At 68.0% G+C, this 56,229-nt stretch carries 56 protein-coding genes, 2 tRNA genes and 1 riboswitch (2 of these 59 only partly in view); of the genes, 18 read left to right on the top strand and 40 right to left on the bottom strand.

All coding sequences use genetic code 11. The features are described 5' to 3' along the window. A protein-coding gene (locus OG205_RS40185; RefSeq protein ID WP_442916654.1) for an RNA degradosome polyphosphate kinase crosses the window boundary here: on the top strand, positions 1-379 show its final stretch. The gene continues 1,895 nt to the left of window position 1, outside the view; only the last 379 of its 2,274 coding nucleotides appear in the window; its start codon lies off the left edge, out of view; it ends in the stop codon at positions 377-379. After that, on the top strand, positions 379-1,296 hold the full coding sequence (locus OG205_RS40180) for an NUDIX hydrolase (protein WP_330278329.1): 918 nt from the start codon (positions 379-381) through the stop codon (positions 1,294-1,296). The genes OG205_RS40185 and OG205_RS40180 overlap by 1 nt, the downstream gene beginning before the upstream one ends. A 514-nt stretch (positions 1,297-1,810) precedes the next feature. Here the strand turns inward: OG205_RS40180 and OG205_RS40175 are convergent. From OG205_RS40175 to leuC, 3 genes are all read right to left on the bottom strand, one after another. After that, positions 1,811-2,467, bottom strand: a complete 657-nt coding sequence (locus OG205_RS40175; protein WP_330273037.1) for an HU family DNA-binding protein — start codon at positions 2,465-2,467, stop codon at positions 1,811-1,813. 188 nt (positions 2,468-2,655) lie between these two features. Next, positions 2,656-3,258, bottom strand: coding sequence for a 3-isopropylmalate dehydratase small subunit (gene leuD, locus OG205_RS40170; protein ID WP_330273036.1), 603 nt, complete (start codon positions 3,256-3,258; stop codon positions 2,656-2,658). A 2-nt stretch (positions 3,259-3,260) separates the two neighbouring features. Further along, complete coding sequence (leuC, locus tag OG205_RS40165; RefSeq protein ID WP_330273035.1) at positions 3,261-4,667, bottom strand: 3-isopropylmalate dehydratase large subunit; 1,407 nt, start codon at positions 4,665-4,667, stop codon at positions 3,261-3,263. A 73-nt stretch (positions 4,668-4,740) separates the two neighbouring features. Here leuC and OG205_RS40160 point away from each other — a divergent pair, with 73 nt between their 5' ends. After that, complete coding sequence (locus OG205_RS40160) at positions 4,741-5,442, top strand: IclR family transcriptional regulator (RefSeq protein ID WP_053736944.1); 702 nt, start codon at positions 4,741-4,743, stop codon at positions 5,440-5,442. A 532-nt stretch (positions 5,443-5,974) separates the two neighbouring features. Here OG205_RS40160 and OG205_RS40155 read toward each other — a convergent pair. From OG205_RS40155 to OG205_RS40145, 3 genes are all read right to left on the bottom strand, one after another. Further along, positions 5,975-6,047, bottom strand: a tRNA-Glu gene (locus tag OG205_RS40155). A 118-nt stretch (positions 6,048-6,165) separates the two neighbouring features. Further along, positions 6,166-6,237 (bottom strand) — tRNA-Gln (locus tag OG205_RS40150). A 150-nt stretch (positions 6,238-6,387) separates the two neighbouring features. After that, the gene (locus OG205_RS40145) at positions 6,388-7,125 is read right to left on the bottom strand and encodes an HAD family hydrolase (protein WP_330273034.1); all 738 of its coding nucleotides are present in this window, start codon (positions 7,123-7,125) and stop codon (positions 6,388-6,390) included. A gap of 380 nt (positions 7,126-7,505) precedes the next feature. On the opposite strand from OG205_RS40145, the gene OG205_RS40140 reads away from it, so the two are divergent. Further along, entirely contained in the window at positions 7,506-8,762 is a 1,257-nt protein-coding gene (locus OG205_RS40140; protein ID WP_330273033.1) for an FAD-dependent oxidoreductase, read from the top strand. On the opposite strand, the gene OG205_RS40135 is transcribed toward OG205_RS40140, so the two are convergent. The 6 genes from OG205_RS40135 to OG205_RS40110 all read right to left on the bottom strand — a co-directional run bounded on the left by OG205_RS40135 (position 8,752) and on the right by OG205_RS40110 (position 15,156). Then, complete coding sequence (locus OG205_RS40135) at positions 8,752-9,411, bottom strand: response regulator transcription factor (protein WP_330273032.1); 660 nt, start codon at positions 9,409-9,411, stop codon at positions 8,752-8,754. The genes OG205_RS40140 and OG205_RS40135 overlap by 11 nt on opposite strands. Positions 9,412-9,478: 67 nt before the next feature. Then, entirely contained in the window at positions 9,479-10,237 is a 759-nt protein-coding gene (locus OG205_RS40130; protein WP_319977648.1) for a fumarylacetoacetate hydrolase family protein, read from the bottom strand. 17 nt (positions 10,238-10,254) lie between these two features. After that, complete coding sequence (gene cimA / locus OG205_RS40125) at positions 10,255-11,838, bottom strand: citramalate synthase (RefSeq protein ID WP_330273031.1); 1,584 nt, start codon at positions 11,836-11,838, stop codon at positions 10,255-10,257. Between the two features lie 581 nt (positions 11,839-12,419). Next, positions 12,420-13,397: an ABC transporter substrate-binding protein gene (locus tag OG205_RS40120; RefSeq protein WP_330273030.1), complete on the bottom strand. Its 978-nt coding sequence runs from the start codon at positions 13,395-13,397 to the stop codon at positions 12,420-12,422. Beyond that, entirely contained in the window at positions 13,394-14,134 is a 741-nt protein-coding gene (locus OG205_RS40115; RefSeq protein WP_330273029.1) for an ABC transporter ATP-binding protein, read from the bottom strand. The genes OG205_RS40120 and OG205_RS40115 overlap by 4 nt, the downstream gene beginning before the upstream one ends. After that, a complete protein-coding gene (locus OG205_RS40110) occupies positions 14,134-15,156 on the bottom strand; it encodes a FecCD family ABC transporter permease (RefSeq protein WP_330273028.1) in 1,023 nt (340 codons plus the stop codon). Before OG205_RS40110 ends, OG205_RS40115 begins: the two co-directional genes overlap by 1 nt. Positions 15,157-15,189: 33 nt before the next feature. After that, positions 15,190-15,309: riboswitch (cobalamin riboswitch) on the bottom strand. Between the two features lie 104 nt (positions 15,310-15,413). Between OG205_RS40110 and OG205_RS40105 the strand changes: the two genes are divergently transcribed. After that, positions 15,414-15,833: a YciI family protein gene (locus OG205_RS40105; RefSeq protein ID WP_330273027.1), complete on the top strand. Its 420-nt coding sequence runs from the start codon at positions 15,414-15,416 to the stop codon at positions 15,831-15,833. A 122-nt stretch (positions 15,834-15,955) separates the two neighbouring features. Here OG205_RS40105 and OG205_RS40100 read toward each other — a convergent pair whose 3' ends face one another. The 3 genes from OG205_RS40100 to serA all read right to left on the bottom strand — a co-directional run bounded on the left by OG205_RS40100 (position 15,956) and on the right by serA (position 22,383). Further along, positions 15,956-16,993 (bottom strand): 3-isopropylmalate dehydrogenase, encoded by a 1,038-nt coding sequence (locus OG205_RS40100; protein WP_330273026.1) that lies wholly within the window; start codon positions 16,991-16,993, stop codon positions 15,956-15,958. Positions 16,994-17,269: 276 nt separating this feature from the next. Next, a complete protein-coding gene (locus OG205_RS40095) occupies positions 17,270-20,545 on the bottom strand; it encodes a S8 family serine peptidase (RefSeq protein ID WP_442916859.1) in 3,276 nt (1,091 codons plus the stop codon). A gap of 242 nt (positions 20,546-20,787) precedes the next feature. Further along, a complete protein-coding gene (gene serA / locus OG205_RS40090; RefSeq protein WP_442916653.1) occupies positions 20,788-22,383 on the bottom strand; it encodes a phosphoglycerate dehydrogenase in 1,596 nt (531 codons plus the stop codon). A 626-nt stretch (positions 22,384-23,009) separates the two neighbouring features. Between serA and OG205_RS40085 the strand changes: the two genes are divergently transcribed. Further along, positions 23,010-23,585 carry an AAA family ATPase gene (locus OG205_RS40085; protein WP_330273023.1) on the top strand — a complete coding sequence of 192 codons (576 nt, stop codon included), beginning with the start codon at positions 23,010-23,012 and terminating at the stop codon, positions 23,583-23,585. Here the strand turns inward: OG205_RS40085 and OG205_RS40080 are convergent. From OG205_RS40080 to OG205_RS40065, 4 genes are all read right to left on the bottom strand, one after another. After that, positions 23,518-23,781 (bottom strand): DUF397 domain-containing protein, encoded by a 264-nt coding sequence (locus tag OG205_RS40080; protein WP_090051086.1) that lies wholly within the window; start codon positions 23,779-23,781, stop codon positions 23,518-23,520. The genes OG205_RS40085 and OG205_RS40080 overlap by 68 nt on opposite strands. A gap of 100 nt (positions 23,782-23,881) precedes the next feature. Beyond that, entirely contained in the window at positions 23,882-24,895 is a 1,014-nt protein-coding gene (ilvC, locus tag OG205_RS40075) for a ketol-acid reductoisomerase (RefSeq protein WP_030479766.1), read from the bottom strand. A gap of 26 nt (positions 24,896-24,921) precedes the next feature. Continuing rightward, the gene (gene ilvN / locus OG205_RS40070) at positions 24,922-25,428 is read right to left on the bottom strand and encodes an acetolactate synthase small subunit (RefSeq protein ID WP_030479767.1); all 507 of its coding nucleotides are present in this window, start codon (positions 25,426-25,428) and stop codon (positions 24,922-24,924) included. Then, entirely contained in the window at positions 25,428-27,260 is a 1,833-nt protein-coding gene (locus OG205_RS40065) for an acetolactate synthase large subunit (protein ID WP_330273022.1), read from the bottom strand. Before OG205_RS40065 ends, ilvN begins: the two co-directional genes overlap by 1 nt. A gap of 232 nt (positions 27,261-27,492) precedes the next feature. Between OG205_RS40065 and OG205_RS40060 the strand changes: the two genes are divergently transcribed. The 3 genes from OG205_RS40060 to ilvD all read left to right on the top strand — a co-directional run bounded on the left by OG205_RS40060 (position 27,493) and on the right by ilvD (position 30,262). Continuing rightward, entirely contained in the window at positions 27,493-27,918 is a 426-nt protein-coding gene (locus tag OG205_RS40060; RefSeq protein ID WP_330273021.1) for a PH domain-containing protein, read from the top strand. After that, a complete protein-coding gene (locus tag OG205_RS40055) occupies positions 27,915-28,340 on the top strand; it encodes a vitamin K epoxide reductase family protein (protein WP_330273020.1) in 426 nt (141 codons plus the stop codon). The genes OG205_RS40060 and OG205_RS40055 overlap by 4 nt, the downstream gene beginning before the upstream one ends. 77 nt (positions 28,341-28,417) lie before the next feature. After that, positions 28,418-30,262 carry a dihydroxy-acid dehydratase gene (gene ilvD / locus OG205_RS40050; RefSeq protein WP_330273019.1) on the top strand — a complete coding sequence of 615 codons (1,845 nt, stop codon included), beginning with the start codon at positions 28,418-28,420 and terminating at the stop codon, positions 30,260-30,262. Here the strand turns inward: ilvD and OG205_RS40045 are convergent. The 3 genes from OG205_RS40045 to OG205_RS40035 all read right to left on the bottom strand — a co-directional run bounded on the left by OG205_RS40045 (position 30,259) and on the right by OG205_RS40035 (position 32,264). After that, entirely contained in the window at positions 30,259-30,501 is a 243-nt protein-coding gene (locus OG205_RS40045) for a hypothetical protein (RefSeq protein ID WP_330273018.1), read from the bottom strand. The two genes, ilvD and OG205_RS40045, sit on opposite strands and share 4 nt — an antisense overlap. 9 nt (positions 30,502-30,510) lie before the next feature. Beyond that, positions 30,511-31,239, bottom strand: coding sequence for a DoxX family protein (locus tag OG205_RS40040; protein WP_330273017.1), 729 nt, complete (start codon positions 31,237-31,239; stop codon positions 30,511-30,513). 80 nt (positions 31,240-31,319) lie between these two features. Further along, positions 31,320-32,264, bottom strand: coding sequence for a 2-hydroxyacid dehydrogenase (locus tag OG205_RS40035; protein WP_330273016.1), 945 nt, complete (start codon positions 32,262-32,264; stop codon positions 31,320-31,322). Between OG205_RS40035 and OG205_RS40030 the strand changes: the two genes are divergently transcribed. Then, positions 32,263-33,165, top strand: a complete 903-nt coding sequence (locus OG205_RS40030) for an alpha/beta fold hydrolase (RefSeq protein WP_330273015.1) — start codon at positions 32,263-32,265, stop codon at positions 33,163-33,165. The genes OG205_RS40035 and OG205_RS40030 overlap by 2 nt on opposite strands. Before the next feature lie 9 nt (positions 33,166-33,174). Beyond that, complete coding sequence (locus OG205_RS40025) at positions 33,175-34,335, top strand: PQQ-dependent sugar dehydrogenase (RefSeq protein ID WP_330273014.1); 1,161 nt, start codon at positions 33,175-33,177, stop codon at positions 34,333-34,335. Here OG205_RS40025 and OG205_RS40020 read toward each other — a convergent pair. Then, a complete protein-coding gene (locus tag OG205_RS40020; RefSeq protein WP_330273013.1) occupies positions 34,325-35,272 on the bottom strand; it encodes a LysR family transcriptional regulator in 948 nt (315 codons plus the stop codon). The genes OG205_RS40025 and OG205_RS40020 overlap by 11 nt on opposite strands. A 146-nt stretch (positions 35,273-35,418) precedes the next feature. On the opposite strand from OG205_RS40020, the gene OG205_RS40015 reads away from it, so the two are divergent. The 3 genes from OG205_RS40015 to OG205_RS40005 are packed head-to-tail and all read left to right on the top strand — an operon-like array spanning position 35,419 to position 36,667. Beyond that, entirely contained in the window at positions 35,419-35,943 is a 525-nt protein-coding gene (locus OG205_RS40015; protein ID WP_330273012.1) for a hypothetical protein, read from the top strand. Beyond that, the gene (locus OG205_RS40010; RefSeq protein WP_330273011.1) at positions 35,940-36,308 is read left to right on the top strand and encodes an SgcJ/EcaC family oxidoreductase; all 369 of its coding nucleotides are present in this window, start codon (positions 35,940-35,942) and stop codon (positions 36,306-36,308) included. The genes OG205_RS40015 and OG205_RS40010 overlap by 4 nt, the downstream gene beginning before the upstream one ends. After that, the gene (locus tag OG205_RS40005) at positions 36,305-36,667 is read left to right on the top strand and encodes a VOC family protein (RefSeq protein WP_330273010.1); all 363 of its coding nucleotides are present in this window, start codon (positions 36,305-36,307) and stop codon (positions 36,665-36,667) included. The genes OG205_RS40010 and OG205_RS40005 overlap by 4 nt, the downstream gene beginning before the upstream one ends. Before the next feature lie 94 nt (positions 36,668-36,761). On the opposite strand, the gene OG205_RS40000 is transcribed toward OG205_RS40005, so the two are convergent. From OG205_RS40000 to gatC, 7 genes are all read right to left on the bottom strand, one after another. Further along, the gene (locus OG205_RS40000) at positions 36,762-39,263 is read right to left on the bottom strand and encodes a M14 family zinc carboxypeptidase (RefSeq protein ID WP_330273009.1); all 2,502 of its coding nucleotides are present in this window, start codon (positions 39,261-39,263) and stop codon (positions 36,762-36,764) included. A gap of 178 nt (positions 39,264-39,441) precedes the next feature. Continuing rightward, positions 39,442-42,015, bottom strand: a complete 2,574-nt coding sequence (locus tag OG205_RS39995; protein WP_330273008.1) for a CHAT domain-containing protein — start codon at positions 42,013-42,015, stop codon at positions 39,442-39,444. 81 nt (positions 42,016-42,096) lie between these two features. Next, positions 42,097-42,381 (bottom strand): hypothetical protein, encoded by a 285-nt coding sequence (locus OG205_RS39990; RefSeq protein WP_330273007.1) that lies wholly within the window; start codon positions 42,379-42,381, stop codon positions 42,097-42,099. 185 nt (positions 42,382-42,566) lie between these two features. Continuing rightward, positions 42,567-44,069 carry an Asp-tRNA(Asn)/Glu-tRNA(Gln) amidotransferase subunit GatB gene (gene gatB, locus OG205_RS39985; protein ID WP_330273006.1) on the bottom strand — a complete coding sequence of 501 codons (1,503 nt, stop codon included), beginning with the start codon at positions 44,067-44,069 and terminating at the stop codon, positions 42,567-42,569. Further along, positions 44,066-44,263 carry a hypothetical protein gene (locus OG205_RS39980; protein ID WP_319977675.1) on the bottom strand — a complete coding sequence of 66 codons (198 nt, stop codon included), beginning with the start codon at positions 44,261-44,263 and terminating at the stop codon, positions 44,066-44,068. Before OG205_RS39980 ends, gatB begins: the two co-directional genes overlap by 4 nt. Next, positions 44,260-45,744 carry an Asp-tRNA(Asn)/Glu-tRNA(Gln) amidotransferase subunit GatA gene (gene gatA / locus OG205_RS39975; protein WP_330273005.1) on the bottom strand — a complete coding sequence of 495 codons (1,485 nt, stop codon included), beginning with the start codon at positions 45,742-45,744 and terminating at the stop codon, positions 44,260-44,262. Before gatA ends, OG205_RS39980 begins: the two co-directional genes overlap by 4 nt. Further along, positions 45,741-46,040 (bottom strand): Asp-tRNA(Asn)/Glu-tRNA(Gln) amidotransferase subunit GatC, encoded by a 300-nt coding sequence (gene gatC, locus OG205_RS39970; RefSeq protein ID WP_189154510.1) that lies wholly within the window; start codon positions 46,038-46,040, stop codon positions 45,741-45,743. The genes gatA and gatC overlap by 4 nt, the downstream gene beginning before the upstream one ends. Positions 46,041-46,270: 230 nt before the next feature. On the opposite strand from gatC, the gene OG205_RS39965 reads away from it, so the two are divergent. Next, a complete protein-coding gene (locus OG205_RS39965; RefSeq protein ID WP_330278328.1) occupies positions 46,271-46,924 on the top strand; it encodes an ACT domain-containing protein in 654 nt (217 codons plus the stop codon). Here OG205_RS39965 and OG205_RS39960 read toward each other — a convergent pair. After that, complete coding sequence (locus tag OG205_RS39960) at positions 46,921-47,604, bottom strand: 3-keto-5-aminohexanoate cleavage protein (RefSeq protein WP_330273004.1); 684 nt, start codon at positions 47,602-47,604, stop codon at positions 46,921-46,923. The genes OG205_RS39965 and OG205_RS39960 overlap by 4 nt on opposite strands. Positions 47,605-47,664: 60 nt before the next feature. Here OG205_RS39960 and OG205_RS39955 point away from each other — a divergent pair, with 60 nt between their 5' ends. After that, entirely contained in the window at positions 47,665-47,787 is a 123-nt protein-coding gene (locus tag OG205_RS39955; RefSeq protein ID WP_330273003.1) for a hypothetical protein, read from the top strand. On the opposite strand, the gene OG205_RS39950 is transcribed toward OG205_RS39955, so the two are convergent. Beyond that, positions 47,788-49,443 (bottom strand): DUF262 domain-containing protein, encoded by a 1,656-nt coding sequence (locus OG205_RS39950; RefSeq protein WP_330273002.1) that lies wholly within the window; start codon positions 49,441-49,443, stop codon positions 47,788-47,790. Between the two features lie 104 nt (positions 49,444-49,547). Between OG205_RS39950 and OG205_RS39945 the strand changes: the two genes are divergently transcribed. Further along, a complete protein-coding gene (locus tag OG205_RS39945; RefSeq protein WP_330273001.1) occupies positions 49,548-49,772 on the top strand; it encodes a hypothetical protein in 225 nt (74 codons plus the stop codon). Here OG205_RS39945 and OG205_RS39940 read toward each other — a convergent pair. Then, on the bottom strand, positions 49,769-50,203 hold the full coding sequence (locus OG205_RS39940; RefSeq protein ID WP_330273000.1) for a GNAT family N-acetyltransferase: 435 nt from the start codon (positions 50,201-50,203) through the stop codon (positions 49,769-49,771). The two genes, OG205_RS39945 and OG205_RS39940, sit on opposite strands and share 4 nt — an antisense overlap. A 38-nt stretch (positions 50,204-50,241) precedes the next feature. Between OG205_RS39940 and OG205_RS39935 the strand changes: the two genes are divergently transcribed. Beyond that, positions 50,242-50,658 (top strand): SWIM zinc finger family protein, encoded by a 417-nt coding sequence (locus OG205_RS39935; protein ID WP_330272999.1) that lies wholly within the window; start codon positions 50,242-50,244, stop codon positions 50,656-50,658. Here the strand turns inward: OG205_RS39935 and OG205_RS39930 are convergent. From OG205_RS39930 to OG205_RS39900, 7 genes are all read right to left on the bottom strand, one after another. After that, positions 50,647-51,156, bottom strand: a complete 510-nt coding sequence (locus OG205_RS39930; RefSeq protein ID WP_330272998.1) for a hypothetical protein — start codon at positions 51,154-51,156, stop codon at positions 50,647-50,649. The genes OG205_RS39935 and OG205_RS39930 overlap by 12 nt on opposite strands. Positions 51,157-51,222: 66 nt before the next feature. Beyond that, positions 51,223-51,723 carry a GNAT family N-acetyltransferase gene (locus OG205_RS39925; protein WP_330272997.1) on the bottom strand — a complete coding sequence of 167 codons (501 nt, stop codon included), beginning with the start codon at positions 51,721-51,723 and terminating at the stop codon, positions 51,223-51,225. Beyond that, the gene (ligA, locus tag OG205_RS39920) at positions 51,716-53,842 is read right to left on the bottom strand and encodes an NAD-dependent DNA ligase LigA (RefSeq protein WP_442916652.1); all 2,127 of its coding nucleotides are present in this window, start codon (positions 53,840-53,842) and stop codon (positions 51,716-51,718) included. Before ligA ends, OG205_RS39925 begins: the two co-directional genes overlap by 8 nt. 71 nt (positions 53,843-53,913) lie before the next feature. Next, a complete protein-coding gene (locus OG205_RS39915; protein ID WP_330272996.1) occupies positions 53,914-54,189 on the bottom strand; it encodes a zinc ribbon domain-containing protein in 276 nt (91 codons plus the stop codon). Continuing rightward, complete coding sequence (locus tag OG205_RS39910) at positions 54,186-54,974, bottom strand: RNA-guided endonuclease InsQ/TnpB family protein (protein WP_330272995.1); 789 nt, start codon at positions 54,972-54,974, stop codon at positions 54,186-54,188. Before OG205_RS39910 ends, OG205_RS39915 begins: the two co-directional genes overlap by 4 nt. A gap of 229 nt (positions 54,975-55,203) precedes the next feature. Then, positions 55,204-55,857 (bottom strand): hypothetical protein, encoded by a 654-nt coding sequence (locus OG205_RS39905; protein ID WP_330272994.1) that lies wholly within the window; start codon positions 55,855-55,857, stop codon positions 55,204-55,206. 5 nt (positions 55,858-55,862) lie between these two features. Continuing rightward, positions 55,863-56,229, bottom strand: partial view of a YdeI/OmpD-associated family protein gene (locus OG205_RS39900; RefSeq protein WP_330272993.1) — the 3' portion only. Its footprint extends 191 nt past the window's final position; 367 of the gene's 558 nt are visible here — the last part of the coding sequence; its start codon lies beyond the right edge, outside the window; its stop codon occupies positions 55,863-55,865.

Genomic DNA, 56,229 nt, shown 5'->3' with positions numbered 1-56,229 from the left:
CGTCGACATCGTCGTGCGCGGCATCTGCGGCCTGAAGCCGGGTATCAAGGGACTGTCGGAGAACATCCAGGTGCGCTCGATCCTGGGCCGGTTCCTAGAACACTCGCGCGTCTTCCACTTCGTCTCCGCCGAGGAGTACTGGATCGGCAGCGCGGACATGATGCACCGCAACCTGGACCGCCGCGTCGAGGTCGCCCTGCGCGTGGCCGATCCACGCCTGACCAAGCAACTGGGCGACATGTTCGACTCCGCACTCGACCCGCACACGCGCTGCTGGGTTCTGCGCGCTGACGGAGAATGGGAAGCCTCGCCGTCGGACGGCTCGTCCGTGCGGGACCATCAGATGGAACTGCTGCACAAGCACGGAGCTCTTGGGTGATCAAAGCTGCTGGGGCGGTGCTCTGGCGCGATGCGGACGGAAACGTCGAAGTCGCGGTCGTGCACCGTCAGCGTTATGACGACTGGTCGTTGCCGAAGGGCAAACTCGACCCCGGAGAGACGATTCCCGCCTGCGCCGTGCGGGAGATCGAGGAGGAGACGGGCTTCTCCTGCGTGCTCGGCCGCCATCTCCGGCAGGTGTCGTATTCGGTGAAAGGCGTGCCGAAGACCGTCGACTACTACGCCGCTCAGGCCGTTTCCGGTTCGTTCGCACCGAACGAAGAGGTCGACGTTCTGCGGTGGCTGCCGGTCGCCGAGGCGTCGGAGTTGCTGACCTACGAACCTGACCGGGACGTGCTGGCGGAGTTCGCGCGCCTGCCGGCGGACCTGCTGCTGGTCGTGCTGGTGCGGCACGCGAAGGCGGGGAAGCGTTCCGAGTGGGACGGCGACGACGACCTCCGCCCGCTCTCGGACGCGGGCTGGCGCCAGGCCGCGGCGCTGCGCACGTTGTTGCCCCTGTGGGCACCGGTGCGCGTCCACACCGCGCCCAGGGTGCGTTGCGCGGACACCGTGCGGGCCGTGGCAACCGACCTGTCCGTGGAGATGGTCGAGGAGTATCGACTGTCGGAGGAGGGCTACTGGCCCGACCCGGACGCCGGTCTGGTGCGCCTGCTTGAAGTGGCCGCTTTCGAAGGTCGTGCGGTCGTCTCCTCACAGGGCGGCGTGATTCCGTCCGTCGTGCAGTCGCTGGCGGAGATGGGCGGGCTGCGGCTCGACGAAATCCCCTGCAAGAAGGGCAGCGCGTGGGTGCTGGCCTTCACCAGGCCGTTCGGCACGTGGTCCACTTCGGACTCGCCTTCTGGCTGGCCAACCCTGGTGTCGGCGCACTACCTGGCCTCGCCGCTGCCGCGTCCCTAGCCGCTGTTGCAGACGTTTTCAGCCGCCGTCTTCCCGCTCTGACGAAAGTTCGCCTGTGGCAACCAAGTCGGGCCGGAAGGCGGCGGTTTCGCTTGCACCGGGGGCGTTCGCAGGCATGCCGGCGTTATTTCTATTGGCGGGCCGGGGGTTCGGAGGAACCTCGCCGGGCAATCCTCCAGGCCGGGTTCCGGAATTCTGAGTGGCGCATCAAAGCCGTGCCGCGGGCGGGCTGTCTCCGGCTGAACGTTTCCTGAGCCTTGGCACAGCCTTCTCCCCCGGCTTGGGGCGAATGGAACGGCTCTCCAGGCATGCGGCCTCCCCGCCGCCTCCGCCATGTTCCAGGCCTGCCAGGCGTTCTTGGCCTCGCGCCCAATCCGCGAGTTCGACCGACTTCCCGGCGAACTCGCCGCCGTCTGCGGAGCAGCGGCAAAAAAACACGAAGGCCCCGGTGTGCGCACACCGGGGCCTTCCGCGTGGTTCCTGAAGTGACGCAGCCTCCCTCAGGAGGCCCGTCTCACTTCTTCTTGGCAGCCGTCTTGCGAGCAGCCGGCTTCGCAGCCGCGGTCTTCGCAGCGGGCTTGGCCGCAGCCGTCGTCTTGGCGGCAGCAGGCTTGCGGGCCGTGGTGGCCTTCGCAGCCGCGGCCGGCTTGGCGGCAGCCTTGGTGGCGGTCGCCTTCGCAGGCGCCTTGGCAGCAGCGGGCTTCGCCGCGGCGGCCGTGGTGGTGCGACGGGTCGCGGGCGCCTTGGTGGCGGCCGCGGCCGTGCGAGTGCGCGTCGTGGTCGTCGCGCGGGTCGTCGCGGCCTTGGTCGCCGGAGCCTTGGTAGCCGCGGGCTTCGCGGCAGCAGCGGCGGCGGGCTTCGCGGCGGCCTTGGCCGCAACGGCCTTCGGCAGCTTCTTCGCGCCGCTGATGACGTCCTTGAACGTCGAGCCGGGGCGGAACGCGGGCACGTTGGTCTTCTTGACCTTCACGGTCTCACCGGTGCGCGGGTTGCGCGCGGTGCGAGCCGCACGGGCGCGCTTCTCGAAGACGCCGAAGCCCGTGATGTTGACCTTCTCGCCCTTGTTGACGCTGCGGACGATGACGTCCACGAGGCCGTCAACAGCAGCGCCGGCGGTCTTCTTGTCTCCAAGGCGCTCGGCGAGCGCCTCGATGAGCTGGGCCTTGTTCACCGTCAGTCCCTCCCAGGACGCTTACGGCCCATAAGCGTCTGGGCCGACTAGAACGCAACGGTAGGCCCAAATCGCGAGAAATACCAATCGCCACGCCAGATTTTTCGTTGTGGCGTGGCTAATTGCGCCCCTTCGAGGGACAGGAGGCGCCGGATTCGCCCCTCTCAAGGGGTAAATCCGGCCCCCTCTCAGACGGCCGGAAGCGGATCCGTTGTGGGCAGCCAAGTCTGGCGATTGCCCTCGAATGCGCTGATCTCGGGCTCGTGGCGCAGCGTCAAAGCGATGTCGTCGAGCCCTTCCAGAAGGCGCCAGCGGGTGTAGTCGTCGATCTCGAACGGGGCAACCAAGTCCTTGGCGCGAACGGTCTTGTCGGTGAGGTCCACCGTGACCGCCGTGCCGGGTTCGGACTCCAGCAACTTCCACAGCAGCTCGACATCGGACTGGCTGCACTCCGCCGCCACGAGCCCCTGCTTGCCGGAGTTGCCCCGGAAGATGTCCGCGAACCGGGACGAGATGACGACGCGGAAGCCGTAGTCCATCAACGCCCAGACGGCGTGTTCCCGAGAGGACCCGGTGCCGAAGTCAGGGCCCGCAACGAGGACGCTGCCCGCGTTGAACGGCTCCTGGTTGAGGATGAAGTGCTCGTCTCCGCGCCAGGCGGCGAAGAGCCCGTCCTCGAACCCGGTGCGGGTCACGCGCTTGAGGTAGACGGCCGGGATGATCTGGTCGGTGTCCACGTTGGACCTGCGCAGCGGCACACCGACGCCCGTGTGGGTGGTGAAGGCGTCCATGGTCAGACCTCCAGGTCTGCGGGGGCGGAGAGGGTGCCGCGCACGGCCGTGGCGGCGGCGACGAGCGGGGAGACGAGGTGCGTCCTGCCGCCCTTGCCCTGCCTGCCCTCGAAGTTGCGGTTGGAGGTCGACGCGCTGCGCTCGCCGGGCGCGAGCTGATCCGGGTTCATGCCAAGGCACATCGAGCAGCCGGCCTGCCGCCACTCCGCGCCCGCGTCGAGGAAGACCTTGTCCAGGCCCTCGTCCTCGGCCTGCTTTCGCACCCGCATCGAACCGGGGACGACCAGCATCCGTACTCCTGAAGCGACGTGCTTCCCCTTGATGACGTCCGCCGCGGCGCGCAGGTCCTCGATGCGCCCGTTGGTGCAGGAACCGAGGAACACCGTGTCCACGCGGATGTCGCGCAGCGGCGTACCGGCCTCGAGGCCCATGTACGTCAGCGCCTTCTCGGCGGCCACGCGCTCGTTCTCGTCCACGATCTTCTCGGGGTCCGGGATGTTCGCGCTCAGAGGCAGACCCTGGCCGGGGTTCGTGCCCCACGTGACGAAGGGAGTGAGCTCGGCCGCGTCGATGTGCACCTCGGCGTCGAACGTCGCGTCGTCGTCGGTCCGCAGCGTCTTCCAGTATTCGACCGCCGCGTCCCAGTCCGCGCCGGACGGCGCGTGCGGACGACCCGAGATGTAGTCGAAAGTCGTGTCGTCCGGTGCGATCATGCCGGCGCGCGCGCCCGCCTCGATCGACATGTTGCAGACCGTCATGCGCGCTTCCATCGACAGCGCCTCGATGGCGTCGCCGCGGTACTCGAGCACATAGCCCTGTCCGCCACCGGTTCCGATCTTCGCGATGACGGCGAGGATGATGTCCTTCGCCGTGACGCCTTCGCCGAGCGGGCCGTTGACGTTGATGGCCATCGTCTTGAACGGACGCAACGGCAACGTCTGCGTCGCCATCACGTGCTCCACCTCGGACGTGCCGATGCCGAACGCCAGCGCGCCGAACGCACCGTGGGTGCTCGTGTGACTGTCGCCGCACACCACCGTCATTCCCGGCTGCGTGAGGCCGAGCTGCGGGCCGACCACGTGGACGATGCCCTGCTCGAAGTCCCCCATCGGGTGCAGCCGCACCCCGAACTCCGCGCAGTTGCGCCGGAGCGTCTCAACCTGCGTGCGCGACACCAGATCCGCGATCGGCTTGTCGATGTCGACGGTCGGAACGTTGTGATCCTCGGTGGCGATCGTGAGATCGGCCCTGCGCAGCTTGCGGTTCGCAAGGCGCAGCCCGTCGAACGCCTGGGGGCTGGTGACTTCGTGCAGCAGATGGAGGTCGATGTAAAGCAGGTCCGGCTCCGCACCACTTCCGTGGCGCACAACGTGTGCCTCCCACACCTTCTCCGCGAGCGTGCGGCTCATCGCGACATCTCCCACATTATGGACGCGCCGACAGATCTGGACTTCTCACTGTCTGGGAAGTTAGTATCGGCTTGTGGGACAGCATAGCGGGATCGGCGTGCTGGACAAGGCAGTGGCCGTGTTGAACGCCGTAGCAAAAGATCCTTGTGGCCTGGCCGAGTTGTGCAACCGCACCGGCCTCCCGCGAGCGACCGCGCACCGCCTGGCCGTAGGCCTTGAGGTGCACAGGTTGCTGCGCCGAGGCTCCGACGGCCGCTGGCGTCCGGGCGCCGCTCTGGCCGAGCTCGCGGGCGGCGCGACAGACCCGTTGCTGGACGCCGCTTCCTCTGTCCTGCCGCGCCTGCGCGACATCACAGGCGAAAGCGTGCAGCTCTACCGCCGCGACGGCATGCAACGAGTCTGCGTCTCCTCAGCAGAACCGCCTTCAGGCCTGCGCGACACAGTCCCCATCGGCGCCAGGCTCCCGATGACAGCCGGCTCAGGCGCCAAGGTCCTGGCCGCATGGTCAGACCCAGGCACCCAACGCGCAGTCCTGGCCGACGCCGTCTACGGCGAACGCACGCTCCTGGAAGTCCGCCGCCGAGGCTGGGCCCAAAGCGTGGCAGAACGAGAACCAGGCGTGGCGTCAGTCTCAGCCCCAGTACGAGACTCCTCAGGCGCCGTAGTAGCCGCAGTCTCGGTAAGCGGCCCGATTGACCGAATGGGCCGCCGCCCAGGCGCCCGCTGGGCAGCGGACCTACTGGCCGCAGCCGAAGCACTACAAAGCCGCCTCTAAAGCACCAACGCACCCTCTCGGCCGCCCTCCCAACGGGAGGGCGGCCGACGCCTTTTCCACCCCCGACACGCCGCCCATCCCAAACGACACGCGGCAACCACGTCTCAACAGGCACCAGGCCATCCGGCCCAACGCCAGAGAGGCGAGGGACAAGGTCGATAGGACGATGGGGCCGCAGCGGGAACGAGCCAGAGGGACGCGGGCAGGCAAGCGGAGCGAGCCTCTAGCGAATGGGGCGGCAGCCTGACGGATAGATGCCTATGGGCGCCCCAAGATAAGCCCGTCGCAGGCCAGCCAGGAATGCGCACGAGCGAATTGGGTGATCGCCGTCACGCAATCACAGGACGAGCGAAGCGAGGCCAACACCCATTACGCGAGCGAAGCGAAGCGCTAACCGAAAGGTCCGGGCACACCCACGCCGGGGGTCCGGGGGCGGAGCCCGCCGGCTGGGGGTCTGGGGGCTCGGCCCCCAGAGGACACAAACGAAAGAGGCCTGTCTGCGCACTCCGCAGACAGGCCTCTGACACCTCTGTAGCCCCGAAGGGATTCGAACCCTCGCTACCGCCTTGAGAGGGCGGCGTCCTAGGCCGCTAGACGACGGGGCCCTAGAACTTCTTGCTGGTTTGAACCTTATCAGATCGCTCTGGCCGGTCCAAATCCGGCTATTCAATTCTATTTTCAGCAGCTCCGAAAGCTTACCCGAGGGCAGTTCTTCCGTAGCAGCTGGGGTACCAGGACTCGAACCTAGACTAACTGAACCAGAATCAGTCGTGCTGCCAATTACACCATACCCCATTGGCTTTCACGATCGACTTCGTTGTCCCGCAGGAGTTCCGAGGTCCTCGTTGCTGCCGTGAGAAATACTAGACCACGTCCCCACCAGAAGTGAAATCGGCCCCCACCTGAACGCATACACGCAGGTAGGGGCCGGTCTCGGGGCACATCTCAGGCGCTGGCGGTGGAGAGCTCGCAGACGAGGAGCTCCGGCAGTTCCGCGAGCGTCGTGATGGACGACAGGCCCGCGGGCAGTGTGCCGCCGGTCGGGCCGGTGCGGTTGATCCAGACACCGTGCATTCCGGCGTCGCGCGCGCCGATGGCGTCGGCGTGCAGGCGGTCTCCCACGTGGACGGTGTCGCCGGGCGAGACGCCCAGGGCGAGGCACGCGGTGTGGAAGATCACGCGGTCCGGCTTGGCGCAGCCGACCTCGCCGGCGATGAGGACCGCGTCGAAGTACTCGGAGAGGCCGAGCTGGGCGATCTTCACGCGCTGGTGGCGGCCCGAGGCGTTGCTGATCGCGGCGATGGGCAGGCCGGTCGCCCGCAGCCAGTCGAGCATCGGGATGACGTCCGGGAACAGACACCAGCCGGAGGTGAGGACCTCCTGGCGGCCGAGCTCGCGGCGGGTGGCTTCCTCCAGCGTGAGCTCCTCGCCGAGTGCGGCGAAGAAGGCCTGGGTGCGGATGTTGCGCATCGCCTCGTACTGGAGCTCACCGGCGAGCTGGCGGGAGACGTGGTCGTCGGTGATTCGCTGCCACAACGACCAGGCGTCGGCGTTACCGACCATCGAGGCCAACGCGGCTCGCGATGAACTGCTGTAGTCGACAAGTGTGTCGTCGACGTCCAGGCAGACAGCGCGGATCTCGCCGGTTCTCTTACGCGTGAAAGTCGGGGACGCAGTTGTCACTCCGGAAGGTTAGGTGCGCGAGGGCCTCGTCCGATTCGGCTAACGAGGTGATTCCTATAGGTCCTTGCACGATCCAGCAGACCTTGAGGGCCCGAACGAACCAGTGACACTCCTCCGAGCGCCGAATGCAATCACCCGGTCGAGTGTTATTCAGCGGCGTAACGGTCTCTGCCCGAACGGGCGGTTCGGCGAGCGCGACACCCTAGCTCGCACAACGACATTCCACACCAGCCGCAACCCTTTCGATGCCTGGGTTCCCAGACCGTCCACAGTGGACTGGGTCCGAACGAGAGCCACGCCACTGGAACTCCGCTTGACGCACCTGGCGATCGAGAGCATGCTTGAGTTTATTCAACACCGGTTGAAAAGAGGGGATCGACATGGAGAGGACGACCTGTCTCGTCGTCGGTGGCGGACCTGCCGGAATGGTTCTGGGGCTGCTCCTGGCGCGCGGTGGCGTCGAGGTCACGGTGCTGGAGAAGCACGGTGACTTCCTGCGCGACTTCCGCGGCGACACGGTGCACGCGTCGACGCTCAACCTGCTGGACGAGCTGGGGCTCGGTCCGGCGTTCGAGCAGGTGCCGCACCAGGACGTCGACAAGATCGAGGCCCTGCTCGACGGCGGCGCCAAAGCCACGATCGCCGACCTGTCCCGGCTTCCCGGCCCGAACAAGCGCATCGCGATGGTGCCGCAGTGGGACTTCCTGGACCTGCTGGCGGACGCGGGCAAGCTCGAACCGACGTTCGCGCTGCGGATGAACACCGAGGTCACCGCGATCACCAGGAGCGGCAACAGGGTCACGGGCGTGAAGTACCGGGACCGCGTCGACGGGCACGAGGGCGAGATCGTCGCGGACCTCGTCGTGGCGGCGGACGGGCGGAGCTCGATCCTGCGCGCGGCCGTGGAACTGCCGGTCTACAGCTTCGGCGCGCCGATGGACGTGTGGTGGTTCCGCTTGCCGCGCAACGAGAGCGACCCCGTCAAGGGTGGCGGCGGCAGGTTCAGCGCCGGCAGTGGACTCGTGCTCATTCCACGTGGCGAGTACTTCCAGTGCGCTTTCCTGATCCGCAAAGGAACGGACGAGGCCGTGCGCGCCGAAGGCGTCGAGAAGTTCCGCGAACGGGTCGTCACGCTCGTCCCGTGGCTCGCGGACCGGGTCGAGCACATCAGGACCATCGACGACCCGAAGCTGCTCGACGTGAAGCTGGACCGGTTGCGGCACTGGCACGTCGACGGGCTGCTGTGCATCGGTGACGCCGCGCACGCGATGTCACCGGTCGGCGGCGTCGGAATCAACCTCGCCGTGCAGGACGCGGTCGCCGCAGCCACCGTGCTCGCGCGGCCGTTGCGGGACGGCAGGGTCACGACCGCGACGCTCGCGAAGGTGCGCGGGCGCAGGTTGTTCCCGACCGTCGTGATCCAGACGATGCAGCGGGTCATCCACCGGCTGTTCCTGGGCCGCAAGCTCAACAGCACGGCGACGGTCTCGAGCACCGGCACCCCGTTCATGCTCAGGGTCGCGCAGAAGCTGCCGTTCCTGCAGGCGGTGCCGGCCTACATGATCGCGATCGGGCCGCGTCCCGAGCACGCGCCGGACTTCGCGCGCAGGGCACCGCAGACCATCGCTAGGTCGTGACGAAGGCCTCGGAGCTCTCGCCGAGCACCAACGCCACGGCGTGGGCGCGGTCACGGGCGCCCAGCTTGCGCAGGATCGCCTTCACGTGGGTCTTCACGGTGTCGTTGCTGATGAAGAGCCTCTGGGCGATGCGCGCGTTGTCCATCCCCTTCGCCATCTCGGCCAGCACGTCGAACTCCCGTGCCGACAGCCGGCCGAGTGTCGCGGGTGGCGGCATCCGCGACGGCAGGCGCGCGAGCGACCCCACCCGCGCGTCGATCGTGGCGGGAGCACCCCGCACCGCGGCCGCGATCAGCGGTAACAGCTCGGCCACCGGCGAGGTTTTCAGCAGGTAGGCCACCGCGCCGGCGTCGAGAGCGGCGCGGGCCCAGCTCGGACTGTCCGCATTGGACAGGACGACGACGCGGGCGCTCGGTCTGTACTGCGCCGTGTCCCGCACGGTGCGCAGCGGTCCGGCGCCCGGCACGTCGAAGTCCGTGACGACCAGGTCCACCACAGTGCCGCGCAGGCTGCGCGCAGCCTCGGCCACGGTGTGGGCGATGCCCACAACGCGGAAGCAGTGCGTGCGATGCAGCGAGAGCCGCAGCCCTTCGGTGATGAGCTGCGATCCGTCGACCAGCAACACGCGGGTGGACGCCAGGTCCGTCATGACACCGGGAAGTTACTCGCGGGTACCCGGATGCGTAACCTGCCGGACGCCGGATTGCTCCGTACGGCTACCTATTTGCGACCGGATTGGTGAGCGTGCCAAGGCCGTCCACAGTCACGGAGACCGTCTGTCCGGCCCTCATCGGCCCGACACCGGCCGGCGTGCCGGTCAGGATCAGGTCGCCCGGCAACAGCGTCATGATGCCGGAGACGTACTCCACGAGCGACGGAATGTCGTGCACCATCAACGAAGTACGGCCGTCTTGTTTGACTTCCCCGTCAACTTCGGTGACGACGCGGACGTCGGAGGGGTCGAACTCGGTCTCGATGAACGGACCCAACGGGCAAAACGTGTCAAAACCCTTGGCACGCGTGAACTGCACGTCCTTCTTCTGCAGGTCGCGGGCCGTGACGTCGTTGGCGATCGTGTAACCCATGATCACACTCGCGGCCTTGGCCTTCGGCACGTCGCGGCACGGCTGGCCGATGATGACCGCGAGCTCGCCCTCGAAGTCGACGCGCTCGGACACGGCCGGGAGCTTGATCTCCACGTTCGGGCCGACCACCGACGTGTTGGGCTTGAAGAACAGCAACGGCTCCGCGGGAACCTCGTTGCCGAGCTCCTTGGCGTGGTCGGCGTAGTTCCGCCCCACACCAATGATCTTGGTCGGCAGGATGGGAGCGAGCAGCCTCACGTCCGCCAACGGCCACTTCCGGCCGGTGAACGTGGGCGTGCCGAAGGGGTGTTCGGCGATTTCCGCGGCTTCGTCGCCGTGAACGGCGACGAAGGCCACGCCTTGGGGATGAGCAATTCGGGCGATGCGCACGATCCCAGTTTACGAGGTCAGCTCGACCTCATGGATTTGTGGACGAGTGCGTCACACAACGCCAGCCAGGAGGCCTCGACGATGTTGCCGTGCACACCCACGGTGGTCCACTCGCGCTCGCCATCGGTGGACTCCACCAGGACGCGCGTCACGGCATCGGTACCGGGATGTTCGGTCAGGATGCGCACCTTGTAGTCGGCCAGCTCCACAGTGTCCAACCAGGACAGGTGCGGCAGCAACGCCTTGCGCAGCGCCGCGTCCAGAGCGTGCACAGGGCCGATGCCCTCAGCCGTCGCGATGACCCGCTCCCCCGCCACGTGCACCTTGACCGTGGCCTCGGACACGATCTCGCCGTCCGACCGGTGATCGAGCACGACCCGGTAGGACTCCAACGTGAAGGGCGGAGTGTCCAGTTCGGACAGCTCGGTGCGCAGCAGGAGCTCCATCGAGGCGTCGGCGGCCTCGAACGACCAGCCCTTCGCCTCCAACTCCTTCACGCGCTTCAACGCGCTGCCGACCTCGGTCCCCCGGCCGGCCAGGTCGAGCCCGAACTCACGTCCCTTGAGTTCGATGCTCGCCCGACCGGCCATCTCGGTGACCAGCACCCGCATGTCGTTGCCGACGGTGTCCGGATCGATGTGGTTGTACAGCTCCGGATCCACCTTGATCGCGCTCGCGTGCAGACCCGCCTTGTGAGCGAATGCTGACGACCCGACATAGGCCTGGTGGGTGTCGGGTGCGATGTTCGCGATCTCGGCCAACGCATGGGAGACACGGGTGAGCTCGGCCAGCGCTCCGATCGGGAGCACCTCCATGCCGAGTTTGGTCACGAGGTTTCCCACGACGGCGAACAGGTCCGCATTGCCTGCCCGCTCGCCATATCCGTTGGCGGTGCACTGAACGTGCGTCGCGCCCGCCTGAACGGCCGCAAGTGTGTTCGCCACCGCACAGGACGTGTCGTCCTGGCAGTGAATTCCTACGCGGAAACCGGTCTTCTCGACAACCTCCGCGACCGTCTCCGCAAGCCCCAACGGCAGCTGCCCGCCATTGGTGTCGCACAGCACAACGACGTCCGCGCCACCCTCCACAGCGGACTCCAGCACGCGCAGACTCGTGTCCGGCGAGAACGCGTACCCGTCGAAGAAGTGCTCGGCGTCGAGAAAAACGCGCCTCCCGTGGTCCTTCAGGAACCGGACGGTGTCGCGCACCATCTTCAGGTTCTCGTCGGCGTCCGTGCGCAGCGCGCGCTCGATGTGCCGAAGGTCCGACTTGGCCACCAGCGTGACCACCTGCGCCTGACTGTCGATCAGCGCCTTGACCTGCGGGTCTTCCTCGACCTTGACCCCGGCCTTGCGCGTGGCCCCGAACGCGACCAGCTTGGCGTGCTTCAACTCCAAGTCCCCAGCCGCGGCACGAGCGAAGAACTCCGTGTCCTTGGGCAGTGCGCCGGGCCAGCCGCCCTCGATGAACCCGACGCCGAGCCCGTCCAGCAGCCGCGCGACCGCGAGCTTGTCCGTGACGGAGTACGAAATGCCCTCACGTTGTGCGCCATCGCGCAACGTCGTGTCGTAGACGTGGAACTCGTCGGTCGGGCCGGCCATCGGGGTTCATCTCCTCATCCGGGCAAACAAAAAGACCCCCCGCGGGATGCGAGAGGTCTGCGCGTCGGGTGCCAGGGGCGGCAACTACCCGACGCGCTCGTCAATAATGATGGCGACGTACTGAAGCATGCCGGCGATGCTGCCACAGCCCGGCGCGGTGTACCAAGCGACGGGAGGAAATCTCCCACTATCTGGTCATGGGTTCACGCCTGTGACTGAACGCGAAGCGACCCCTCCGCTGGAACAGGAATCAGCCACCGCAACCCGCCCCGCGCGGTGTCACCCGGCGCCCGCCCTCGCCAGGCAACCACGTACGAAGCCTGGCGTGGCGATGCGAAGCGAGCTGTCTGAACCTCTACCGCCTGGGTTGCGGTTCGGGCCCCTCAAGGCGATTGGGGCTTTACCTTGAGTGGGCGGGATGCTCCCCTCATGGGCACGGCCGGGCGCTTTTCAGCCCGGCCTTTTCCGGCCGTCAAGCATCCCGCCAGAGGCTCAAGGTCAAGCCCCAATCGCAACCCCGCTCAGTTCCGTCGCGACCCGACGGACCACCCTCGCAGGGAGACTGAACGACCAGAACCGCCTCACCCCTGGGACAGGAACTTCGCGAACGCCTCGATCGAAGCCGCATTCCGAGGCGACTCCACCAACGCCGCGTACGGCAGCGAGAAAAACCTCTTCCCCTTGACCGCAGGCGAGTTGGCAAGCGGAGCGAAGCCCTCCAGGAACGCCTGCTTCTGCTCAGGCGTGTTCGCCTCCCCGTCCGCATAGTCCACGATCAACACGACATCCGGGTTCCGCTGCACGACGGTCTCCCAGTTGACCGTCGTCCAACTGTCGTTGAGATCCCCGAAGATGTTGTCCCCGCCGGCCTTCGAGATCACGTCCTGAGGCGCGGCGTTCTTCCCGGACGTGAACGGCTGGTCCTGCCCGCTGTCGTACAGGAACACCTTCGGCCGAGGCTTGCCCTCCATCAACCGCCCGGCAGAAGCGATCTGCTCCTGGTACCCCTTCACCAGTTCCTCGGCCTTGGCCTCGACCCGGAAGATCTTCCCGAGGTTGCGCAGATCCGTGTACAGCGCGTCCAGCGCCGGCATGATCCCGCGCTGCTTCCCCACCCCGTTCCGGCAGGCCTCGGTCAGTTGATAGGTCCCGATCCCCAGAGCCTTCAACGAGTCCGGCGTGAACCCGGTGCTCTCGCTGAACCCGTAGTTCCACCCGGCGAACACCAGATCGGCGTTGACCCCCTGCACGACCTCCTTGGAGATCTTGTCGGACAGGTGCTTCACACTGCCGAACTCGGCCTTCCACGGCGAGGTCCGCACGTCGACGGTGTCGACACCGGACACGACGTAACCCGCCATCCGGTCCTTCAACCCCAGCGCGAACATCAACTCGGTGATGCCGGTGTCGTTGGTGACCACTTTGGACGGAATCCTGTCGAACGTGACCTGCTGACCGCAGTTCGTGACGGTCACCGGGTCGGACGCGGAGGTGTCCTGGGCGACCGTGGCGCCGCAGCCGGAGATCAACAGCACAGCGGCACACACAACAGTTCTCAAGGGGTGACCTCCTGGTCGAACAGGAGCTGGGGAACTCCCGTGGTCGGATGCCGCACGACGTGCGCGGTGACGTGGAAAACCTTGGCGATCAGCTCGGGGACCAGCACCTCGGCCGGTGTGCCGGACGCGACGATCCGTCCTTCGTCCAGCACGTACAGCCGGTCGCAGAAGGAAGCGGCGAGGTTCAGATCGTGCAGAACCGTCAGAACCGTGATGCCCAGCCCGCGCGTGAGCCGGAGAACGTCGAGCTGATGCCGGATGTCGAGGTGGTTCGTGGGCTCGTCCAGCACGAGCACGCGCGGTTCCTGGGCGATCGCGCGAGCGATGAGCACGCGTTGACGCTCCCCGCCGGACAAACTGAGGAAGCTGCGTGAAGCGAGGTGCGACACGTCCACGGTGGACAGTGCTTCGGAAACCACCCGGGAATCACGCGCGGGATCGCGGTCGTGCGGCAGCCTGCCCATCTCCACGACCTCGGCGACCGTGAAGTCGAACTCGACCTGCGACTCCTGGGTCAGAGCGGCGAGGTGGCGGGCGACGTCGTGTCGCTTGTGGACGTTCTCGCCGTCGAGCAGGACGGTGCCGGCGTCCGGCTTGAGCGCCCTGTACACACAGCGCAACGTCGTCGACTTGCCGCTGCCGTTGGGGCCGACGATGCCGACGACCTCACCGGAGGCGTTCAACGAAATGCCGGAGATGATGTTCCGGACGGTGACGTCGTGCAGCTCGACGCGCATCAGCGGCCTCCGAAGACGTAGGACCTGCGGCGCATCAGGAAGATGAAGCACGGCACGCCGAGCGCGGCCGTGATGACGCCGAGCGGCAGTTCCTCCGGTGCGGCGAGCATCCGCGCGGCCACGTCGACCCACACCAGGAACGACGCTCCGGCCAGCGGTGCGAGCGCCAGGACCTTGCGGTGGTCTGCGCCGACGACCATGCGCGTCAGGTGCGGCAGCATCAGCCCGACGAACCCGACGGCGCCGCTGACCGCCACCAGCACGCCGGTCATGGCGGCGGTGACGATGAACAGGTGCGTGCGGAACCGGTTGACCGCGACGCCGAGCGTGGTCGCGGTCTCGTCGCCCATCGCCAGCGCGTTGAGCTTCCGCGCCTTGGTCGCCAGGTAGACGATGCCGGCCGCGGTCACGACGGCGGCGACGGGCAGCGACTGCCAGTTCGCCCCGCCGAGGCTGCCGAGCAACCAGAACATCGCGGCCCGCGCCGCCTCACCGCGCGGCGCCTGGAACACCAGCAGCATCGCCACGGCGGAGAACCCGTACGCGAGCGCCGTCCCGGTCAGCACGAGCCGCAACGGTGTGAGCCCACGGCTCGTGCGCGCGGTGATGTAGACCAGGGCCGTGGCGCCGAGACCGGTCAGGAACGCCCCCACCGACAACGCGTAGACGCCGAGACCGGACAGGATTCCGAGCGTCGCCACCGCCGTCGCCCCCACACTCGCTCCCGACGAGATGCCGAGCACGTAGGGGTCGGCCAACGCGTTGCGCACCATCGCCTGGATCGCGACGCCGACGGTGCTCAGCCCCGCCCCGACGACCGCGGCCAGCAGGACGCGGGGAAGCCGGATGTCCCAGACGATGTGGTACTGCCCGGCGAGGTCGGCGGGGATCGTGCCACCGGTCAGCGCCGCCCACAGCAGTTCGAGCGTGAGGTCGAACGGAACGGAGACGGGGCCGAGCGCGACGCCCGCGACGAGGCTGACGGCGAGCACGCCGACGAGCACGCTGATCTTGGAGAGCACTGGGTCCTTCCCGCAGTCCACGGCGGAGTCGGAAGTTCTAGGGCACCGTGAGCGGGTGTTCGGGCTCGTCCCTGGGTGGGACCTACCGTTGCGGGTCAGCGCCGGACTTCGACCGGTCTTCCCCCACGCACGACTGACCCGACCCTACCTGCGAAAACAGAAAGTTCGAAAATTCTCGGGGTGTGATGTCGATCCGGGCAGCGGCCCGTTCGACCTGTGGACGTCACCGAGGAAGACAACGAGCGAGGAGATCCACCGTGAAGTACATCCTGATCATGCGTGCCACCGACGAGGCCTACGCGAACATGGGCGAATTCGACTTCGACAAGATGCTGGAGACGGTCGGCGCGTTCAACGAGGAACTGGTCCGCGCCGGCGTGCTGCTGGCCGCCGAGGGGCTTTCCGAGCCGTCCGAGGGCGTCGTCGTCGACTACTCCGCCGAACCCCCGGTCGTCACGGACGGCCCCTACGGCGAGACCAAGGAGCTGTTCAACGGCTTCTACCTCCTCAACGTGTCCTCGAAGGAGGAGGCGATCGAGTGGGCCAAGCGCATGCCGATGGCCGGCCCGGGGTTCAAGACCGAGATCCGGCGCGTGCCGACGATCGACGAGTTCCCGCAGGACAACGAGTGGATCCAGAAGGAGCGCACATGGAGGGAAGCCAACGGCCAACTTTGACCGGAGCCCGCGAAGGCGCCCCGGCGTATCTGGGCAACGCCTTCCTGTACTGGTTACTCGTGAAAAAAACAGCCCCGGCCGGAAAATCCGGCCGGGGCTTCAAAACGTCTTGCGGATGAACCTCAGCCAGTGCGGACGTTCGACGACACGAGTGCCGCGAGACGGTCGCCGATGGCGTAGGTGGCCCCAGGCGACTGGTGGTCCCTGGTAGCGAGATCAAAGGCCACTGAGGCCTCGATCCGGCGTGCCGACTCGTGCTCGCCGAGGTGGTCGAGCAGCAGCGCGACCGACAGCACGGCGGCCGTCGGGTCCGCGATGCCCTGGCCCGCGATGTCCGGTGCCGAACCGTGGACCGGCTCGAACATCGACGGGTTGCGACGGGTCACGTCCATGTTTCCCGACGCGGCCAGGCCGATGCCACCCGTGACGGCGGCGGCGAGGTCGGTCAGGATGTCGCCGAACAGGTTGTCGGTGACGATCACGTCGTACCGGCCCGGGTCGGTGACCAGGTGAATGGTCGCCGCGTCCACGTGCTGGTAGGCCACGGTGACCTCAGGGTGCTGCAGCGAGACCTCCTCGACCACGCGCGACCACAACGAGCCGGCGTACGTGAGGACGTTCGTCTTGTGCACCAAGGTCAGGTGCCGGCGCGGACGGTTCGAGGCACGCGCGAAGGCGTCCCGGACCACGCGCTCGACGCCGAACGACGTGTTCAGCGAGACCTCGGTGGCGATCTCGTGCGGCGTGTCCTTGCGGAGCAGGCCGCCGTTGCCCGCGTACGGGCCTTCTGTGCCCTCGCGGACCACCACCATGTCGATCTCCGGCGGGTCCGCGAGCGGGCTGCGGACACCGGGGTAGAGACGAGCCGGGCGGAGGTTCACGTGGTGGTCAAGTTCGAAGCGCAGCCTCAGAAGCAGGCCCCGCTCCAGAATTCCGCTCGGCACCGACGGGTCGCCCACCGCGCCGAGCAGGATCGCGTCGTGCTGGCGAAGCTCTCCCAGCACCGACTCGGGCAACAACTCTCCCGTGGCGTGCCAGCGCGCCGCGCCGAGGTCGTAGCGAGTGATCTCGGCCGCCGGAACGACCTCTCCGAGGACCTTCAGGGCCTCAGCGATGACCTCGGGCCCGATCCCGTCTCCTGGGATCACTGCGAGCCGCATCCACACACCTCCCAGGTGTCAGTCCCCAATTGGTGGGACTACTTTCCTTCGCGAAAGGCTACCGGCATCCAGGCCGCTCGCCGCATGCCGGACACCCCATCGGGGTGTTATCTCCCGTACTGCGGGACACCCACACGGCCCATATCCCACTTTCGAGTGTCACTCGACCGCAGGAACGGGGTCGCGTCAAGGGGTGACGGCAGGCAGTTCCAGGCCGTGACATGCCGAGAGGCCCGGTTCCAAACGAAGAACCGGGCCTCTCGTGAAACATCCGATCTAGTAGGCGCCGCCCCGGCCACTCGACTTCACCAGGACGACCGACGCGCGGTCACCGTTGGCGTTGTGGTGGTTGAGGACCAGCAGCCCCTCGGACTTGTCGGCCTTCAGCGAGGCCTCGTTCTTGTTCACCACGAGCGCGGTACCCGGCTTCGCGAGGTACGAGAGCGCCGCGTCGCCGCCGCCTTGCGCCCACAGACCCGGCTTGAGCGGGTCGTAGGACAGGTTGCGGTCGATGACGTCGACGAGCTTGTTCGCGTTGCCCGGCGCGGCGTAGTAGCCACCGACGCCCACGACGTACGAGAGGCGGGCCGTGTCCTTCGTCGCGTCGATGCCCAGTGCGCTCAGCAGCACCGGCAGGACGACGACGTTGGTGTCCTGGACGTTCGCGTCGACGTCGCCGAACAGGCCGTTCACGCCCTGGATGTCGACGGTCTCGCCCGTCTTCAGGTCCACCGTGGACGCGACCAGCAGGTCGGTGTCGGTCAGGCGGGTCGCGAACACCTCGAAGTCCGCCGTGCCGTCACCGTTGGTGTCGATGTCGACGAACGGGATGGTGTTCTTGCCCAGGTTGTACCAGTTGCCCCAGGTAGCGACACCGAACGCGAGCAGCGCCTCCTCCGGCTTGCCCTGCGCCTTGGCCAGCGGGGCCGTGGAGGCCGCGCCGACGTAGCGGAGGTCGCCGCCCTTGGCGGTCTCGTTGAGCGCGCAGTTCTCGGTGACGTTGCGCTTGCAGTCGCGCAGCTTCGGCGACTGGGCCTGCAGCTCGAGAACGCTGATCAGCGAGCGGTAGGCCTGCGAGCCGGTGCCCTGGTCGAGACCCTTGCCGGTCACGTTCAGCACGGCCTGCTTGTCGTTGCCCCGGAACTTGAGGCTGGACGCGGTCTTGACGTCCGCGACCGGCTTCGGCGCCGAGTAGACCGACAGGCGCAGCGGCACGGTGGCACCGGCGGTCGGCGTGAAGGTCACGCGACCGGAGGCGTCCGCGAGGAACTGGCGCGGCACGTCGAGCTGGTTGGCCTCGACGGTCGAGTCGACCGTCTTGCGCAGCGCCTTCGGGTCGTCGATCTTCAGGGTCACCTTGACGCGCGCGACGCCGCGCGGGCTCAGCTTCACCTTGTCCTGCGAGAGCACGTAGCTCACGCCGGGGATCGTCGTGGCCGCGGTGTAACCGACCTTGTACTCCACGGACTTCGTGGACTTGTTGACCAGCTTGATGGTCTTGGACTTGGAGACGGCCTTGGCGACCTCGACGACGCCGAAGTTCGCGCTGACGTAACCGTTGTCCTCCTCGACGTACGCGAGGACCTGGTTGTCGATCGCGGACTTGCCGTCCACGCGGCCGGTGCCGACCCGGTTGGGCGCGAAGGTCTTGCCGTCCTCCTTCACGTCCGCACCGGCGGTGTTCATGATCGAGGCCTTGACCTCTTCCAGCGTCCAGTCCGGGTGCGCCTGGCGGACCAGGGCGGCGATGCCGGCGACGTGCGGGGAGGCCATCGACGTACCCGAGATCACCAGGCGGTCGTTGCCGGAACCGACGGCGGTCGACGAGATGGTGTCACCGGGGGCCGCGACGTCCGGCTTGATGGACTGGCCGCGGGTGCCACGGCTGGTGAACTCGCTCGGGGTGTCCGAAATGGACTGGTCGTACGTCGGCGTCGAGGTGCGCAGGTCACCCGCGAGACGGACGACCAGCGTGCCCGCGTTCAGCGCCGGGCGGATCGCCGTGGTGGCGGAGCCGGTGAACTGGAACATCGGGATGCCCGCGTTGCCGGCGATGCCCGCCGCGAAGTTCTCCAAAGTGGACGAGAGGAGCACGCCCTGACCACCGGCGGCCTGCACGTTGTTCGCGCGGACGGCCGAACCACAACGGCGCGTGGCGTCGACGTCGTCCCACTCCAGCCACACGAACTTGCCGGCGACGTTGTCGGTGATCGCGACGCAGCCGTCGGCGTTGCCCGCCTGGGACAGCTTCGCGACCGGCAGTTCCTTGTTGTAGCCCAGGTAACCGGTGAAGCTCTGGCTGTACTGACCGGGCTTGAGGCCCTGGCCCTTCACGTCGGCGCCGTCACGCAGCACGAACGAGTCGCGCACGGACGCGACGGTCAGCGCCTCGGGCGTGTTGCCCGGTGAGCCGCCGATGTCGTAGAGGTCGCCGCCGTTGCCCGCGGAGAAGACCGGCATGACGCCGACCTTGTACAGCTTCTTGACGAAGAGGCTGTCGGGGTCGTCCGGTGCGCCGTAGTCGGAGCCGAGCGACAGGTTGACCACGTCGAGGTGGTCGGAGAAGTCGCCGTCGCCGTCGGGGTCGAGCGACCAGTCGAGCGCCTGCGAGGTGACGTTGGTCGAGCCGTCGCAGCCGAAGACCTTCAGCGCGAAGATCTGGGCCTTCGGCGCGGTGCCGGGGCCGATCTTCATCTCGTTGAGCTTCGCGGCGTCGAGCCTCGTGTAGTCGCCCTTGAACGTGCTGCCGTCGGCGTTCTCGCCGAAACCGGCCGTGGTGCCCGCGACGTGCGAGCCGTGACCGTTGCAGTCGATGGGGTTCGGGTCCGGCTTCGGCGTGTTGATCGCCGGGTCGGTGCTCTCCCCGTCGTAGTCCTCGCCGACGAAGTCGTAACCGCCGACGACCTTCGCGGTCGGGAAGTTCGGGTCCTTCGCGCGCGGGTCGACGGCGCGGAACGCGTCGACGGTGCCGGGGCCGCCGAAGTTCGCGTGGGTGTAGTCCACACCGGTGTCGATGATGCCGACGCGGACGTCGTCGCCGAGCTTGCCGTACTGCTGCCAGACGTTGAGCGTCCTGGTGAGCTGGACGGCGTTCGAGTTCTGGCGCTTCTTCGGCACGACCGGGTAGACGGCGAGAACGTCCTGGCGCTGGGCCAGTTCGCGGACCTTCTGCGCGTCGGCCTTCACGACGACGCCGGGGACGCCGTTGGAGGTGCGGTAGAGCTCCTTGGTCTGCGTGTCAGCGCTCTTGAGCTGGCCGACGACCTGGTCGACCGTGGCCGACGTGTCGTTCTTGGCCTGCTTGGCGGCCTGCTTCGCGACCTCTTTGCCCTGGCTCTTCTTCTCGTCGAACGCGTCGACGGCCGGCTTGCGGTCCAGCGCGACGAACGCGGTGACCGAGCCCGTGGCGTTCAGCCTGGGAGAAACCTTGAGGTGCAACGCTTTCGCGTCCAACCCGTGCGCACCCTTGACCGGCTGCGCGAGCGGTTCGCTCTGCGCCTGTGCCGTGGCAGGTGCGATCAGCAGTGTGGTGATGGCAGAGAACACCACCAGACTCGATCGTCTCTTCACAACGTTTGCCCCAACCGAGGTGTGTGCCTTCGACCCGAAAAGACAGTGCCGTGCCCTCTACGGCACCGGGTCAACCTCGTGGGGACGCTAATCGCTGATCGTGTGTCTGCGACTGCCCCGAAAGTATGAATGTGGTCTACAGATAGTTGCCTGTTACGACTTCGTTGTGAACGACGACGAACACGGGAAGGGGACTTTGCCCGTCCCCTTCCCGTTTGTCGTGACTATCCGAAGTCGACAGACCTGACCGTGCGCGCACCGACGGACGCGCCGATCGGGTCGAGCACCTGGGTGTCGACCGGGCGGTCGACGCGCAGCACCATGACGGCGTCGTCGCCGGTCTGGCTGATCTGCGCGGCCTCGATGTTCACGCCGGCCTCGCCGAGCAGCGTGCCGACGGTGCCCATGACACCCGGACGATCCGGGTACTCCAACAGCAGGACGGTGCCTTCGGCCCTCAGGTCGAAGTTGCGGCCGTTGATGTTCACCAGCTTCTCGACCTGCGCGATGCCGCTGACCGTGCCGGACACGGTGTTCGTCGCGCCGTCCGCGTACACGGCCTTCACCGTGACGAGGCTGCGGTGGTTCGGGCTCTCGGTCTCCTTGACGAGCTCGACGCTGACGCCCAGGTCCGCGGCGAGGCTCGGCGCGTTCACGAACGTCACCTGCGACTCGACGACCTTGGAGAACACCCCGCGCAGAGCGGCGAGCGGCAGGATCGCGACGTCCTCATTGGACAGTTCGCCGCGGACCTCGACGGTGACGCTGGTCGGGGCCTTGGGCGACAGTGCACTGAGGACGGTGCCGAGCTTCTGCACCAGCGGCAGGTACGGGCGGACCTCTTCGCCGACCGCACCGCCCTGGACGTTGACGGCGTCCGGCACGAACTCGCCGGCGAGCGCGAGGATGGTGCTCTTCGCGACGTCGGTGCCCGCGCGGTCCTGCGCCTCGGCCGTGGACGCGCCGAGGTGCGGGGTGACGACGATGCCCGGCACGTTGAACAGCGGGCTCTCGGTCGTGGGCTCGGTGGAGAAGACGTCGATGCCGGCGCCGCCGACCTGGCCTTCCCTGACGGCCTCCGCAAGGGCTTCCTCGTCGATGAGGCCACCGCGGGCCGCGTTGACGATGATGACGCCGCGCTTGGCCTTCGCCAGCTGCTCGGCGCCGATGAGGCCCTTGGTCTCCGGCGTCTTCGGCAGGTGGATGCTGATCGCGTCCGCCTTCTCGAGCAGCTCCTCGAGGGTGACGAGCTCGATGCCGAGCTGGGCGGCGCGCGCGGCCGAGACGTACGGGTCGTAGGCGATGAGCTCGACACCGAACGCGGCGATGCGCTGCGCGAACAGCTGCCCGATCTTGCCGAGGCCGACGACGCCGACGGTCTTGCCGTTGAGCTCGACGCCGTTGAACTTGGAGCGCTTCCACTCGTGGTTCTGCAGCGTCTCGTGCGCGGCCGGGATCTGGCGCGCGACGCTGAGGAGAAGCGCGACGGCGTGCTCGGCGGCGCTGACGATGTTGGACGTCGGCGCGTTGACGACCATCACGCCGTTCTGCGTGGCGGCCGGGACCTCGACGTTGTCCAGGCCGACACCCGCGCGGGCCACGACCTTCAGCTTGCGCGTGGCCGCGAAGACCTCGGCGTTCACCTGGGTGGCGGACCGGACGAGCAGAGCGTCCGCGTCGGCGACGGCGGTGAGGAGGGCTTCGCGGTCGGTGCCGTCTACGTGGCGCACTTCGACGCCGTCGCCGAGAGCGTCCAGAACGGACGGCGCGAGCTTCTCGGCGATGAGGACAACAGGTCGGCTCGTGTTGCTCACGGACATCGCTCCCAGGAAGGGTCGGATCGTGGGGCGCGGGCGTGGTCGGGGGCGGCTGGCCCGCGCCGACCGGAGCACCGCAATGTGTCCGGACTGTTAACGAGCATAGACACCGGCCTTGCGCGCGCATTCCGCCGGGTGGCTCAGGTCACCGCCCGCGTCTTGCAGTATGGGACGAAGCATGGGTGGACGTGGCGTTCACCCGACAGTGTGAAGTCCACGCCCTGGGAACGGGTGGGGCGTTGACGTAGCGCGGGTGGAGGGGTTCGCCTGGGCGGGCGTTTGACGGACGGGGCCGCGCGGGTCGGTTTGCGGGCGTTTGTCGCGTTCCAGCGGGGTTGGTCGTGTTCCTGACGTTCCGTCGCCTTGCGAGGGTGGGCGCGCGGGTCGTGACGAAGTGCGGGGTTGCGATTGCACCGCAACCCGGCGCCCTAGGTTCAGACGGCTCGCTTCGCATCGCCACACCAGGACTCGTACGTGGTCGCCTTGCGAGGGGCCGCGCCGGTTGACACCGCGCGCCGGGCTTCCGTAGGTGGTCATCTTGCGTTGGCGAGTGCGGTGGCGCCGGGCACGAACTGGGCGGTGGCATGCGGTCGGCCATATCGCGTTGCCTGCTGTGGGACGCTTCGACTGTGCCGCTCGTGTGGATCACCGGGGCGTCGGGGGCCGGTAAGTCGACGGTCTGCTCGCTGCTCAAGAGCAAGGAAGAGCTGGCGGTCGACGCCGACTGGGAGGGCTTCAACCAGTGGGTGGACCGGGTGAGCGGGCAGGTCGTCGCCGACCCGCCCGACCCGGTGCCGCAGGGGTGGCTCGACCGGTTCGGGTGGCGGATCAGCCGTGCCCGGGTCGAGGGTCTCGTCGCGGAGGCCGGGGAGCGGGATGCGTTCCTCTGCGGCTGCGTCGAGAACGAGGCGGAGGTGTGGGACCTCTTCGACGTGGTGGTGTGCCTGGTGATCGACGACGCGACGATGCGCGAGCGGTTGCGGACCCGCACTTCGAACTCCTTCGGCAAGCATCCGGAGGAGCTGGCGGCGGCGTTGGCCCACAACGTGCACGTGGAGACCAGGTATCGGGGTCTCGGTGCCGTGGTCGTCGATGGCACGCGGTCCCTGGCGGAGGTCGCCGACGCTGTCCTGGCTGCTACCAGGGCTCGTCGAACTCCCCGTCCTTCGCGCCCAGCACGAAGGCGTCCCACTCCGCCATTGTGAAGGTGAGGACGGGTTCGAGCTGCTTGGAGTTGCGCATGGCGACGTACGTGGCGCCGTCGGTGTGCTCGATGAAGGCGATCTCGACGTGGCCGTCTTCCGGTTCCGGCTCCGGCGGCCGCTTCCACTGCGCGTTGCGGAGGTCCAGCTTGCCGCGCACGTGGGCCTTGTCGTCGTAGATCGGCGCGCTCTCGGTCATGCGAAAGACGCTAGCGGATGGAAGCGAACGAAAAGCGGAAAGGCCCGCGGAGCGTCACACACGCTCCACGGGCCTCCCTGGGAGAAAGCCTCGAAGAAGGTCAGGCGGTCTCGGTGATCGGGCGGTCCACCCACGACATCATGTCGCGCAGCTTCTTGCCGGTGACCTCGATCGGGTGGTTCTCACCCTCCTGCTGAAGCTTCTTGTAGTTGGCGCGGCCGTTGTCGTCCTCGGCCACCCACTCGTTCGCGAAGGTGCCGTCCTGGATCTCGCCCAGGATCTTCTTCATCTCTTCCTTCACCGAGGCGGTGACGACGCGCGGGCCGCGGGTCAGGTCGCCGAACTCGGCGGTGTCGGAGATCGAGTAGCGCATGCGGGCGATGCCGCCCTCGTACATGAGGTCGACGATCAGCTTGAGCTCGTGCAGGCACTCGAAGTACGCGACCTCGGGGGCGTAGCCCGCCTCGGTGAGGACCTCGAAGCCCGCCTGCACCAGCGCGGAGGCGCCACCGCAGAGGACGGCCTGCTCGCCGAAGAGGTCGGTCTCGGTCTCTTCCTTGAACGTCGTCTTGATGACGCCGGCGCGCGTGCCGCCGATGCCCTTGGCGTAGGACAGGGCGAGGGCCTGCGCGTTGCCCGACGCGTCCTGCTCGACGGCGATGAGCGCGGGGACGCCCTTGCCGTCGACGAACTGGCGGCGGACCAGGTGGCCGGGGCCCTTCGGCGCGACCATGGCGACGTCCACACCGGACGGAACCGTGATGAGGCCGTAGCGGATGTTGAAGCCGTGGCCGAAGAAGATCGCGTCACCCTCGTTGAGGTTCGCGGCGATCTCGTCGGCGTAGATGTGGCGCTGCGCGGTGTCCGGCGCCAGGATCATGATCACGTCGGCCCACGCGGAGACCTCGGCCGGGGTGCCGACCTCGAGGCCCTCTTCTTCCGCCTTGGCGCGGGACTTGGAGCCCTCCTGCAGGCCGATGCGGACCTCCACGCCGGAGTCGCGCAGCGACAGGGCGTGGGCGTGGCCCTGGCTGCCGTAGCCGATCACGGCCACCTTGCGGCCCTGGATGATGCTCAGGTCGGCATCGTCGTCGTAGAAGATCTCGACGCTCACAGTGTTTCCCTATCTCTCAGTAATGCTTAACGAACCGCGGTGGCGGTGATGGAACGAGCGCCACGGCCGATGGCGACCATGCCGGACTGGACGATCTCGCGAAGCCCGTAGGGCTCCAGCATGCGCAGCAGCGCGTCGAGTTTTTCAGACGTGCCGGTGGCCTCGATGGTGACGGCCTCCGGTGACACGTCGACGACCTTCGCGCGGAAGAGCTGGACGGTCTCGAGGACCTGCGACCGCACCGTCGCGTCCGCGCGAACTTTGATCAGCACCAGTTGCCGCTGAACGGAAGCGCTGGGCTCCAGCTCCACGATCTTGATGACGTTGATGAGCTTGTTGAGCTGCTTGGTCACCTGCTCCAGCGGCAGCTCGTCGACCGACACCACGATGGTCATGCGCGAGATGTCGGGGTACTCGGTGCGGCCGACCGCGAGCGACTCGATGTTGAAGCCGCGGCGGGAGAACAGACCGGCGACGCGTGCGAGCACACCGGGCTTGTCCTCGACCAAAACGCTCAGCGTGTGCCTGGTCATCACAGGTCCTCATCGAACAGGGGGCGGATGCCGCGGGCGGCCATGATCTCGGAGTTGCCGGTGCCCGCCGCGACCATGGGCCACACCTGGGCGTCCTTGCCGACGACGAAGTCGACGACGACCGGGCGGTCGTTGATCTCCAACGCCTTTCCGATCACCTCGTCCACCTCCTCGCGCGTCTCGGCCCGAAGGCCGGCACAGCCGAGTGCCTCCGCCAGGAGCTTGAAGTCTGGGATGCGGTGCTTGTGCGTCCCCAGATCCGTGTTGGAGTACCGCTCGCCGTAGAACAGCGTCTGCCACTGGCGGACCATGCCCAGGTTGCCGTTGTTGATCACGGCGATCTTCACCGGCAGGCCCTCGATGGCGCAGGTGGCGAGCTCCTGGTTGGTCATCTGGAAGCAGCCGTCGCCGTCGATGGCCCACACCGTGCGGTCCGGCTGGCCCGCCTTGATGCCCATCGCGGCGGGAACTGCGAAGCCCATCGTGCCGAGGCCGCCGGAGTTGATCCACGTGCGCGGGTGCTCGTACTTCACGAACTGCGCGGCCCACATCTGGTGCTGGCCGACGCCCGCGGTGTAGATCGTGTCGGCCGGCGACAGCACACCGATGCGTTCGATGGCGTACTGCGGCGACAACGTGCCGTCGTCCGGCCAGTCGTAGCCGAGCGGGAACGTCTCGCGGATCGAGTTCAGCGTCGCCCACCACGGCGCGAGGTCGACCTTCGTCGCCGTCTCGCGCTCGGTGCGCAGCGCGTCGATCAGCTCGGTGATGATCTCCTTGCAGTCACCGACGATCGGCACGTCGGCGCGGCGGTTCTTGGAGATCTCGGCCGGGTCGATGTCCGCGTGGATGATCTGCGCGTCCGGCGCGAACGAGTTCAGCTGGCCGGTGACGCGGTCGTCGAAGCGGGCGCCCAGTGCGATCAGCAGGTCCGACTTCTGCATCGCCGCGACGGCCCCGACGGTGCCGTGCATGCCGGGCATGCCCATGTGCTGCTCGTGCGAGTCCGGGAACGCGCCGCGCGCCATCAACGTCGTGACGACCGGGATGCCGCTCTCCTCGGCGAGGCGCAGCAACTCGGCGTGCGCGTCGGCCTTGATGACGCCGCCACCGACGTAGAGAACGGGCTTGTGGGCGGCCACGATCAGCTTCGCGGCCTCGCGGACCTGCTTGCCGTGCGGCCGGGTCGTCGGCCGGTAACCGGGCAGGCGCATCTCGGGCGGCCACGAGAAGCTGGTCTGCTCCTGCAGCACGTCCTTCGGGATGTCGACGAGGACCGGGCCGGGTCGGCCGGTCGACGCGATGTGGAACGCCTCCGCGATCGCCCGCGGGATGTCCGCCGGGTCGGTCACGAGCACGTTGTGCTTGGTGATCGGCATCGTGATGCCGCAGATGTCCGCCTCCTGGAAGGCGTCCGTGCCGATCAGCGGCCGCGACTGCTGGCCGGTGATCGCGACGATGGGGACGGAGTCCATGTTCGCGTCCGCGATCGGGGTGACGAGGTTGGTCGCACCCGGACCCGAGGTCGCCATGCAGACCCCGACCTTGCCGGTGGCCTGCGCGTATCCGGTCGCCGCGTGCCCTGCGCCCTGCTCGTGGCGGACGAGAATGTGCCGGACCTTCGTGGAGTCCAGCAGCGGGTCGTACGCGGGAAGGATCGTCCCGCCGGGAATGCCGAACACCACTTCGCACCCGACCGCCTCAAGCGAGCGGACGAGGGACTGAGCCCCGGTCACTCGAATCGGCGCGCCAGTGGGCGGAGCCGGTTTGGGCCGCGGACCTGGACGTGGCGACGAGGGCTCGGAAGCCTGTCGCGATGGTGCGCTGGTCATTGGTTTGCCTCGTGGGTATCGGGGTCCGGACACGAAAAAACCCTCGACAACCCGAAGTTGGGTCGTGCGAGGGTCGCGCGTCGACGCAGGCTGTTCGGCTCAGGCGTCGACGCGCCTGAGAAGTACGAGAACGAGCGTGCGCTGCATGAAGCGGACGTTATCGCCTCGCGCAAGAGTGCGTCAACTCTGCGGGATGGAATTCCCGGATCGTGGACGTGGAACAATCGTCCGAGTGAAGAAGCTGGTCTTTCGCATCCCGGCAACGGCCCTGCTCGCAGCGGGTTTGATCGCCATCTGCGTCACCCCTGTGGCGTGGCTCGCTCCGGGACTGCAAGCGCTCTACGTTCTCCCGCTCGGCTACGCGTACTGGGTCGTCCGCAACCGCACGACGGTCACCGAGGACGAGATCGTCGCCCGCGGTGTGTTCGGCACGACGACGCTGAAGTGGTCCGAGGTGAAGTACATCCGCCTGATCCAGAAGGGCTGGCTGCGGGCGGTCAAGGAGGACGCGTCCGAGGTGACGCTGCCCGCGGTGCGGTTCATGCACCTGCCGGCGCTGTCCCTGGTCAGTGGCGGACGCGTGCCCGACCCGACGGTCAAGGAAGAAGAAGTGGTCGCCGAGGAAGTCGCGGACGAGGTCGTGGAGTCGGAGAAGTGATCAAACGAGTTCCGCTGCTGAGCCTGCTGCTGTCCATCGCGGGCCTGCTGACCTCGGCTTATCTGACGTACACGCACTTCAACGCGAACGCGCTGCTGTGCTCGGCGGACGCGGTCATCGACTGCGAGACCGTGACCACGAGCGAGCAGTCGGAGCTCCTGGGCATCCCCGTCGCGTTCCTCGGCCTGGCGTTCTTCGCGTTCCTGACCGTGATCTGCCTCCCGTTCGCGTGGCGGATCGACGCGCTGAAATGGGTGCGTCTCGGCGCGGTCGGCGTCGGCGTGCTGATGGTGGTCTACCTGGTGGCGGCCGAGTTCCTGATCATCGGCAAGATCTGCCTGTGGTGCACCGTCGTGCACGTGATCACGCTCGCACTGGCCTATCTGCTGGCCTCGGCGAGTCTGCGCACAAGTAACCTTTGAGGCACCGCTCCCAGACTGATGGACGCCTCACCCTCGCGTCCCGCGCGCATTTTTCTTGAACTGAATCTGGAGGAGCAGTGCCTCAGCTCCGCTCTCGCACCACCACTCATGGTCGCAACGCCGCAGGAGCCCGCGCCCTCTGGCGCGCCACCGGCATGACGGACAGCGACTTCGGCAAGCCGATCATCGCGATCGCCAACTCCTACACGCAGTTCGTGCCGGGTCACGTGCACCTGCGTGATCTCGGGGACATCGTGGCCGAGGCGGTGCGCGAAGCGGGCGGTGTCGCACGCGAGTTCCACACCATCGCCGTCGACGACGGCATCGCGATGGGCCACAGCGGGATGCTGTACTCGCTGCCCAGCCGCGAGATCATCGCCGACTCCGTCGAGTACATGGTCAACGCGCACCAGGCCGACGCGATCGTCTGCATCTCCAACTGCGACAAGATCACGCCCGGCATGCTCAACGCGGCGATGCGGCTCAACATCCCCGTCGTGTTCGTGTCCGGTGGCCCGATGGAGGCCGGCAAGGCCGTCGTCGTCGAGGGTGTCGCCGTCGCGCCGACGGACCTGATCACCGCGATCTCCGCCTCGGCCTCCCCCGCCGTGAGCGAGGACGGGCTGTCGGAGGTCGAGCGTTCCGCGTGCCCGACGTGCGGATCCTGTTCCGGCATGTTCACCGCGAACTCCATGAACTGCCTCACCGAAGCCCTTGGCCTGTCGCTGCCGGGCAACGGTTCGACGCTGGCCACGCACGCCGCGCGCCGCGAGCTGTTCTCCGAGGCCGGTCGCGTGGTCGTGGAGCTGTGCAAGCGCTGGTACGGCGAGGACGACGAGTCGGCGCTGCCGCGGACGATCGCGAGCCGCAAGGCGTTCGAGAACGCGATGGCGCTCGACATGGCCATGGGCGGCTCGACGAACACCGTGCTGCACATCCTCGCCGCCGCGCAGGAGGGCGAGATCGACTTCACCCTGCAGGACATCGACGACCTGTCCCGCCGCGTGCCGTGCCTGTCGAAGGTGTCGCCGAACTCCGATTACCACATGGAGGACGTGCACCGGGCCGGCGGAATCCCCGCGCTGCTGGGCGAGCTCTACCGCGCCGGCCTGCTGAACGACGACGTCACGACGGTGCACACGCCGACGATGGCCGAGTGGCTCGGCAAGTGGGACATCCGCGCGGAGAACCCGTCGCCGGAGGCGATCGAACTGTTCCACGCGGCCCCCGGTGGCGTGCGGACGACCGAGGCGTTCTCGACGTCGAACCGCTGGTCCTCTTTGGACACCGACGCGGCCGGCGGCTGCATCCGCGACGACGAGCACGCCTACACCCGTGACGGCGGCCTGAACGTGCTGCGCGGCAACCTGGCCGAGCGCGGCGCGATCATCAAGTCCGCGGGCATCGACGAGGAACTGTGGCACTTCGAGGGCCCGGCGCGCGTCGTCGAGTCCCAGGAGCAGGCCGTCTCGGCGATCCTGAACAAGGAGATCCAGGCGGGCGAGGTCCTGGTCGTGCGGTACGAGGGCCCGTCAGGCGGCCCCGGCATGCAGGAGATGCTGCACCCGACCGCGTTCCTCAAGGGTTCCGGCCTCGGCAAGAAGTGCGCGCTGATCACGGACGGCCGGTTCTCCGGCGGTTCGTCGGGCCTGTCGATCGGGCACATCTCGCCGGAGGCGGCGGGCGGCGGCACGATCGGTCTCGTCCAGAACGGTGACCGGATCCTGATCGACGTGCACGAGCGGCGCCTCGAGCTGCTGGTGGACGCCGACGTGCTGGCCGAGCGCCGCGCCAAGATGGAGGCCTCCGAGCGTCCGTGGCAGCCGGTGGACCGGATCCGCCCGGTGACGGCGGCGCTGCGGGCCTACGCGCGGATGGCGACAGACGCGTCCACGGGCGCCGTGCGCAACCCGGACCTCTAAAGAACCAGCGCGAGCGTCATAGCGGCGCCGAAAACGAGCCAGCCCGTCAGCGGTCCGCTGACGGGCTGCTCTGTCTTCTTGACCATGACGCCGCTGACGATGAGGCCCGCGAGCAGGCCGAGCGGCGGTAGCAGGGACTTCGCGGTGAGGCCGAACGGGAACGCCACCAGGTAGACGACCGGGATCCCGATCACCAGCAGGGCGAGCTGGAGCACCGCTCCCGTCACGTTCTTCCGCACAGGGCTGTTCTACCGGAAGACGAAGTACGTCACCGCGGCGCCGCCGATGCCGATCACCAGCGCGATGAAACCGGCCGCCAGCGGGTGGCGGAACCAGCTGCGGTTGTAGTCGAGCGCGGCCCGGCCGGGTCCGGCGAACAGCGCCGCGAACGCCATGCCCGCGAGCGCCAGTTCGAGCTCCACGCCGTTGGGGCCGAAGAAGCCGCCCTTGTACTGCAGCGCGATGACGTTGGCCATCACCGCGAGCAGACCCGCCGCGGCCAGCGGCGTGAAGAGGCCGAGCACGAGCAGGCCGCCGCCGGCCAGTTCGGTGATGCCGGTGACCCAGGCGAGGACCACGGACTCGCGGTAGCCCATCTTCTCCAGCGACTGCGCGAAGCCGTTGATGCCGGGACCGCCGAAGAGCCCGAAGACCTTCTGCAGGCCGTGCAGCACGAAGATGCCGCCGAGGACCGCGCGCAGGCCGAGCAGGCCGATGTCGGGTCCGGCCGTCCAGCCGAACTTCTTGCGGTCGTCGTCGAACAGGTCGGCGTCGCGGTCGTCCACAGTGGACGTCTCCAGCGGCGTGTAGCCCGAGTTGTCGAACGCCTTCGTCGACGAGTCGTACGACTGGGCAGTGTCTCCGCCGGCTCTGACCGTGCCGTCGTCGAAGTGGTGCACTCCCCCTCCGCTGCTCGAATAGAACGAGTCGTCGGAGAAAGCGCTCGAACTCGTCGAGCCTTTGTCGTGAGTAGCCACGCCCGCACGCTAGGAGACCTCGTGCGGGCGCGCGAGAGCCGAACGGCAGCCCAGGTTCACCCAGACGGACTAATGCACTCCTAGTACAAGCCGTTCACAAGATTGCGAGGGCTCTCTCCCGCACCGTACCTGGAGATCTCCGAGGCGGCGATCGCGTAGGCGCGCTGCGTGTGCCCCGTGCAGGATCCGGCCACGTGCGGGGTCAGCAGCAGGCCCGGCGCGGTCCACAGTGGATGATCGGCAGGCAGGGGTTCGGGATCGGTCACGTCCAGGGCCGCGCGCAGTCGCCCGGAATTCAGTTCGGCGAGCAATGCGTCGGTGTCGACGACAGGGCCGCGCGCGCCGTTGACCAGGATCGCGTCGTCCTTCATCGCGGCCAGGAACTTGGCGTCGACGAGGTGGCGGGTCTCCTCCGTCATCGGCACGAAGACGACCACCGCGTCGAACTCCGGCAGCAGCTGCGGCAGCTCGTCCTGGCCGTGCACGCCGTCCCTGGCGGTGCGGCCGACCAGGGTCGCCGTGGCGTCGAACGGTTCCAGGCGGCGCTTCAGCTGCTCACCCAGGTCACCCGCGCCGACGATCAGGACCTTCTTGTCCTGCAAGGTGTCCGTCAGGTGGTAGTCCCAGCGGCCCTCGGCGCGGGCGCGTTCGAAAACGAGGAAGTCTCGGTATATCGCGAGCAACGCGCCGATGGCCCACTCCGCGGTGCTGCCGCCGTGCGCGCCCCTGCACGTGGAGAGCAGCACACCGTCCGGCACCTTGCCGATGAAGTTCTCCGCGCCCGCGCTGAGCAACTGCACGAGCTTGAGATTGGGCAGCTGCGCGAACACCTCGCGCGGGTCGGTGCCGGCGAGGAACCGGGGGATCAGGACCTCGGCGTCGCGCGCGTCGGACGGCAGCGGCTCCCCCGGCACGTAGCGAACCGGCCGGACACCGTCCACCTGGGACAGCGCTTGAACTCCGAAATCATCTGGCACGAGCACGGTGAGCGTCACCCCAGCAAAGTACGTCAGAATGTCGTTCATGCGGGAGCACGACGTCATCGCGTGGGACGGCACGAAGATCCGAGCGTGGCAGGCACCAGGTGAGGGAACACCGGTCCTGCTGTGCCCTGGCGTGGGTTCCGGACCCGAGTCGTGGCCGTCGCTGGCCGATCGCGGCGGCCTGCTCAGCTGGTACATGCGCGGCACGATGGGGTCCGACCGGCCCGTCGACGAGCGCAGCATCTCGCTGGACGACCACGTGTCGGACGCGCTCGCCGTGCTGGACGAGGCGGGCATCGAGCGGTGCGTCGTCATGGGCTGGTCGATGGGCGTGACGATCGCGGCCGAACTGGCGTTGCGTCATCCGAAACGCGTGGCGGGCCTTCTGCTCGTCGCGGGCGCGCCGGGTGACTCGTTCGACGCCATGCTGCCGTTGGTGCCGAAGAGCGTCCGGCGGCTCGTCGGGCTCACCAGCGCGAAGCTGCTGCAGCAGGCCGGTCCGGTGCTGGACAGGGTGCTGCACCACCTCCCGGTGACGGACGCGACGACGTTCCTGTTGCGGCACAGCGGCGTGATCAAGCCGAGCAGCGACCAGAAGGCCGTCACGCAGGCCGTGAGCCGGTTCCTGCAGCACGACTGGCGCTGGTACTTCACGCTGGCGCTCGCGCTGGGCGAGACGCCGCGCCAGGACCTCACCCCGATCGTGTGCCCCGTCACACTCCTAGCCGGTCGCGACGACCTGCTGGCGACGACGGAGAGCATGTCCGAGCCCGTCGGCGCGCTGCCGCAGGCGCGGCTGCGCGTGCTGCCGTGCAGCCATTACCTGCCGTTGGAGGCGCCCGAGGTGGTGGCCGCCGAGCTCGATCTGCTGCTCGACCGGGTGCGGTCGGTCGACTTCGCCACCGCGGAGGCGTTCACTTCCGGTTCACGGCCGCGCACCTAACCTGGAGTCGTGGTTCGTTCCGTCGCGTTGCTGACCGCCGTCTGCCTGCTGGCAGGGGGCTGTGCGAGTTTCCCCGACGAGCCGGCGCCCACCCAGTGGAGCGCCCAGCCACAGCTGACCCCGCAGGCAGGCCCGAAACCCGAGCTCCCCGGCGAGTACCGCCCAACGCCCGGTGACCCCGGCCGCAACCCGGCGCCGCAGAGCGTGCCGCCACCGCAGGGCTGCAAGGACTACCACCCCGCCGTCGTGGCCACGTGCCTCAACACCGTCACGGGGGTCGCCCCGATCGGCGCCGACGCCCAGGGCGGCGTCGCGGCGTACGCGACCGAACGCGGCGGGCGCCTGGTCAAGGTCACCAAGGACGTCGACCCCGTCGTGATCGCCCAGCTGGAGGTCGACGCGTCGACCGACGGCGGGCTGACCGGGCTGGCGTTGTCGGCGACGTTCGCCGAGGACCAGCTCGCGTACGTCTACGTGACGACCGCGACGGACAACCGCGTGCTGCGCATCGCGCCCGGTGACACGCCCAAGCCGATCCTCACCGGCATCCCGAAGGGGCCTTCCGGCAACCGCGGTGTGCTGGCGAGCGACCGCAAGGGCGCGATCCTCGTCGCGACCGGCGATGCCGGGAACCCCGCGCTGGCAGCCGACCCGAACTCCCTGGCCGGCAAGGTGCTGCGGATCGACGGCTCCGGCCAGCCCGCCCAGGGCAACCCGACAGCAGGCAGCACCGTCGTCTCGTCCGGGCTGCGGCTGCCCGGTGGCCTGTGCGTCTCGGCCGACACCTCGAAGATCTGGGTGACGGACTGGGCCGCGAGCGGCGACGTCGTCTACCGCGTCGTCCCCGGCAAGCTCGGCGAGGTCGCGTGGGCGTGGCCGGACCGGCCCGGTGTGATGGGGTGCTCGTCGTTCTCGGACCAGCTGTCCGTGGCCACGTCCAAGTCGCCCGGCTACCAGTCGTTGTCAATGAACTCGGCAGGAGCCTTCACCGGGAAGCCGGAGATCGCGATGGCCGAGGACGGCTTCGGTCTGCTCGGGCCGATGGAGATGCTGAACGAGTCGGCGTCGCTGGTCGGCACGGTCAACAAGAACGGTGGCCAGCCCGTCTCGTCGGACGACCGGGTCGTCATCATCGTGCGCCCGAACAACGGCGGCGGCACTAAGGACTGAGGGCGAACGCCTCTCCTCCCGCACGCCACCACCGCGCGTAGACCTCGCTCTCCTCGACCAGCTTCAGATATCCCGCGGCGACCTGCTCGCACAGCTCGTCGATCTCTTCGGCGACCTGTGCGTCCGTGCGCCAGGCCAGCACGACCTCGCGCACCAGCGGGTTCCCGGTGATCGGCAGACGGGCGACGCCGGGCGGCGTGCCACCGACCGGGTAGAGCGGGCACACCGCACCGGACTCCCTGATCAGCGTCAGCACGACGTGCGCCTCGCTGCTGAAGTGCGCGATCCGTTGCTCGAACCCGACGGCCGCGCACTCACGGGCGAAGTGGGCGTTCATGCCGCTGTCGTCGGGCTCGGGCATGACCCATTTGTCGTCGGCGAGCGCTTCCAGCCCGATCTCGGGTTCTCGTGCTGCGGGATGCTGTTCTGGCACGCCGGCGAACAGCGGTTCGCGGGTGAGCAGGCGATGTCCGACGTTCGGCGGCAGCGTCAGCGGAGTACCGGGAAATCGGCGCATCACCGCGATGTCGAGTTCGCCGGTGGTGAGCAACGCGGTGAGCGTGCCCGTCTCCTTGATGGTGCGGCTGGTGACGTTGTCCTTTAACGCGCCGACGAGTAGTCCGAAGTGATAAGCGGGGATTCCCGCGAGCCTGGTGGGAGCGCTGGGGCTTTGCGTGTTACGGCGCGTTACGCGTTCGAGCGTGACGAGCTGAGTGAGCATCGACCGCGCCTCCTGCACGAAGTCCTGACCGGTCGGCGTGAGCTTGACGCCATCGGCCGCACGCAGGAACAACGTGCCGCCCAGATGGTCCTCGATGCGTTTGAGCTGCGTCGTCACCGCGGGCTGGGTGAGGTGCAGGCGGGCGGCGGCCTTGCGCAGGCTGCCGCAGTCGGCGATCGCCACGACCAGTTCGAGATGCCGCACTTCCAGTCGCATGAGCCCGATGTTATCGCGCAATGTAATAGGACCAATACCCTTCGCTATCTCGCGTGAGACGACGCGGTCTCGATACGTTCGCCCACGTGATGGAATTGGCCGAGCGCCCGACGCGCACCGACGCGGTGCTGTTTTCGGATCGCGCTGTGAAAACGTTTCTGGAGGCCGCGTCCGCCGAATACTCGTTCATCACCGAGGACGAACCGAGACCGTGTTTCGCGGTGCTGCTCGGCCGGACCGCCGGCACCGAGGCCGTGGTGTCGGAGGTGGCGTTCGGCCGCAACGCGCGACTGACGGACCCCTCGGCGCGTGAGGAGTTCGCGTCGACGATCGTGCCGCGGTTCGGCACGGCGTACGAGAACCCGGTGCGGGCGTGGTGGCTGGATCCGGCCGACCTGCTGACGATCACGCGGAAGGCCGACGCCTCCGGCATGGACGTGCTCGGCTCGATCCACCTGCACCCGGACTGGCACCGGCTCGGGCCTGAGTGCGAGCGCAACCGTCCGTTGAGCGACAGCCCGACACCGATGGACGAGCACATGTTCCGCAACAGCGGATGGCCCGTGAACGTCGTCTGTTACCTCGAACGCCGCCATGGCGGTCTCTACTACTCGCTCGCCGCATGGGACTCCGAGTGCCTGCGCCTGCCGTTGAGGACGAACCACTCATGACCGAGCAGATCTACTTGTTGTGGCAACGCATGGAGCAGGGCTGGGCCGTCGGCGACGGCGCGGCGTTCGCGTCCGTCTTCGCCGAGGACGTCGACTTCGTGACCGTGCGCGGTGAGGAGCTGTTCGGGCGTCACGCGGTGGCTCTCGGGCACTCCCAGCTCTTCGCGGGGCCGTACCGCGACACCAAGCTGACCGCGGAGATCAGCCTGATCAGGCCGTTGACCGACGTCGTTTCGGTCGTGCACGTCACGTCGTCCATCGCCCCGGCGGGCATCACCACCCACGCGCAGGCCGTCGTCGTGCGGCGCGAGGACGGGTGGGAGATCGCCGCGTTCCACAACATGATCCCGAAGGGAACGGCATGAGCAGGCCACGGTTGCGGCACATCGCGTTCGTCGTGCAGGACGCGAAGGAGATGGCCGACTTCTACACGTCGAAGTTCGGGATGTCGTTGTTCCACACGGACCCCGACGGCAGCCACTTCGTCACCGACGGGTACGTCAACCTGGCGTTGATCCAGCAGAAGCTCGACGGCGACGTGCCGACCGGCTTCAACCACTTCGGGTTCCAGGTGGAGGACGTGGCTCCGTACCTGGAGACGCTGGAGCCCAGGCCGGCCCTGCGCGGCGGGGACAGGCCGTTCGCGGAGTACCGGGCGATCGATCCCGAGGGCAACTGGTTCGACCTGTCGGCGCACGGCTTTCTGCCGCCCGGGGTGTCCTGACCAGGGGTTTCCGAGATCGCTGAGCGGGAACCCTGGTGTGGGGTACAGCGAGTGGGGCGGGGAGGTCTGTCGGGGCTCCCCGCCCCGTTCTCCTCTAGCGGGTGCTCGTCCAGAACAGTGCCCGCGCCACCTGGGCGTACAGGCCCTTCGGGTGGTTGCGGAACATCGGTTCCGTGCCGAAGAGGACGACCTTCGTACCGTTGGCCGCCGTACCCGACACAACTGCCGCCTGGCCTGCTGCCGCGTCCTGGCCGCCAGTGCCGTTGTCGCGTGCGTGCCAGTGACCCGAGGCGATCACCGTGCTGCCGTAGCGCTGTTCGACTGTCACGCCCGTGCCGAGGTTCGTGAACCACTGCGGTGCGTAGACGAACGAGTGCGGCAACGCGTTGGCGCCGATCGGACCCGTGCCGTTGACGACGTTCACCACGCCGTTGGCGTCCTCCCAACCAGCTGTCGGCGTGGCCTGCAGGAGCTTGGCGTCGGTGTTGAACCTGCTTCCCGTCGCGCCCCGCGTGACGACGCCACCGCGCTTGAGGAACTCGTCGAGCGCGGTCTTGGCGGTGGCGTTGAGCTGGGCGTAGTTCAGGCCCGCACCCACGTACAGCGCGTCGATGCGCGACCAGTCGAAGCCCGCGTTCAGCACCGCCGTGGAGATCGTGCGGACGTCGAACCCGGACTCGCGCAGCACCTGCAGCTCGTCGGCGGACACGGCGGCCGCGATCACCTTGCGCTGCAACGCCTGACCACCCGGCTTCGCGGTGGTGAAGCGCACGCCGTAGCGGTCGGCGACCTCCTTCGCGGCGGCCCTGTCGTTCGCCGGAACGACGATCGTGCCGTCGTCCTGACGGCGCAGGCCGAGACCGCGTGACAACAGGTCGTTGACGGCGCTGACGTCCTCCTGGTCGGTCAGCGCGAGGGCGAGGTCGGCGCCCGGTGCGGCGTCGACGTTCCCGGTCGGCGCGGCGGCCACGACCGGCTTGCCGTCGAACCGGAACTGGCCGCTCTGGAAGATGTCGACCGACGCGCCCCAGAGCAGGCGGTGGCTCCAGCCGGAGATGTCGTACATGACCGGTGCCTTGTCGGAGATGTCGCTGCCCTGCTCCAGCATCACGTTCGCGAGGCCGCGCTTGGGCTGGTGCATGTCCACGACGTACGACCCGGCCGGATAACGCTTACCGCCCAGCGTGAACGGCTTTTCCGCCCGTTCGACCCTCACGTCGTGCCGGACCAGCTGGTCGACGAGTCGTGCGGCGGCGGGCGCCGACCGTTCGGCGGTGATCACGTAGGCGCGCGGGAACTTGGTGCTGAAGCGGTCTTCCGGCCCGAAGCCGGGCACGAAACCGTCCGGGATGTACCGCTGCGCCTCACCGGCCGCGCCGCGGCGGAACATCTCCGTCTGGTTCGCGATCAGGCTGCGCCGGTTGTCGTCCACGTAGTCGAGCGTGGTCTTGATGGTGGCCTCGACGACGTCGGTGTTGATCTTCGAGCGCCGCTGCAACTCCGTCGCGGGCAGGGTCTCGTACGCCTGCCGGTTGACCTGCTGCGGGATCTCGATCGTGTACGAGACGGCACCGTGGTACATCGAGTACTGCGCGGTGTAGATGGGCGCCCAGCCGTCCCACTCGCCGACCGGGTAGTCGCGGAACGGGATCTCCGGCTTCGCCGTCTCGGGATGCCCGAGCGCCTGCACGGCCTTCTCCATCAGCAGGCCGCCCGCGTAACCGTGCTTGATGTACAGGTCGAAGTCGTAGTTCTGGCCGTGCGGCGGCGTGGTCGGCTCGATCAGCGTGTTCGTCACGTAACCGTGCTCGTCCAGCATCATCAACGGCTGGGTGCGCTCCACCATGTCCTGCATGGCCCGGTTCTCGGGCTGGGAGCTCGTGACGAAGTCGCGGTTGAGGTCGAAGCCCGCGTTGTTCACGCGCGTGCCGGCGACGCGGCCGTCCGGATTCGCCGTGAGGTTGAAGTAGACCCTGCTGCGCTGCAACAGGGTGCGGGTCTCGGCGTCGTTGCTCGTGGCGAGGTGCTCGATGACGCGCAGCGCGCCGTCCGTGCCCTCCCACTCATCGCCGTGGATGTTGTTGTTGATCCAGATCGGCGCCTTGTACAGCCCCGCCGGGACGTTGCGGCCTTCCTCGACGGTGGCGCGGAACCGTTCCTGGACGCGGGTCTCCGTCGCGCTCTCCGGCGCGGTCAGCGTGACCAGGTACAGGTCGCGCCCCAGTCCCGACTGGCCGACGACCTCGACGGAGATCCTGTTGCTCTTCTGCTGCAACGCGTTCAGCTTCGGCGCCAGCGAGTGGTACGGCGCCAGGCCGAGCTTGATGGACTTGTCGGCCGTGTTCTCCGGGTACGTCCGCAGCTTCGTCCGGCGCGGGTAACCCTGGTGTCTGTCGGCCTGGTTCTCCCCCTGGGCCAGCACGGACTGCGCTTGGAAAGCGTTGTCCAGCGTGGCGACTTCGTTGCGCTCAGGCCCGTTGCCCGGTTCTCGATCGTTGACCGAAGGTGTTGGTGCAGTCGGTTGCGCTGTTCCGTTGGCCGGAGCCGCTACTACCGCGGCGGCTGCCAGGAGAACAGCGAGCAGAGTTCTGCGCATGCGGTCGTTTCTCGCACAACGGCCCGCTCATCGACTAGAGCCGATAGGCGGGCCGTTGCATCCCCTCGGTCCAGACCAAGATGGCACAACGGCGAGAGAAGTTCACCAAGAACCTTCGCAGCCAGCGTGGAAGTCACCGCTGACCAGCGGCTTCTCGCCGGACGACCACTCGATCGGCCTAGCCAGAACCCAAACAGAGGAACGGTCGGCGGAACGGGTCCTTCGACATCGCCTCGGCCAACGCCACCGCCGGCGCCGCCCCGGCCACCAACGCCCGGTGGTAGTCGGCCATCGCCGCGGCACTGGCCTCGTCCCCGACCTTGCTGGCCGCGGCGACCACCGTGCGCGTCCCACCGGCCAGCATCGCGCCCGCGAACCCGAGCGCCTCGTCGCCAGGCCTGATCCGGTTCAACGCCAGCTCGCACGCCGCGAGCACCACGTGCGCGGGCGGCTTGCGCAACCGGCCCAGCTCGTGCGCGAACAACGGCCCGTCGACCAGTTCGAGCCGGGAGAACAGGGCGTTCTCGGTCTCGTGCTCACCGTGGGCGGCGACGTGCACCAGGTCGGCCCCGTCGAGATGCGCGAGTACCTTGGCAGCGGTCGCATCCTCCCCCGACAGCACCGTCGCCTTGACGTGGTGCGCCGCGAGCCGATCCAACTCACCATCCGCGAACAGCAGACTCGGTCCGCGCACCAGCAACACCTTGTCGGTCTTCGGCTTGTCGGACTGCGCCGCCGCCAGCCACGCCGTAGCACTGGGCGCCGTCGCCACGGGCCTGCCGTGCAGACTCGGAATGACCCCCCACGGCACCGCGTAGAGCGTGCCCGTCGGCACCACGACCAACTCGCGCTCGCCGATGAGGTGGTGCAACGGCTTGATCAGCATGGCGTCCAGTGCGTCGGCCTGCCTGCGCGCCGAGCCCCCGATCACCTGCACCAACGGCTGCGGCAGGTAGTCCGGCGCCAGCGCGTTGAGGTCGAAGTGCAGCTTCTGCGCGCTCTCCAGCACCTCCTTGGCAGCGCCCAGCCGAACCGTCCGGACCTGTCCGCCAGCGATGACGACGGCGACCATCCCGCCGTCCGACACCACGAAACTCACCATGGCGCGTTCACCAAGTTTCGCGATCACCTCGCCGAGCCCTGCCATCGGTCGCGGCCTGCCCCACCGCTGCGAATTCCAGCCGAGCCGGTTCGCCTCCCGCTGCGCCTTCGCCAGCTTCGTGCGCAACTCGGTGGTCGGCCTGCCGTCGAGACCGGCGCGCATCAGATCACGACCGAGGCCGCGCACCTCCACGATCCGCTCGGCCAATTCGGGGTTCTCGACGTGTTCCAGCGGTTCGTAGCGGTAGGTCTGGGCACGCGTCCGTTCCAGCCAGACGAACAGCCGCCGCGCGTCATTGCTCCCCTGCACCAGCCGGATCGCCAGCTCGCCGAGCTCACGGCTGTGCACGGCGGTCGCCGACACGAGCTCGAGTCCACCTAGCTGGTCGCGCACCTGCCCCAGCTCTTCGAGCCCCTTGCGGGCGTGCAGCAGTGCGGTACGACGATCTCCCTTGGCCAGGGCGAGTTCGGCCAGCACCAGCCTGCGCTGCATGCGGTGGTCAATCGGGGTGACCGCGCGCGGGCTGGGCAACTGGCGCAGCAGTTCCTCCGCGTCGGCGAGTTTCCCGCGACGGATCTCCAACCGCGTCGCCAGCAGCTTCGCGAGCCTTGCCTCGTCCACGAGGTGGTTGGCGGCGAGATGATCGGACAAGGCGAGCGCCTTCTGCACCAACGCGCTCGTCACGCGCTTGGCCTGCATGGCGTGCGCCCAGAGCTCGATCAGCGCGGCCATCATCCACCACGTGCTGCCGCGCTTCACGAGCTTGCGCCAGGACGCCTTCGCCATCCTGCGTGCGAGGTCGAACTGGTCGTCCAGCAACGCGGCCGAGGCGCGGAACATCTCGACCTCGGCGATGTCCTGCCCGACCTTCTCCTTGCGCATCACCGGCAGCGCCTCGTCGAGCGCCCGACCGGCCTCATCGGACAGTCCGATCATGAGCATCGCTTCGGCCTGGTCGAGTTGGACCCCGCTGAGCAGAGAAGCCTGCTCCTGCAGACGGAGAACGCGCTCGGCTTCCCCGTAGTACCTCAACGCCTCCGCGAGATCGCCGCTTTGCTTGTAGGTGTTGGCCAAAGCGTGCTGGGTGTACGGGTAAAGGTCGTCGAGTTGGTACTCCCGTGCGAGCGCGCTCGCACGTTCAAGATCGGCGATGGCGATGTCGCGGCGGCGAATGGCGGCGTTGGCGAAGGCGCGCGCGATGAGCGCTGAAGCCAACTGCCGCACGAGATTCGACTCGAGGCGATCTGCTGCGGAAGCCATCTCGTTCTCGATGAACGCGATGATCGGGCCGAACCACTGGACCGACTGCTCCGGCTGTCCCAGCCGCAGAATGATGTTGCCCTGGCTGTGGTCGATGCACCCGTTCAGCAATGCCCGCAGCCTGGGGTCGGCCAGGGTGTCGGCCTCACGCCGGGCCGCGTCGAACGTGCCGACCGCGACGGACATGCCGCTGGTCTCACCGAGGCTGCGGCCCAGGGTGTAGAGGATGCGCACCCGCAGGTCTGTCCGTTCCAGACTGTCGGGAGCGCGATCGGTGTGCGCGAGCGCACGGTTGAGAAATCGGATGGCCGCAGGAGCCCGGTAGTTCTCCTGTTCTGCCCATCCGCTCTTGTACAACTCGCGCGCTCTGTCCAGTGCACGAGCGGGCATGTGATCATCACACCACATACCCCCAAAAGGCGCTGTCCGCCAACCAGGCGCAGCCAGGTCGACGGACAACGCGGAGGGTGACTAGCTGGCCACTTCCTGCTTGGCCAGGTTGTCGGGGTGGTTCTCGCAGGACGGGTCGTGCTCGATGTCGCCACCGGAATCGGCGGTGCCCATCAGCATCATCGGGCCGGGCGGCCGGCCACAGCACTGCGGCGTGACGGGCGGCTTGGGTGTGGTCGCCGGCGGCGGCGAAGGAACCGGCGTCGGCTGCGGTTGCGGCGTGACCGGAGTTCCTTCGAGCACGGACTCGGCTTCTTGAACGACCTCGGTCGCGGCCACTTCGAAGTTCTCGCGCTGAACAGTCATGAGGATTCCCCCCTCGTTTGGACTATTTACTTCTCATCCCCCCAGATGAGTTGCAACGAGAGAGTGGCACACACGGCTACAGACATACGTCTCATTTAGCTAACAGCCACTCAGTCGGCCTAAGATCACAAAGGGCCACCTGCACGAACAGGTGACCCTTTGTGATCTTTATGGCGAATGTGTATCTACGAGCAGCGTGCGAGCACGATCTCGCGCACGCGCGCGGCGTCGGCCTGACCCTTGGTGGCCTTCATGACCGCGCCGACGATGGCGCCGGCGGCCTGGACCTTGCCGTCGCGGATCTTCTGCGCGACGTCCGGCTGGGCCGCGAGGGCCTCGTCGACGGCCTTCTCGAGTGCCGTGTCGTCCGAGACGACCTTGAGGCCGCGCTTCTCGATGACGTCTTCCGGGGAGCCTTCGCCCTCCAGGACGCCGTTGACGACCTCGCGGGCGAGCTTGTTGGTCAGCGTGCCCGAGTTCACCAGCTCGATCACCTTCGCGACCTGGGCCGGGGTGATGGCGAGGTCGGTGACCTCGATGCCCTTCGAGTTGGCCTGCTGCGCGAGGTACGACACCCACCAGGAGCGGGCCTCGTCCGGCTTCGCGCCCGCCTCGACCGTCGCGATGATGACGTCCAGCGCGTTGGCGTTGACCAGGTCGCGCAGGACCTCGTCGGTGAGGTTCCACTCCTTCTGAATGCGCGCGCGGCGTTCCCAGGGGAGCTCGGGCAGGGTGAGGCGCAGTTCCTCGACCCACTCGCGCGACGGCGCGATCGGAACCAGGTCGGGCTCCGGGAAGTAGCGGTAGTCCTCCGCCGTCTCCTTCTTGCGGCCCGGTGAGGTGCTGCCCGACGACTCGTCGAAGTGACGGGTCTCCTGGGTGACCTCGCCGCCGGACTCCAGCACCGCGGCCTGACGCGTCATCTCGAAGCGGACGGCGCGTTCGACGCTGCGCAGCGAGTTGACGTTCTTGGTCTCGGTGCGGGTGCCCAGGGCGCCGGTGGTCTTCGGCGAGAGCGAGACGTTCGCGTCGCAGCGCAGCGAGCCCTGGTCCATGCGGACGTCGGACACGTCGAGCGCCTTGAGCAGGTCGCGCAGGGCCGTCACGTACGCACGGGCGACCTCGGGGGCGCGTTCCTTGGTGCCCGGGATCATCTTCGTGACGATCTCGATCAGCGGCACGCCGGCGCGGTTGTAGTCGAGCAGCGAGTGCTCGGCGCCGTGGATGCGACCGGTGGCGCCGCCGACGTGCAGCGACTTGCCGGTGTCCTCCTCCATGTGCGCGCGCTCGATCTCGACGCGGATGACCTCGCCGTCGTCCAGCGTCACGTCGAGCCAGCCGTTGAACGCGATCGGCTCGTCGTACTGCGACGTCTGGAAGTTCTTCGGCATGTCCGGGTAGAAGTAGTTCTTCCGGGCGAACCGGCACCACTCGGCGATCTCGCAGTTGAGCGCGAGGCCGATGCGCATCGCGGACTCGATCGCCTTGGCGTTCACCACCGGCAGCGCGCCCGGCAGGCCGAGGCAGATCGGGCAGGTGTTCGTGTTCGGCTCGCCGCCGAAGATGTTGGCGCAGCCGCAGAACATCTTCGTGTTGGTGTGCAGTTCGACGTGCACTTCCAGGCCCAGGACGGGGTCGTACTTCTCGATGACCTCGTCGTAGTCCATCAGCTCAACAAGAGAGGTCATGCCAAGTCGTCCTTCCGCAGAGCGCGCGCGGCCAGCGCCGCACCGGTGACCGCCACGGCGATGGTGGCGATCGCGTTCGCCAGCATCAGCTTGTCGTTCTTCGCACGGGCGTTCCGGAAGCCGGAGAACGCTCCCACGGCTCCCGCGACGGCACCGGCGAGACCGAGGAGACCCCGTGCCTTCTTGATGTTCACAGCGACGGACCTCCGAACGCGCCACGGGCGGCTTCGTAGGCAGCGGCCACCCGGTACATGCGGTGGTCCTGCAGCGCCGGAGCCATGATCTGCAGACCGACCGGCATTCCGTCCTCATCGGACAGACCGCTCGGCACGCTCATGGCCGGGGTGCCCGCGAGGTTCGCGGGAATCGTGCAGAGGTCGGCCTTGTACATGGCCATCGGGTCGTTCGCGCGCTCGCCGATCTTGAACGCCGTGGTCGGCGTGGTCGGGGAGATGAGCACGTCGAACTTCTCGAACGCCTTCGCGAAGTCCTGCGTGATCAGCGTGCGGACCTTCTGGGCCGAGCCGTAGTACGCGTCGTAGTAGCCGGACGACAGCGCGTACGTGCCGATCATGATGCGGCGCTTGACCTCGGGGCCGAAGCCGGCCTCGCGGGTCAGCGACATGACCTCCTCGGTGCTGCGCGTGCCGTCGTCGCCGACGCGCAGGCCGTAGCGCATGGCGTCGAACCGGGCGAGGTTCGACGAGCACTCGCTCGGCGCGATGAGGTAGTACGCCGGCAGCGCGTAGTCGAAGCTCGGGCACGACACGTCCGCGATCTCCGCGCCGAGCTCCTTGAGCTGCGACACGGCGGCCTCGAAGCTGCGCGCCACGCCCTGCTGGTAGCCCTCACCGCTGAACTGCGTGACGACGCCGATGCGCAGGCCGGACAGGTCGCCGGACAGACCCTCGCGGGCAGCGGCGACGACCGGCGGCACCGGCGCGTTGATGGACGTGGAGTCCATGTGGTCGTAGCCCGCGATGATCTCGTGCAGCAACGCGGCGTCGAGCACCGTGCGCGCACACGGACCGGCCTGGTCCAACGAGCTGGAGAAGGCGACCAGGCCGTAGCGCGACACACCACCGTAAGTGGGCTTCACGCCGACGGTGCCCGTCACGGCGCCGGGCTGGCGGATCGAGCCACCGGTGTCGGTACCGATCGCGAGGGGCGCCTGGAACGCCGCGAGCGACGCGGACGAGCCACCGCCGGAGCCGCCGGGGATGCGGTCGAGGTCCCACGGGTTGTGCGTGGGGCCGTACGCCGAGTTCTCGGTGGACGAACCCATGGCGAACTCGTCCATGTTCGTCTTGCCGAGGATGACGACGCCGGCTTCCTTGAGCTTGCGCGTCACCGTGGCGTCGTAGGGCGGGATCCAGCCTTCGAGGATCTTGGAACCGACCGTGGTCGGCACGCCCTCGGTCGTCATGACGTCCTTGAGCGCCAACGGCACGCCGGCGAGCGGGGACACCTGCTCACCGGCCTTGACGGCCGCGTCGACCTTGCGGGCCTGCGCGAGCGCGCCCTCGGTGTCGACGTGCAGGAAGGCGTGGACCTTCGCGTCGGTCTCGGCGATGCGGTCCAGGTGGGCCTGCGTGACCTCGACACTGGAGATCTCGCCGCTGTGGATCTTCGCGGCGAGTTCTGCCGCGGTGGCGTGGATCAGGTCGTTGGTCATGCTTCCTCACCCAGGATGCGGGGCACGCGGAACCGGCCGTCCTCGGCCTCAGGAGCGCCGGAGAGCGCCTGCTGCTGACCGAGGCTCGGACGGACCACGTCCTCGCGGAAGACGTTGGTCAGCGGAACGGCGTGCGACGTCGGAGGGATGTCGGCCGTGGCGATGTCGCCAACCGAGGCCACCGACTGGAGGATCACGTCGAGCTGGCCGGCGAACAAGTCGAGCTCGTCCTCGGACACAGCCAGCCTGGCGAGCTTCGCCAGGTGCGCGACCTCGTCGCGGGAGATGCTGGGCACTCCTGTCAACCCCCGTAGGGTCGGGATACGAATCGGGAACCCCGTGAGTCTATGGGCTGGTCAGGCGCGCCTTCGAACGGGTTACCGCCTCCGTGGTTGACCGGCACGTCAACTTAACCGGTTCGCAACGCGGACAGCGGGTCATGCGTTGACGATGCGTCTGCGAGAATCACCGACCGGCAACGGCGCAAGACGCGGGGTCTCGCGCACGAGCTATGGAGGCGTTCACCTTGTCGTTCCTGATCCGGGTCCAGCTCCCGGACCGTCCCGGCACCCTCGGCGCGGTCGCAACGGCTTTGGGCGAGATCGGGGCGGACATACTCAGCGTCGACGTGGTGGAACGCGGTTCCGGCATCGCCATCGACGACCTCGTCGTGGAGCTGCCGTCCGGCCGCCTGCCGGACACCCTGATCACCGCGGCGGAGTCCATCGAGGGCGTCGAGGTCGACGCGGTGCGCCCGTACGCGGGCATCCTCGACACCCACCGCGAGCTCGAACTGGTCGAGGAGATCGCCGACGCCCCGCACAAGGGCCTCGAGGTCTTCACCGAGGGCGTCCCGAAGATCATCCGCGCCGGCTGGGCCGTCGTCGTAGGTCCCGAAGGCACCGGCATCAACCGGCTGACCTCGTCGTCCGCCGCCCCGGAGACCCGGATGGCGAACGTGCCGTGGTTCCCGCTCGAGCGCGCGACCGTGCTCGACGGCGAGGAGGAGTGGGTACCGGAGACCTGGCGAGAGCTGGGCACCGAACTCGCCGCCACGCCGCTGGGCAAGCCGGACCGCGTGCTCGTCGTGGGACGTCCGGGCGGCCCGATGTTCCGCGCGGCCGAGGTGGCCAGACTGGCGCACCTGGCCGGCATCGTCGCGGTGGTGCTCCCCGACTAACTCGGGGCCCTCGACTTCTGCCTTCTGCGGGCCATGGCGATCAGCTCGGCGTTGTTCTTCGCTGTTCGCCCGTCGGGCATCTGAAGCGTGTCCTCCAGACCCATGCGCACATGGTGTTCGAGGAGCGCGCCGTAATCGAGGACGGACCACGCGTTCGCGTCGCGGCCGTGCAACAAGACCGGCAGGCCAAATGGTTCTACTTGCGCCAGCAGGCTTTCCGCCGTCTCACGCGTCGCGCCGACCGTGATCCGGCTGATGCCGTCCGGCAGGTCGTTCAGGCTTGCCGGGCCTTCGACGACGAGCTCGACCCTGACGTTGACCCGGTGCAGAGCCTGCGCCAGGTCCCGCCAGCCGGGCTGGTCCACGTGCACGCTCGCGATGTCCGGCCGCCCCGCCGCGAGCGGCGCCCAGCTGCCGATCAACGTGGCGCGTTTGCCGGGCACGTTCGTGGACACGCTGATCTCGATGCCCGGCACGGCGGCGCGGACCGTGGCGATCGTCGTCGCCACCTCAGGCCCCACGAGCGTGAGCGCACCGATGACGTCTCTCGGATGTATGTGCACCGACGTGACGCCGAGCGCGGCGACGTCGGCCGCGTCCTCGGCGAGGCGCTCGGGCGACAACGGCAGGGCCGGGTGCTCCGCAGCTGTGCGGGAGCCGTTCAGACAGGCTTGCAGCACACCTCATACGGTCCCACACAATCCTTCTGGCGGCGTTGCTCCAAGGGCTAGGTTGGGGGCATGCGACTGGCCCTGGTGCTCGCCCAAGGGAACGAGCTGGCTCTGGGCGATCTGGCGTTGGGAGTGGCCGGGTTGCTCGCGCTGGTGACGGTGATCGTGGTGGCGGTCAAGCGGAAACGCTGATCACAGACCCCAGCCCTCGGCGAGCGTGCGCACCAGTTCCTTCTGCCGGGTCTCCAGGACCACAGGCGTCCACTCGGGCTGCGCGACCACCTGACTGGTCAGCGCGAACGCCGCAACGCCCTTGCCGCTCAGGAAGTACTTGTCCTTCTTGGTGGTGAAGTCGTTGTTGCCAGCCTCTGAGTTCTTCCACCTGTTGAGCAGCACGAGGTTCGCGAGTCGATGGGTCCAGGTGGCGCGATCCTCCGCCGAGAAGTCGCTCAGCCACACCGAACCTTCCTTCGGATTCTGCGGCAGGACGTGCTCCACCGTGATGACCGGGAACTTGTAGATGGCGCCAGGATCACCGGCCAGCATCTCGTCGAGTCTGAGCAACACGTACCGTCGCGTCTTCTGGACCAGGTAGAGCGCGCCGTCGAGTTGCCTCGCGGTTTCCGCGCGTTCGTCGGCGTCGAGGACGAACGCCGGAGAGTCCAGCCCGTAACCTGCCGCGAGGTCGCGCAACAGGTTGGAATACCTGATCACGCGGGGCGTCGTGTAGATGCGGCGGACGAACATGCTGGCGGCGAGCCGCTCCAGCCTGCCGAGGAATCCGTCCAGCCAGACCGGGTCGTCACCGTGGTGGCGCACAGCCCACAACGCGGGCGGCAACCAGTCGCTGTTGTCGATCTGGGCCAGCCGCCGGAACCACGAGTTGATCTGCTCGGCCCTGACCGTCGACTCGTACCCGAAGTCACGGATCTGCTGGTAGGCCTCCGCGTACGGCACCAACACGTCGTCGACGAACTCGGCCTCTCGTCCCGAGAGGTACTGGTTCAGCACCTGCTTCGGGAACTCGGTCATGAGGTCCTGCTTGGCGCGTTCCTTCGCAAAGATCATCCGGATGTACAGGAACAGGTCGGCGAAGTCGCTGCGACCGAGCCTGACCTCCGCTTCGTCCCACTTCTTGGCGTACTCGTCGTCGAGCTCGCCGATGACCTTCGACTTGAAGATGTCCGCCGGCGAGAGGTCGAGTCCCCTGGCGTTCATCACGCTGAAGATGCGGTGCGCGCTGGCCAGGTTCGGCGTGCTGACGACCACGAGGAACGTCTGTGCGCTGATCATCTTGACCAGTCGGTGCCGTGCCTCCTCGCCCTGCTCGACGAGAGTCGTGCGCAACGCCTTGGCGTTGTCCCGGATCGCCTTCTGCGCGTCGGTCTTCAGCGCTCCGTCGCCGAGCGCGACCAGGTCCTCGATGCGCCCTGGCTGCTGCACGTAGGTGCGGAAGAAGGCCTGATCCCGTTCCCTGAGCGCGAGCCGCGGCTTCGGTTCGAGCCCGAGCAGCTCGTCACCCTGCTCGATGATCATCTTGCCGAGCGAGTTCTGGATTCCCCCTGGCGTGGCGAGATCGCGGACGATCGCCAGGAGGATCGTGAGCGTCGTGAGCCGCTGCTGGCCGTCGATCACCTCGGAGTCGGCTTTGCCGTCGGTCTTGACGAGGACCATCGATCCGAGGAAGTAGGGCTCGTCGCTGTCGACTGCTTCGACCAGGTCTTCCAGCAGCTGTTGCGCCTGCTCTACCTCCCACGCGTAGGGCCGCTGGTAGTCAGGAATCCGGAAGTCGTAGTCGCTTCCGAACACCTTGTGCAGAGGCACCTCGTGGGCTTCGAGCTTGTGCATGACCGCCTCATCGGGAGGGCGGCGAGCACCGTTACGTTCTGCGAGATCTCCGAACTCACTCCAGAATCTGCCGTGATCGCCCCACCTCTGGAGGTATGAAGATCATGGCCATCACCGTGAACCTCGACTCGCTCCTCGACAAGGCGTACGAGGACAAGCCGCTCACCGAGATCCTGGACGCCCCCGTGGACGCGCTGCAGGGCGTGAGTCCTGGCGACGCGGAGAAGCTGAAGGCCGCGTTCAACATCAAGACCGTGCGTGACCTGGGCACCAACAAGTACTTCCGCGCGGCCGTGACGTTGCTCGACCTGGAGGCGACGGCTCGTTAGAGCACGATGCGGTAGTGGACGAACGGTGTCTTCTCCGCGACCTGGTCGTAGAGCCTGCGGGCGGTGTCGTTCCACTCGCTGGTGTGCCAGTAGACGCGGCAGCAGTTCTGCTGTTCCGCCCATTCCGTCACCGCTTCGATGAGCGCGCGGCCGACGCCCCGGCCGCGCGCCTCGGGGGTGGTGAAGAGGTCCTGCAGGTAGCAGACGTCCGGGCCGGACGTGCTGGGGTGCTTGAAGAAGTGCGTGATGCCCACGACCTTGCCGTCGTCGCGGGCGCATAGGGCGTGGATGTTTTCGTTGGCTTGGAAGGCTTGCCACTTCTCGTCGTACGTTTCCGCTGGCAGCGCGCGTTCGTAGAAGGTGTTGTAGCCCTCGAAGAGCTCCTGCCACGTGGCGCGGTCCGCGGGTTCGAGTGGGCCGATCGCGATCATGTTGATCCTTTCTGTGGTCACCCGGTTGGATGACCCTCGTGTCGACGACCCTCACCACCGAGCTGCTGCTGCATCGCGCGGGCACCAAGTCGTACTGGCGCGGCCTGACCTACCGCGAGTCGGTCCTGTCCCTGCGGGTGCACAGCCGGCACGTGGCCGCTCGGGTGCGGGGCGGTGACGACGCGGCGTACGCGGTGGAGTTGTCGTGGTCGGGGACGTATCTGGTGGGCGCGTGCACCTGTCCGCACGGGTCTGAGGGGTTCTTCTGCAAGCACTGCGTGGCCGTCGGGCTGGTGCTGCTGGACCGGGGTGAGACGGTGCCGCCGCCGGACGCCGAGGACGTGGAGCTCAAGGACACGCTGAGAGCGTTGCCCGCCGAGGTCCTGCGGGAGCTGTTGTACGAGCAGGCGGCGGGCGACCCCCAGCTGCGGGCGCGGATCATCTCAGCACGCTGACGGTCGTTGCGTCTCCGGCAGCAGCGCGCAGTGCTTGTAGTGGCCGAGTGCGACGTCGGCGAGCACCCAGCCCTCACCCGCGCGGCGAAAGGTGAGCAGGTGAGGCAGGCCGTAGCTGCTGAACGGGACGGTGCCGGGCGTGGCGAAGTACAGCTCGGCGTGCTCGTGGACGTGTGCCACGACTGTTCGGCCGGTCTGGTCGACGTCGAACCGTTCGGCGCGCGTCTCGACCACCGCTGCCCGGTAGTGGGTGCGGGTCGACGCCCTGGCCGCTTCGAGCTTCGTCTCGTGCACGGCCAGTCTCGTGGCCAGGTCCGGGGTGACAGGAACGCCGAAGCCCGGCGCCTGCGGGCCGGTGGTGACCTTCTGCGCCCTGTTGTGCAGGTAGCGCTGGGCGATGCCGAGGATCTCGCCCTGATCGGCCTCCGCCAAGGCGACCGGAGTGGCGGAGGCGCCCAGCAGCGCCGCGGCCACGAGCAGGACAGCCGTTGCTCTCACTCGCGAATCCCCATTCGCTGAAAGCGGGAAGCTACCCGATGGACGTCCGGTGGCCGGCCTGGTTACTCAGAGCGGGATTCCGTACGCGTACGCCCTCAGGTCCACGCTCGGCAGCGGCGACCAGTCGCGTTCCGGCAGCCGTGTGAAGCCCAGCCGCTCGTACAACCGGTGCGCCGCCAGCATCTTCTCCGACGACGACAGCACGACGTGGGTCGTGCCGGCCTCACGCGCCTTGTCGATCACCGCGCGCACCAGGGCCTCGCCCACGCCGCGGCCGCGCGCCTCCGCCGTCACCGCCAGCATGCGGAACTCCAGTTCGCCCGGCCTGGAGATCTCGGCGTAGGGCGTGCCGGGGTGCACGACCGTCACCGAGCCCAGGACGGTGCCGGACCCGTCCTGGGCGACGAGCAGTTCGGCGTCGCGGAAGCGGGAGGCGGCGTCGGCGAGGAGGGTCGCGTAGTCGTCGTGGGCGCCCACGAAGCCTTCCGCGCGGTACGCCTCGAACGTCACGGAGCCGATCGCCGGCAGGTCGGACTCCGTTGCGGGGCGAATGATCAGATCAGCCATCTGCGCCTTCTTCCACTGAGCCTTCGTCGACGGGGAGGGCCACCTCCCTCGCCGCGTCCGGGCCCTGTTCCAGCAGGACGCGGAAGCCAGCCTCGTCGAGGACCGGGACCTTCAGCGAGACGGCCTTGTCGTACTTGGATCCTGGCGAGTCGCCGACCACGACGAAAGCGGTTTTCTTGGAGACCGAGCCCGCCGCCTTGCCGCCGCGGGCGAGGATCGACTCCTTGGCCGAGTCGCGCGAGTACTCCGTCAGCGAGCCGGTGACCACGATGGACATACCTTCGAGGTTGCGGACGATGGACGCGTCGCGCTCGTCCTCCATCCGCACGCCCGCGGCCCGCCAGCGTTCGACGACGCCTTGGCGCCACTCCGTTTCGCGCCACTCGACCACGGCCGTCGCGATGGTCTGGCCGACGCCCTCGGCACCGGCCAGCGCCTCTTCCGGAGCCTCGATGATCGCGTCCATCGAGCCGAACTGCTGCGCCAGCGCGCGGGCGGCCGTCGGGCCGACGTGGCGGATCGACAGCGCGACCAGCACCCTCCACAGAGGACGCTCCTTGGCCGCCTCCAGGTTGTCCAGCAGCTTCACCGCGTTCGCGGACAGCTCGCCGGCCTTCTTGGTCGTGAAGCGCTCGACCTGCCGCAACGCGTCGGCGTCGAGGTCGAACAGGTCGGCCTCGTTGGTGTAGATCGTGGACTCGGTGATCGCGGCGGCCGCCTCGTAGCCGAGCACCTCGATGTCGAGCGCGGCACGGGAAGCCAGATATGCCAGGCGTTCCCGCAGCTGCCCGGGGCACGTCTCGGCGTTGGGACAGCGGATGTCGACGTCGCCTTCCTTCATGGCGCGCAGCACCGAGTTGCACTCGGGGCAGCGGGTCGGCATCTCGAACTCGCGCGCGTCGGCCGGGCGTGCGGCCAGCACCGGGCCGAGCACCTCGGGGATCACGTCGCCCGCCTTGCGGATGACGATGCGGTCGCCGATCAGCACGCCCTTGCGCTTGACCTCGGACCCGTTGTGCAGCGTGGCCCGCGCGACCGTCGAACCGGCCACCTTCACCGGCTCCATCAGCGCGAACGGCGTCACGCGGCCCGTGCGGCCGACCTGGACCTGGATGTCCAGCAACGTGGTGGTGGCCTCTTCCGGCGGGTACTTGTAGGCGATGGCCCACCGGGGCGCGCGGGACGTCGTGCCCAGGCGCCGTTGCAGCGACACCTCGTCGACCTTGACCACGAGACCGTCGATCTCGTGGACCGCGTCGTGCCGGTGCTCGCCCCAGTACTCGACCTTCTCGCGGACGGCGGCCGGGTCGGTGAGCACCTCGGTGTGCGGCGACGTCGGCAGGCCCCACGCCTTCAGCGCCTCGTAGGCCAGTGACTGGCTGGCGACCTCGAAGCCCTCCGTCTTGCCGATGCCGTGGCAGATCATCCGCAGCTTGCGCGACGCGGTGACCTTCGGGTCCTTCTGCCGCAACGACCCCGCCGCCGTGTTGCGCGGGTTCGCGAACGGCGGCTTGCCCTGCTCGACCAACGAGGCGTTCAAGGCCAGGAAGTCCTCCACCGCGAAGAAGACCTCGCCGCGCACCTCGACGAGCTCCGGCACCGGGTACTCGGCGGACCCCTTCAGCACCACCGGAACGTCCGCGATCGTGCGGACGTTCAGCGTCACGTCCTCGCCGGTGCGGCCGTCGCCACGGGTCAGCGCCCGCGTCAACCGTCCCTTCTCGTAGAGCAGGTTGATCGCGAGGCCGTCGATCTTCAGCTCGCACAGGAAGTGCGTGCCGGAGCCGATCTCCTTCTGGACGCGCTCGAACCAGCCCGTCAGCTCGTCCTGGGCGAAGACGTTGTCCAGGCTGAGCATGCGCTCCAGGTGGTCGACCGCTTTGAACTCGGTCGAGAACGTGCCGCCGACCAGCTGCGTCGGCGACTCGGGCGTCGCGAGGCCGGGATGCTCGGCCTCCAACGCCTCCAGCTGCTTGAGCAGACCGTCGAACTCACCATCGGTGACGATGGGATCGTCCAGCACGTAGTAGCGGAACTGGTGCGAGCGCACCTCTTCCGCGAGCACGGCATGCCGCTCGCGGACCTCTGCCGGGACGTCTTCAAGGCTCTCGCTGGTCACGTCCCACAGCTTATTGACTTCGCCCTGCGCCGAAGGGCAGGGATTCCCACCCGCCGTGCGGCGGGGAGCGCTTACGCGCTGTGCCTCACGGCGCGGGTTTCCTGTTTCACTGCCGATCGAGGAAGGGAGGGCCCTTGCCGTCTGACATCAGCTCCGCAGGCATCACCCGAATCGCTTCGGGTTACGGCTCGACCAGCCGCAAGGATGTTCTTCGCCGCGTTGAGGTCCCGGTCATGCCGGGTGCGGCAGCCCGGACACGTCCAGTGCCGGGCGGACAGAGCAAGCTCTGCGAGCACGTGCCCGCAGACCGAACAGGTCTTGCTCGAGGGAAACCAGCGGTCGATCACGACCAGCGTGCGGCCTGCCCGGTCACCGACAGGTCCTCGATCGCGATCACGTCGGCCGAGCGCACCAGAGCCGTGGTGGTGCGGTGCAGGAAATCCTGCCGGGCGGTGCGGACCTTGCGATGCGCGCGGGCAACCTTGGCCTTGCGGCGGTTGCGGCTGCCGCGCTCGCAGCGGGCCATCCGTCGTTGGTAGCGGGCCAGGTTCGCGGCCTTGCGGGCCAGGTGCCGCGGGTTCGCGATCCGCTCACCGTCACTGGTCACCACCAGGTCGGTGAGACCGAGGTCGACGCCGATCGCGTGCCCGGCGGGCGCGGGCGGGGCGGGCTCGGTGATGTCCACGGCGAACGCCACGTACCAGCGGCCGTCCGGCTCGCGCGACACCACCACCATCGTCGGATCCAGCGCGGCCACATCCACGTCACCGAAAGACCAGACGAACCGCAGCGGCGTGCTGGTCCTGGCCAGTGTCAGCACACCCTCGCGCATCCGGAACGCCGAGCGGGTGTAGTGCGCGCTCTGCCGCCCGGCACGGGACTTGAACCTCGGAAATCGAGCCCACCCGGCGAAGAAGTTGCCGAACGCGGTGTGCTGATGGCGCAGCGTCTGCTGCAACGGCACACACGACACCTCCGACAAAAACGCCAGTTCCTCGGTACGTTTCCATCCGGTCAGCGCCGCATCGGTCTGCCGGTACGACGTGCGCACACCCTCGGCGCGGTAGCGGTGGTTGCGCTCGCTCAAGGTCTTGTTCCACACCAGACGCACACACCCGAACGTGCGATTCACCACCGCAGCCTGCTCAGGGGCCGGGTAAGCGCGGCACCGGTACGCCGTTCGCACGAACCACAACCTATCGGGTGCACCATGACGACCACGACGCAGGACTACCGGCCCGCGCACCGCGTGCTTGGACCGCCCCGGCTCCACTCAGACGCTCTTGGCGGAGTCCGGATCCCTCCCCGACCTGAACACCGGGGCCTCCACCCGGAGCCATAGTGACCAGGTCTGACAGTTTTCAGCGTTCGGTTCGCCCGGCGAGTTCCCTGACCAGAGAACGCAGCTCCAGCAGGCTGATCGTGCCCTGCGGCTCCAGCTCCGCGGTCTCCACGCGCCGCAACCGCTCCCCCGCCAGCCGCTCGCCGAGAGTGACGTCCAGCGGCAGGAACGTCATCGTCCGCCGGTGCTGGTCGCTCAGGTCCGCGAGCGCCGGGTGGTAGACCGCGACGTCCACGACGTCACCGTCCACCTGGGCCACCACCCGGTAGTCCCCCAGCCGCATCTTCACCTGGCCGAGGTTCACGATCACCTCGGTCGGGTCCGGCACCGGCGGCACCGAGTCGTGGAACTCCCACACCATGTCCGACGGCGGCGCGGCGTCGATCCACGCGTCGGTGTACGGGCGCAGCCTCGGGTCTTCCTGACCGGTGATCACCAGCGCGTACATCGCCATGTGGCCCTGCTCGAGAGAGAACAGGAGATCCGGGTGCAACGAGCTCACGAGGTCCCGCAGCTCGTCCTCGACCCGGTGCGGCTCGCCGTCCCCGAGCGCCGCGCTGACCACCGGTACCAGCTCGAACCACCGTTCCCAGAACCGTTGTGCGGCTTCCTCGGCGTTCGGCAGGTGAGCGGGGACGACGTCGTCGGCTTTGCTGCGGCGGAACCACTTCATGACTCTCAACTGTAGAGCTTGCGCCCCTCCGCCAGCATTTCAACGAACTGAGCGATGCGCTTCTGGCGCGTCTCCGGCCTCTTCGCGTCGTGAATGCGCAGCAGCACGGCGTACCTGTTCTGGCTGTTGAGCGTCTTGAAGAACTCGGCGGCCTTGGGATTGGCGTCGAGGGCCGCGGTGAGGTCGTCCGGCACCTCGATCGTCGCCGGGCCCGCGTATGCCGCGTCCCAGCGTCCGTCCGCTTTGGCCTTCTCGATCTCGTTGAGCCCGGCCGGAAGCATCTTGCCCGCGGCGATCAGTTCCTCGACCTTGCCGCAGTTGCGCTTGGACCACTTGCTCTTCGGACGGCGAGGCGTCCACCGCTGCGAGTAC

It is taken from the genome of Lentzea sp. NBC_00516 (assembly GCF_036346835.1).
GTDB classification, from domain to species: domain Bacteria; phylum Actinomycetota; class Actinomycetes; order Mycobacteriales; family Pseudonocardiaceae; genus Lentzea; species Lentzea sokolovensis.
This window is presented reverse-complemented; position numbering and strand designations above follow the sequence as displayed.

What these genes read in the sequence shown, in the direction of transcription:
- OG205_RS40100 (WP_330273026.1), bottom strand. Translation starts at nt 16,993, where the DNA reads ATGCGGCTCGCAGTGATCCCAGGAGACGGGATCGGGCCCGAGGTCATC.
- OG205_RS40005 (WP_330273010.1), top strand. Translation starts at nt 36,305, where the DNA reads ATGAGCAGGCCACGGTTGCGGCACATCGCGTTCGTCGTGCAGGACGCG.
- OG205_RS39940 (WP_330273000.1), bottom strand. Translation starts at nt 50,203, where the DNA reads ATGATCGCGATCGGCCCACTCGAACCCGCGGACCGCGCCACGTGGCAG.
- OG205_RS40080 (WP_090051086.1), bottom strand. Translation starts at nt 23,781, where the DNA reads ATGACCGAGAGCGCGCCGATCTACGACGACAAGGCCCACGTGCGCGGC.
- cimA (WP_330273031.1), bottom strand. Translation starts at nt 11,838, where the DNA reads ATGGCCGGCCCGACCGACGAGTTCCACGTCTACGACACGACGTTGCGC.
- OG205_RS40035 (WP_330273016.1), bottom strand. Translation starts at nt 32,264, where the DNA reads ATGAACGACATTCTGACGTACTTTGCTGGGGTGACGCTCACCGTGCTC.
- OG205_RS39950 (WP_330273002.1), bottom strand. Translation starts at nt 49,443, where the DNA reads ATGCACAAGCTCGAAGCCCACGAGGTGCCTCTGCACAAGGTGTTCGGA.
- gatA (WP_330273005.1), bottom strand. Translation starts at nt 45,744, where the DNA reads ATGACCAACGACCTGATCCACGCCACCGCGGCAGAACTCGCCGCGAAG.
- OG205_RS40020 (WP_330273013.1), bottom strand. Translation starts at nt 35,272, where the DNA reads ATGCGACTGGAAGTGCGGCATCTCGAACTGGTCGTGGCGATCGCCGAC.
- OG205_RS40135 (WP_330273032.1), bottom strand. Translation starts at nt 9,411, where the DNA reads ATGACGGACCTGGCGTCCACCCGCGTGTTGCTGGTCGACGGATCGCAG.
- OG205_RS39995 (WP_330273008.1), bottom strand. Translation starts at nt 42,015, where the DNA reads ATGCCCGCTCGTGCACTGGACAGAGCGCGCGAGTTGTACAAGAGCGGA.
- OG205_RS40115 (WP_330273029.1), bottom strand. Translation starts at nt 14,134, where the DNA reads ATGCGCGTCGAGCTGCACGACGTCACCGTCCGGAACATCATCTCCGGC.
- leuC (WP_330273035.1), bottom strand. Translation starts at nt 4,667, where the DNA reads ATGAGCCGCACGCTCGCGGAGAAGGTGTGGGAGGCACACGTTGTGCGC.
- leuD (WP_330273036.1), bottom strand. Translation starts at nt 3,258, where the DNA reads ATGGACGCCTTCACCACCCACACGGGCGTCGGTGTGCCGCTGCGCAGG.
- OG205_RS40065 (WP_330273022.1), bottom strand. Translation starts at nt 27,260, where the DNA reads ATGACCAGCGCACCATCGCGACAGGCTTCCGAGCCCTCGTCGCCACGT.
- OG205_RS39945 (WP_330273001.1), top strand. Translation starts at nt 49,548, where the DNA reads ATGGCCATCACCGTGAACCTCGACTCGCTCCTCGACAAGGCGTACGAG.
- OG205_RS40030 (WP_330273015.1), top strand. Translation starts at nt 32,263, where the DNA reads ATGCGGGAGCACGACGTCATCGCGTGGGACGGCACGAAGATCCGAGCG.
- OG205_RS40010 (WP_330273011.1), top strand. Translation starts at nt 35,940, where the DNA reads ATGACCGAGCAGATCTACTTGTTGTGGCAACGCATGGAGCAGGGCTGG.
- gatB (WP_330273006.1), bottom strand. Translation starts at nt 44,069, where the DNA reads ATGACCTCTCTTGTTGAGCTGATGGACTACGACGAGGTCATCGAGAAG.
- OG205_RS39990 (WP_330273007.1), bottom strand. Translation starts at nt 42,381, where the DNA reads ATGACTGTTCAGCGCGAGAACTTCGAAGTGGCCGCGACCGAGGTCGTT.
- OG205_RS40000 (WP_330273009.1), bottom strand. Translation starts at nt 39,263, where the DNA reads ATGCGCAGAACTCTGCTCGCTGTTCTCCTGGCAGCCGCCGCGGTAGTA.
- ilvN (WP_030479767.1), bottom strand. Translation starts at nt 25,428, where the DNA reads ATGACCAGGCACACGCTGAGCGTTTTGGTCGAGGACAAGCCCGGTGTG.
- OG205_RS39925 (WP_330272997.1), bottom strand. Translation starts at nt 51,723, where the DNA reads ATGGCTGATCTGATCATTCGCCCCGCAACGGAGTCCGACCTGCCGGCG.
- OG205_RS39905 (WP_330272994.1), bottom strand. Translation starts at nt 55,857, where the DNA reads ATGAAGTGGTTCCGCCGCAGCAAAGCCGACGACGTCGTCCCCGCTCAC.
- OG205_RS39955 (WP_330273003.1), top strand. Translation starts at nt 47,665, where the DNA reads ATGCGACTGGCCCTGGTGCTCGCCCAAGGGAACGAGCTGGCTCTGGGC.
- serA (WP_442916653.1), bottom strand. Translation starts at nt 22,383, where the DNA reads ATGTCCGTGAGCAACACGAGCCGACCTGTTGTCCTCATCGCCGAGAAG.
- OG205_RS40140 (WP_330273033.1), top strand. Translation starts at nt 7,506, where the DNA reads ATGGAGAGGACGACCTGTCTCGTCGTCGGTGGCGGACCTGCCGGAATG.